This window comes from Sphingobium sp. S6, from assembly GCF_905120495.1.
Classification (GTDB): domain Bacteria; phylum Pseudomonadota; class Alphaproteobacteria; order Sphingomonadales; family Sphingomonadaceae; genus Sphingobium; species Sphingobium agri.
This window is the reverse complement of the sequence record NZ_CAJHOG010000005.1, coordinates 1-57,671: the sequence shown is the minus strand read 5'-3', so window position 1 is coordinate 57,671 and position 57,671 is coordinate 1. Positions and strand designations below refer to the sequence as shown.

Sequence of the window (57,671 nt, the reverse complement as noted above, 5' to 3'; positions counted from 1 at the left end):
GCCGAGCAACTGCGCGAGAGGGTCGCCGCCGCCGGGTTGGGTGGTTCGGAAAATGCCCGTGCCAAACATGTGGCGCGCGGCAAGCTGCTGCCCCGCGATCGGGTCGAACGGCTGCTCGATCCGGGATCGCCCTTTCTGGAAATAGGCCAGCTTGCCGCCAACGGCCTTTATCATGACGAAGTGCCAGGCGCGGGCATCATTACGGGCATCGGCCGGGTGTCCGGCCGTCAGGTGATGATCGTCTGCAACGATGCGACGGTGAAGGGCGGCACCTATTATCCCTTGACCGTGAAGAAGCATCTGCGCGCGCAGGAGATCGCGCTCGAAAACCGGCTGCCCTGCATTTATCTGGTGGATAGTGGGGGCGCGAACCTGCCCAACCAGGCGGAAGTTTTCCCCGACAAGGAGCATTTCGGCCGCATCTTCTACAATCAGGCGAACCTGTCGGCGCGCGGCATCCCGCAAATCGCCTGCGTCATGGGAAGCTGCACGGCGGGCGGCGCCTATGTCCCCGCCATGTCCGACGAAACCGTGATCGTGCGCAATCAGGGGACGATCTTCCTGGCCGGGCCGCCGCTGGTGCAGGCGGCGACGGGCGAAGTCATTTCGGCCGAGGATCTGGGCGGTGGCGACCTGCATGGCCGGAAGTCCGGCGTGGTGGATCATGTCGCGGACAATGACGACCATGCGCTTTCGATCGTGCGCGACATCGTCTCGACGCTTGCGCCGGACTTAACGCCCGTCGTCAATCTGCGCGATGTGAAGCCGCCCCGATATGATCCGTGCGATCTTTACGGCATCGTGCCCCAGGACGTCCGCGCGCCCTATGACGTGCGCGAGGTGATTGCGCGGATCGTCGACGGCAGCGAATTCCATGAGTTCAAGGCGCTTTACGGCACCACGCTCGTCTGCGGCTTTGCGCATATCTGGGGCATGCCGGTCGCGATCCTCGCCAATAATGGCGTGTTGTTCAGCGAGAGCGCGGTCAAGGGCGCGCATTTCATCGAACTCGCCTGCCAGCGGCGCATTCCGCTGCTCTTCCTCCAGAATATCTCCGGCTTCATGGTCGGCGGCAAATATGAGGCGGAGGGAATTGCCAAGAATGGCGCGAAGCTGGTGACGGCGGTCGCGACGGCGCAGGTGCCCAAGATCACGCTACTGATCGGCGGCAGCTTTGGCGCGGGCAATTACGGCATGTGCGGCCGGGCCTATCAGCCGCGCTTCCTCTTCACCTGGCCCAATGCGCGCATCTCGGTGATGGGCGGGGAGCAGGCCGCGTCGGTGCTCGCCACCGTGCATCGGGATTCGGCCAAATGGTCGCCCGAGCAAGCCGAAGCCTTCAAGGCGCCGATCCGCGAAAAATATGAGCAGGAAGGCAATCCCTATTACGCCACCGCGCGGCTGTGGGACGATGGCATCATCGACCCCGCGCAGACCCGCGACGTACTGGGCCTCGCCTTCGCCGCGACGCTGAACGCGCCGATCGCCGAACGGCCGCAGTTCGGCATCTTCAGGATGTGAAGGACGGTATGTTTACTCATTATCGTCATGCTGAACGTGTTTCAGCATCCATCGGGCCGCAGCGGAGGAAGCCCGAGCGACGGCGCAAGGTCCGCCCAATGCGGGTTGTCGCTTTCGATCAGATTGATCTTCCACTGGCGGTGCCATCGCTTCAGCTGCTTCTCGCGCAGGATCGCGCGTTCCATGTCGCCGAACATCTCGAATCGGACCAGCTGATGCACTGCATAGCGCGCGGTGATCCCGGGAAGAGCGTTGCCACGATGCTGGTGCAGCCGGGAAATCAGGTCGGACGTGACGCCTATGTAGATCGTCCCATAGGGCCTGCTGCTGAGAATGTAGACGCAAGGCTGCTTTTCCATGATTGTTCTGCGCCTGCCGCGAAATGGATGCTGAAACAAGTTCAGCATGACAGATTGGGGAAATCCTTGTGATCCAGTCTCTTCTCATCGCCAATCGCGGCGAAATCGCTTGCCGGATCATCCGCACCGCGCGGCGGCTGGGCATCCGCACCGTCGCGGTCTATTCCGATGCCGACGCGGAAGCGCTGCATGTTCGCTCCGCCGACGAGGCGGTGCATATCGGGCCGTCGCCGGTTCGGGAATCCTATCTGCTGGGCGAAAGGATCATCGCCGCGGCCAGGCAAACCGGCGCGAAGGCGATCCATCCGGGCTATGGCTTCCTTTCGGAAAATGCCGCGTTTGCGCAGGCCGTCATCGATGCGGGACTGATCTGGGTCGGGCCCAATCCGTCCTCCATCACCGCCATGGGGCTGAAGGACGCGGCCAAGACGCTGATGCAGGATGCCGGAGTGCCGACCACGCCCGGCTATCTGGGCGACGATCAGTCCCCGGAGCGGCTCAGGCAAGAGGCCGACGCGATCGGCTATCCCGTGCTGATCAAGGCAGTGGCGGGCGGTGGCGGCAAGGGCATGCGCAAGGTCGACAGCGCCGCAGACTTTGCCGACGCGCTGCTTTCCTGCCAGCGCGAGGCGGCGTCGAGCTTCGGCAATGACGCCGTGCTGCTGGAAAAATGGATCACCAACCCGCGCCATATCGAGGTGCAGATATTCGGCGACGTTCATGGCAATGTCGTCCATCTGTTCGAACGCGACTGCTCGCTCCAGCGTCGTCACCAGAAGGTGATCGAGGAAGCGCCCGCACCCGGGATGGATGCGGACACGCGCGCGGCGGTCTGCCGGGCGGCGGTGAATGCGGCCAAGGCGGTAAACTATGTCGGCGCGGGCACGATCGAATTCATCGCCGATGGTTCGGAGGGTCTGAAGGCCGACCGCATCTGGTTCATGGAGATGAACACGCGGTTGCAGGTCGAGCATCCCGTCACCGAAGCGATCACGGGCCAGGACCTGGTCGAATGGCAGCTTCGGGTCGCTTGCGGAGAAAAGCTGCCGAAGAGCCAGGAGGAACTGTCGATCGACGGCTGGGCGATGGAGGCACGCCTCTATGCGGAGGACCCGGCCAAGGGGTTCCTGCCCTCGATCGGCGGGCTCGACGTCTTTGAGCTCAGCGACCGGAACGTGCGCGTCGATACCGGTGTGGAGCAGGGCGCGGAAATTTCGCCTTTCTACGACCCGATGATCGCCAAGGTCATTGCGCATGGCGCGACCCGCGATGCCGCCCGATCAGCGCTGGCGCAGGCGCTGGATGAGAGCGCGGTCTGGCCGCTCAAGACCAATGCCGCTTTTCTCGTGAAGGCGCTGGAGCATCCCGATTTCGCCGCCGCGCGGCTGGACACCGGGCTGATCGAGCGCGCGGGCGAGGCGCTGATGCCGCCCGCCCGGCCAAGCGAGGAAGCGCTCGCCGATGCCGCCGCCAGCCTGTCGCGGGGTGGCGGCCTTGCCGGCTTTCGTCTCAACGCCCCGGTGCGGCGCGAAGGCATGTTCCTGCTGGATGGGGAGGCGGTGACGATCACCTATGATCCGCGTCAGGGCGGCGACGGCGCTGACGATGTGCTGGTGGCGGAGGGCGGGCAGGTCTGGCGTCTCGCGCCATGGCGCGCCGATGGAGCGGCGGGGGCGGACGCGGGGGACGGCGCGATCCTTTCGCCGATGCCGGGGCGCATCATCGCCGTCGCCGTCGCGGCGGGGGAGGCGGTTACCAAGGGGCAGAAGCTCTTGACGCTCGAAGCGATGAAGATGGAACATAGCCTCGTCGCGCCTTTCGACGGCACGATCACGCAGCTCAACGCCAGCGAAGGCGGTCAGGTGAGCGAGGGCGCGCTGCTGGTGAAGATAGAAAAGGGGGATGCGGCCTGATGGCGGGCAAGTTTTTCGACCAGTGGCGGGTGGGCGAGACGCTGCGCCACGAAATCCGCCGCACGGTGACGGAGACGGACAACCTCCTCTTTTCGACCATGACGCATAATCCGCAGCCGCTGCACATCGACGTGGAGGCGGCGAAGGCGAGCGAGTTCGGCCAGATCCTAGTCAACGGCACCTTCACCTTTGCGCTGATGATCGGCCTGACGGTTGGCGACACGACGCTTGGCACGCTGATCGCGAACCTTGGCTATGACAAGCTCGTCATGCCAAAGCCGGTCTTCATCGGCGACACGCTCCGCGCGGAGACCGAGGTGATGGAGCTAAAGGCCAGCAAGTCCCGTCCGGGCGCGGGAATTGTCACCTTCGCGCACCGCATGATCAACCAGCGTGACGAAATCGTATGCCAATGCCTGCGGATGACCTTGATCAAGGGCAGCAATAGCTGACATTGCGCCATTTCCTTGCATCGCCAAAGGCCCTTACGTTAGGGGACTGCCAGAATCGATCGCGAGAGTGCGATTAGCAGCGGCAGGACCGCGAAAAGGGGCAAGGCGTTCGATGATGGCGAAAGCGGATTTTATCGTGGTGGGGACGGGCGCGGGCGGCCTTGCGGGCGCGATTTCCGCCAAGCTGAACGGGCTCAACCCGATCATCATCGAAAAAGCGTCCTGCTGGGGCGGCACCAGCGCTCTTTCCGGCGGCGGCGTCTGGATTCCCAACAACCACCTGATGCAGCGGGACGGGATCGAAGACAGTTTCGACGCCGCGCTCGCCTATATGGAAGCAACCATCGGCGATGTCGGCCCGGCCAGCAGCCGCGAACGCAAGACTGCTTATCTGAATGCCGGTCCGGACATGGTCCGGGGCCTAGAAGCGCAGGGGCTGGGCTGGCGCCGGGCGCCGCGATACCCCGACTATCACCAGGATCAGCCGGGCGCGCGCGTAGGCCGCACGCTGGAGGGAGTGAGCTTCGACGGGAATAAACTGGCGGGCTGGCTCAAGACCATGCGCACGTCCGGCATGCCGTCGATGGTGATGAGCACGGATGACGCCCCCCAGGTTCCCACCATGCTGCGGTCGTTCAAGTCCTTTTCCGCCGCCATGCGCATGATGGGGCGGACGTTGGCCTGGCGGGTGCGCGGGCGCGAACCCCTTTCGATGGGCCCGACGCTGGTCGCGCAGCTGATGGCGATCGTCCAAAGGCTGGGAATACCGGTCCTGCTTGATACGCCGATCAAATCGCTGATCAAGGATGGCGACCGGGTCGTGGGCGTGGTCGCGGGCGAAGGGCCTGCCGAACAACGGTTAATGGCCCCGCACGGCGTGTTGCTCGCCACCGGCGGCTTCGCAAAGAACAGCAGCTATCGCAGGCAGTTTCAGGAAGTGGACGGCCGATGGAGCCCGGCCAGCCCCGATGACACGGGCGATGGCCAGCAGATCGGGGCACAGGCTGGCGCCGATCTCGCGCTGATGGACGCGGCCACCTGGTATCCGGTATCGATCCTGCCCGATGGCACCATCAATGCCGGGATCTGGGAGCGCACCTTGCCCGGATCGATCATCGTCGATGCGTCCGGCCAGCGCTACACGAACGAAGCGGCGTCCTATGTGAATGCGGGCCGTGCCATGCTGGACCGTGACAAGAGCGTCAGCGCAGTGCCAAGCTGGCTCATCTTCGACAACCGCTATCGCAGCCGCTATTTCTTCGGCTCCACGCCTCCGGGAGTGAATGGCGAATTTTTGAAGAGCGGCTTCTTCATAAAGGCGCCGACGCTTGGCGAACTGGCGGAGAAATGCGGCATCGACGCGGACGGATTGAACCGGACGGTGCAACGCGTAAACGCCATGGCGCAAAAGGGCGTCGACGAAGATTTCGGCCGTGGCGACAACGTCTATGATCAATATTATGGCGATCCCAACAATCGGCCCAATCCGTCCTTCGGCCCGATCGACAAAGCACCATTTTACGCCACCCGTTTCTATCCGGGCGATCTCAGCACCAAGGGCGGGTTGATGGCGGACGAACATGCGCGGGTCCTTCGCGCGGATGGCAGCGTGATCGAAGGACTGTACGCCGCTGGCAACTGCGCCGCGCCGGTCATGGGCAGAACTTATCCGGGCGCGGGCGCAACGCTGGGGCCATCCATGGTATTTGCCTGGATCGCCGGGAAGCATGCCGCCGCGAAGGCCGGGTAAGCCTTCTCAAAGGGTGCGCGATAAGGAGAAGCCGAAACCTTTTGGGTAAGACTTTCGCGCCAAAGACATGCGCGGACCCGTCAACTATCACCGTTGAATGGCATCCGATACGACCTGGTGGAATCAGACGGGTTCACAGCTTCTGGCGCTTGGCGATTGGTGCGCCCGGGAAGGGCGGCGGGCACCGGTTCGCCTTGTCCTGCACGTCGCTGTCGGGGTTGCATTTCTCTGGCTCTTCTTGCGGCAAGTGGATCTGGGCCCCGCCCTCGCGGCCGCCGGCCGGGCGTCCATCCTGCCGCTGTCGATCGCGCTTGCCGCTTACGCCGCCGACTTCCTGCTACGCGCGGCCCGCTTCTGGCTGTTGCTGATGCGGGCGTCCGGGCAAAGCTTGCCCTGGGCCAGGGTGCCTGGTCCGTTCATCGCCAGCTTCGGGATCAGCGACCTGCTGCCCTTGCGCGCGGGGGATGTGTTCCGCCTGCTCTGGTTCCAGCGGAACATGGGGCTGCGGTCTGGAACCGTGCTTGGGGCGATGATGGTAGAGCGCTTTTTCGACCTGTTCACGCTTCTGCTGCTGGGCCTTGGCATCTTCGCATGGCACGTTGCGGGCGACTGGCTTTTCTGCCTGATGCTGCTGATCCTTGTTTGCGGCGTGGCTGGATTGCTGGTGCTGATCGGGAGCCGCATGGCGGAAAAGGCGGGCAGCATGCGCCACAAATGGCTGGCATGGCTGGTGTCCGCCATCGGTTGTTTCCAGATGCTGCGGTCGCTGCGGCTGCTGGCCGGTCTGACGGCCATGTCGCTTCTCTGCTGGCTGCTGGAAGCGATGGTCATGATGGGGGCATGGATCAGCCTGAACGGCGCTGTGGAGCGGTGGGCGGCGCCCATGGCCGCCTTCGTCGGCAGCACGCTTGGCACCTTGTTTCCCGGGTTGCCGGGCCATTTCGGCACGTTCGAACTGTTCGGACTGGAGATTTTTTCGCGCAGTGGCGTGGAGCCGGGATTTGCCGCCGCTGTCCTGCTGCTGGCGCATCTTCTGCTGTGGGCACCGACGGCGTTGTTCGCGATCCTGTGGCTGCCGCTCAGCGGGTCAGGAAAGACGGCGTAGCAGTCCGATCATATGTTGATCGACGGCCGACCGATGCGCGGAGGCGCCGCGTTCGGCAACGCGGTGCGTGCGGAACCAGTCATAGCTTTCCGCCAGCATGTCCGCATTCGAATAGCGGGCTGTCCAGCCAAGCTCTTCAAGCGGCGCGGTATCGAACCAGCAGTCGCGATGATAGGTCCGATATTGCCATGGGACGAGCGGCGAGAGCCGCATCCGGCGAAGCAGGCCCAGCGCGGCCATGGCGGGCGCGGCCGGCAGGCCGACGATGCGCGACAGGCTGCCAGCATGGGCGATCAATCCTTCAAGATCGTGCCGCAAGGTGCCGAAGCGGTTGGTTCCCACATTATAGGTTCCTGGCTGCCCCCGGGCGAGGACCAGCAGAATGAAATCGACCAGATCGTCGGCATGGATGAACTGCATCCGGTTCGATCCGTCGCCTATGATGAACAGCCGCCGCCCTTCCGCGATCCATTGAAAGAGGATCTGGTAGATGCCGAGCCTGCCTTTGCCCAAGGTGGCGCGCGGCCGGATGATGGTGAGCGCTATGCCCGCCGCGCCGCAAATGTCCGACACGATGCGTTCTGCCGCCAATTTCGACCGGCCATAGGGTTCGAACGGGCGGGGCATAGTCGCGCCAGTGATCGCGCCTCTGGGAGGCAAGCCGAAGATGGCGGTGCTGCTCACATGCACGAATGCGCTTGTTCCGGCCCGGACGGCCTCTTGCGCAACGATGCGCGACCCATCGACATTGACCTGCTGGTAGCGGCTGCCGGCGTTGGACTGGGCAACCAGGGCGGCATGATGATGCAGCACGTCCACGCCCCGCATTGCGCAGGCAACGGTGGCACGATCGCAGACGCTGCCCTGACGAAATTCGATGTCCGGCGGCAGTCCGGGATCGCGGACGATATCCAGCACGCGCACCTTATCCCCGGCCTGATGCAGGCGTAAGGCGACGCGGGAGCCGATGAAGCCCGATCCGCCGGTCACGAGGTGCGTGGTCAAGCGAACCGCCTTTCGATCGCATGAAGTGCGTTGCGATGGGCGATGGCCATGACCGATCCTTGCGGATTGGCGATGGTCGGGCCGCACATCAATGACGCGTCGGCGATGCGCAACCCGTCCCCGCCATGCACCCGTCCCCAGCTGTCGGTCGCGGTGATCCGCTGATTGCCTCCCATCGGGCAGGAGGCGAAAACATGCACCGAAGAGAGCGATGCCGACTTGCGGGGCAGGCTCGCCGGGAGCGCGTCGATTTCAGCAGCCGATCGCAGCATGGGAAGGCCGGGCAGGCAGGGCTGAACCGCCTCTGCCCCGGCGGCGAACAGGGCGCGCAGCAGATGGCGGAGCCCGTCATACAGCGCCTCCAGCTCATTGCTCTCATGCGCCACCGACACGATCGGATCGCGCGCGCCCGGCAGGCACCTGACCCGCGCATGGCCGCTGCCATTCTGGACATAATAAAGCCCTATCCGATCCGAAGCCTGCGCAATGTGGGCGCGCATCGCCGGGTTGCCCGCCAGCGCGAGCGCGAGGAGGGCGGGCGAACTGATCGAGCAGCCAATGCCGAAGCGCGGCTCGAATGCCTTGATCTGGTGGACGGGATCGGGATCGCCGGGCCGGTTCACCGCGTCGCTGAACAGGGCAACCGCCTTCAGCATCGGATGAAAGCGCAGGCTGTTCCCGACATTGTGCCGGATGCCGGACCGGCGCAGCAGCGCAGGCGTCTGGACCGCTCCGCACGCGACGAACAGGCCATCGGCTTCTATCTCCAGCGTGCGCCCGTCGCGGACGGCGCTGACCCGCCATCGCCGGTTGGCGCGGGCGATGCGCAGCGCTCGCGTGCCTGCCATCAGCTCGCCGCCTGCACGGCGGAATTGCGGGATGAAGGTTTCGCTCATCGACTGCTTTCGTCCGCTGGCATAGTCGAACAGCCGGGGCGCCTGCATGCTGTCCCATCCAAGGGCCGCGCCGCCATCGCCCAGCCGCTGCGACAAAGGGGGCGCTCGTCCTGGGAGGCCCGCAACCCTGGCTCTCGCCTCGCAGGCGTCGAAATGCGGCGCAAGCGCGTCGGGCGTCAGCGCATCGACCTGATACTCGCGCGCCCACCGGTCCAGCACATAGGCGGGCGTGCGATGGTAGAGCCCGCGATTGACCTCGCTCCCGCCCCCGACGCAGCATCCTTCCATATAGCTGATCGATGGTTTACCGAAGGCGAGGCTGAGACCCCTGTTGCGATATTTGCGCACGATCTCTTCGCCGGAAAAATGCCTGCATGCGTCCAGCGGGAGGTCGGGCCCTTCCTCCAGCAGCAGCGTCTGGAAACCTGCCTCGGCGCATAGCGCTGCGGTGACTGATCCGCCGGGCCCTGAACCCAGGACCGCCACATCGACGCGAAGCCGGTCAGCCATAGCGCCTGTTCTCCTGCTGTCCGCTCTTCTCCTCCTGTTCGTCGGGCCACAGCCCGAACAGCGTCAGGCTGACATAGAGGGTCATTAGCATGCGGCACGGCCCGAGGACGGATCGCTCCCACGCATCGATCTGCCGCAGCCGGTCTTCGTGGCGCAGGCGGTGGAATGGGCGGCCCCGCGAGACGATCGGCCAGGCGTCGAAGGCAAGCGTCGCCAGATGGAGGGGCGGGCGGAGATAGCCGGGCATGCCAGCAAGGCTGTCCATGACGAAGCGGAGCGCCACGTCCGGTTGCGCGGCATCGCCTCTCTCCCGCCGCGCGACCGCCTCGACGAGTGCGCTGATGGCGGAGCGGGCATCAGGCATCATGGCGGAACATGGGCTCCCGAAAATGACGGAAGTCCCGGCCACGGATCAGGGACCGCACGCCGATCCGCCGCGCCGCTTCACCGTCCCGGTCATCGCGGTCGCCGATCATCAAGGTGCGGGCGGGCACGGTCTTCGCCTGATCGATCAGCCACAGCAGGCCCGCCGGGTCGGGCTTCAGGCGGCCGACATCCTCCGCCGTCACGCACAGATGCGCCGACAGGCCCAGGGCGGTCAGCTTTCCTTCGGGCCGATAGTCGGAAAAGACGGCCAGCACATGGCGCTCCGCCAGCCGCGCGAACAGCGATCCCGCTCCCGGCGTGCGGCAGTCGCGCAACAAGGGCAGGGGGCGCTGCTCCATCCAGTCGGCGACGATGGCGCGCACCCTGTCGGGCTGCTGGCCGGGCAAGGCATATTGCGCGTCGGCGAAGTCGCTCGCCATGATCTCGCCCATGGCTTCGCGCTTCCTGCGATAGGCCGACAGCGTGCGCATCACGTGCAGGCTGCGGCTGCGAATGGCCTCCCGCGCGAGCAGGCCGGCCATGCGCCGCCGCAGGCGCGGCTGGTCGTACAAGGTGCCGTCCATGTCGAACACGATCAGGTCGAACCTGTCCCAGGGAACGGCAGTCTTCACGGGCGGGCATAGACATGGCTGGGGGAGGACAGTTCGCTGATCGACGGAATGTCGATGAAGGACAGCCCCGCAAGGGCGGCGATGACGATGAAGGACGCCATCATCAAACGCCGCGACCGGAACAGCCGTTCGGGGCGGGACGCAACCGAATCCCGCCGCATCGCCAGCCAGAAATAGCTGGCGAACAGGACGGCGATGAACGGCAGGGCGAATATATATTCTTGCCGATAGCGGATCAGGAACGCCGCGACGAAGAATGCGGAAAGCATCGCATAGAGCATGCAGGAGACTGCCAGATTTTCCGCATTGTAGCTGGCGAAGGACCGGCGATAGCGTGCCAGCAGATCAGCCCCGCCCGTCTCGCTGATGTCGCGATATTCGGCCAGCCGCTTTGCCGCCATCAGGAACGCGCCACCCATCCAGTAGGCGAGCAGCAGCGTCGCGGGCGCGCGGCTGTAAGGTTCGATCATCGTCCAGCCCAGCATCAGGCGGATGGGATTGTTGATGCTCTCGCTGATCACGTCGAGATAGACGCGGTCCTTGGTACGCACCGGCGGCACATTGTAGATGATGCCCGACAGGACGAAGGCCGCCGAAGTCCAGGCGAACAGCGCCCCCAACTGTACCGCAAGCGACAGGCCCACGACGACCAGCAGCAGATATTCGGCATAGACGATCGGTGCCGACAAGCTGCTTTGAACCGCGGTACGGGCGGACTTGAGCGGGTGAAAGGCGTCGAAGTCGCGATCCAGCCATTCGTTGATCACATAATTGGCCGAAGCGATCGCCACGGCGCTGATCAGGCCGAGCAGCAGCGTGACAAGGCGCGGGTCCTGTGCCGGATCCCGCAGCACATAGGCCAGCACGATCCCCGGGAGGATGAACACATGCTTCGTCATATGGTCCAGCCGGGCGATGGCGACATAATCGCGCCACCGTCCATGTGGAGCCTGAACTGGACTGACCGTCATGGCTTCCTCACTCATTGTTGCCCTCCTTGCCCCACGCGCGTCGATAAATGGCGCCGTCCTCCAGCTTGGCGGCGCGTACCAGGTTCAGGCGACCGGCAAGCTCGCGCTCCGACGCCATGTAAAAGCGGAAGTCGATCCCGTTCAGGAAGACGACATAGGCATTGCCGCGCGCCAGCGCGGCGCTGGCTGACGCCAGTTGCCTGGCATAGGGGAACTGCGCGTCCTCCCGGCCGATGCGCAGGCTGATGTGCATGGGAACGTCGCGCGCCGGACGGCGCAGCAGATAGCCGATGACATCGGGGCCGTTGGAGTAGATTACAGCGTCCCGCGGCAAGCGCGCGACCGCCGCGATCGTGGGGGACCGGACCCAGTCCAGCGCCGCATAGCCCACGCCCTTGTGATAATCATTGTAGGTGCGGACGGTCGTGCGGGCGGCATGACTGGCCAGCATCATGCAGCCAATGCCGATCAGGATGAAGCGCGGCAGGCGTGCTGCCGTGGATGCGCGGTCCAGCTGCGCCACCGTGATCGCTGCCGCCATGACGCTGGTGCAATAGATCGGATAGGCATAGCGGCCATTCATGTGGAGATTGGCCTCTATCGATGTCGCGAGCACCATAAAGGCGAGGTAGGTAAAGAAGAACAGGGCCAGCGGCACGGCGAGCAGGGACACATCCGCGCCACCTGTCCGCCTGAGCGCGCGGCGGCCATGAAGGGCCACGGCGAAGAGGCCCGCACCCAGCGCCAGGAGGAACACGGCGCCACGCGCTGGTCCTGGAACATCGTCCGGCAAGAGCCAGGCGGTCATCGCGTGGAAGCTCAGCCACCAATCGGCCACCGTCATGTTGCCCAGCCACTCCAGCGGACGGCCGGTCGACCTGCCATTCACCGCTTCGCCTAGCGCAACCCATCCAAAGAATATGAACGCCGATGGGATGAGGATGCGGAGGATGTTTGCGAACCTGCCCGGCAAAGGCTGGCGTGGATCGATCAGCAGGAACAATGCGATCGCCGCGCCGAGCGCCGGGCTGGTGAAGCGTGTCAGAGAGGCAAGGCCAATGCCGATCCCCGCCATGATCAGCCAGCGTCCGTCCGCATCGCGCAGATAGCGGGCAAGCGCGATCAGCGTGCCATAGATGGTGGTAAGGAACAGCGGCTCCGACATGGCGAGGCCATGCAGCGTCACCGTCTGCGGCGCGATGATGATGATCGCGGTGCCCAGGGCCGCCGCCGCTGGACTGCCGCTTGCTGTCCGTATCAGATACCAGGCGAGAAAGGCGTTGAGCGGCGCCAGCACCAGCCCGATGCCCCAGGCGCCACTGACGATGTCGATGCCGGGCATGGCCACCAGTTGCAACAAGGCAGGATAAAGCGGTGCGTCCCAGGGCTGGCTCGACAGGCTCATGTAGCGGGTGCTGTCCGGCCAGATGCCGATGCCGTGGTGCGTCACCAGCAGGAACAGCAGAAGAGCGAGGAGCGGCAGGCCGCCCGCGCTGATCCGGTCCAGCACGATGCCGGACCGGGCACGGGCCAGAGCCTCATCGGGTTGGAATGGATACATCACGGCTTTGCCCGGAAGCCAGCCAGGATGCGCTTCACATTTCCAGCGACGAAATGGAGCACCGAGTCCGGAATGCCGCGATCGAAGATATCGTCGAGCCCATCCACCAGCCGATCTATTTCTGCCTTGGTGACGGTGAAGGGCGGCATGAAGTGCAGCATGTCCCGCGCGCCGGGCTGGAAATGCACCAGGACGCCATGCCGGTCGAAAAGCTGCCGGGCGAGCGCGCCGATCAGCACGGACTGATAGGTGAGGAACAGGGGATTGTTGGACACGTCGACCAGCTTGGCCGCCAAATCTTCACGGAAATTGACCCGGATGGCGCGGAACAGTCCCCGGCCGCGCACTTCAAGGAGGGTGCGCGGATATTTGATGTGCAACGCTTCCAGCCTTGCCTCCAGATAATCCCCCATTTCTCGCGCATTGTCGATCAACCCGTCTTCATAGAGCGTGTTGAGCGTCTCGATCGCGACCGCGCAGCTTTCACCGATCCCGCTGAAGGTGGAGCTGTGCAGGTTGCAGTCGTTGCGATTGCCATAGGCCTGTTCGAACAGGGCGCGCGAAGTCACCATCGCGCCGATCGCCCGCTTGCCGCCGCCCAAGGTCTTGGCAAGGGTCACCATGTCCGGCACCACATCTTCGTGCATGAAGGCGCAAAAGCGGCCAGTCCGTCCACAACCGACCTTCACCTCGTCGAAGATCGACAATATGTCATTGTCGCGGCAAAGCTGGGCGAATTGCTTCAGATATCCGGCCGGGGGGACCTCGCAGGCCGTGCCACGGATCGGTTCGATGATGGCTGCGATGATGCTGTTGCCGTTTGCGCCGCTTTCCTCCGCGATCGCCCGGTGCATCGCGTCGATGTCGCCGTACGGGATATAGATAAGATTCTCCTTCGGCACGCCCAGCAGGAAGCCGGTATGGACATTTGTGGCGGTCGTCAGCGCCAGCGCGCCATGCGTCTTCCCGTGGAAGGCGCCGCGCATGCAGAGGAATTTCCGTTTACCCTTTGGCGTCTGGATCCGCTCTGCCAGTTTCATTGCCGCTTCGTTGGCTTCGGCGCCTGAGGTGGAAAAGAAGCTGGTGTCCAGAGGATCGGGCAGGATTTGCGCCAGATTATAGGCCAAGGCCGCCTGCAATTTGTGGGGGGCGAGCTTTATGATGTCGAGCACCTGCCGGGCATGGCACAGCTGTTCGGCGGCGACGATGCGGGGGTGATTATGGCCGAGGCCCGCCGCGCCCATGCCAGTAGAAAAATCCAGAACCTCCCGTCCATCCGCCAGATGCAGCACAGTGCCTGTTGCTGCCCGCACATCGAGGTCATCGAGGCCCAATATGCCATAAAGCCCCAGCAGATGCCGGTTGAGGTGCCGGGCATAGAGGCGGTTGGCTTCGCTGACTTCCAGCGACAGCGATTGTTCAAGCGTCAGGATCGCCGGCTGGTCAAAGGGAGCGGGCAGGATTTCCTGTTTGAACTGGGTTGCCATTTTGACCGATTCTCCCGCCGAACGATGCCGATGGGACAATCTTTATGGACGCTGGAGAGACGCGGGAATCCATGGATTTATATACTCCCAAGGGGCCGTGGCCTAGCCCTTCGGAGGCTCACCATTTGCGACCGTTACACCCTCGAAATAGATGGCGGCCAAAGCGGTGCGGTTGGTGATGCGCAGCTTCTGGAAAATATTGTGGAGATGGATCTTCACCGTGCCTTCGCCAGCGCCCAGTTGTCGCGCGATGTCGCGGTTGGAAAGGCCCCGGCATGCCTGCGCGGCGATCTCCATCTCGCGCGGGGTAAGCGCGGCCAGACCGAGGGACGGACCGTCATCGCGCCAGACGCGGTTGGCTTGACGCGCCATTTCCTGTGGCAGCCATTGGCACCCACGCGCGACGCTCCGCAGGCAGTCGATCAGCGTGTTGGGGGCTGCTTCCTTCAACACGACGCCCCAAATGCCGTTTTCGATCGCTTCGGATAGCTGTTGGGGCGTAATCAAGGCGGTCAGGAAGACGGGCCGGACGGGCAGGTTTGCCATCCTTATGCGCCGCAACAGCGCCAGCCCGCTGATGTCGGGCATGTTGATGTCCAGCACCACGATGTCGGGTTTCAATCGGTCGATCGCCTGGAAAGCCGCCGTGCCGTCGGTCATGCTGCCGACGACGCGGAAATCGGGCTCCATCGCAACCAGTTCGGCCAGGCCGTGCAGCACCACCGGATGATCATCCAGCAGGAAAACCGAATGCTTCATTGCAAAGGCACCTCGATCCGCATCGCCAGCCCGGGCGCGTAGCGCATTATGTCCATGCGGCCGCCCAGGTCCCGAATGCGCGCCCGCAAGGATCGCGGCCAGCCGGGCTTGCGGCCGGATGCCGGCACCATGCCGCAGCCATTGTCGGAGATGGTGAGGCGCAGGGCGTCATCCTGCTGGTTCAGTTCAACGGACAAGCGGGTCGCGCCGCCATGCCGCACCGCATTGGCTGTCGCCTCGCTCAGCAATTGCCTGAGTTCACGGTGAAGATCGCCTGACGCCTCCATGTCGGGCGGGTCGATCGACAGGGCGATATCGCATCCCCATTGGTCGGCCAGTTCATCGGCGCTCTGGGCGAGCGAGAGGGAAAGAAGGCGCACGGGCGGCGCTTCTGTGTCGCGGCTGCCCTCGACGAACAGGCGGATGCGGCGCTGTTGTTCGGCCATGACGCTCGCGACGCTGTCCAGCGCCCCGCGCGCGCCTTCGGGCAGGCTCATACCGGCGGCCTTCAGTTTCAGCGAGGCGGCGGTCAGTTCCTGCAGAACGCTGTCGTGCAGGTCGCGCGCCAGCCGGATGCGTTCCTGCCCACGGGCATTGTCGGCAATCGCATGGATCAACTCCCATCGTTCCAGCTCATGCCCGATGCGGAGCGCGGTGATTTGCGTCAGATGCTGCGTTTCTTCGTGATGATTGGCGGAGCCGATGACGAACAGCCTGTCCGCGCTCCCCGCGCTCCTTACGGGAGCTGATCGCACTCCGGCCGGGTCGGCAGATAGTTTCTCCCACCCGGCGGCGGCGGCGATCGCGTCCAGCTCTGCTGCATGGCTGCGCCGGAAAAGCTCCTTCCATTCCCGCTTCGGGCTTCTGGCGCGCCAGAAGGAGGGCTCGTCGATTTCCGCGATCCTGAGGCCCCCCGCTCCCCACAATGCGACGGTTCCGCCGGAGCCTTTCTGATTTTGCCAGAGCAGCAGCACCTGGCTGACGCCGAGAAGCTCCGACGCATGACGCAGCATGTCGCTCAACAACAGTCGCCGGTCCGTTGGGGCGGGGGCCGGATACCAGCTGGCCAGTTGAGCGAAGCGGTGGCTGCTCCGCGCGCGGCATGCGCCGAAATAGCCGAGCATGGCCGCCGCCACGAGGAAATAGGCCGACCGCATGATCAACAGGTTGAGTTCAGACTCCCCATCCTGCAAATCCTGCCATCCCAGGGCAACCAGCAACAGCTGCATGACGACCGCGCCCAGCACGGCGCCCAGCATGTCCCAGCGGAGCGTCGTCGCCAGCAGGATGAACGGCAGAAAAGGGAAAAATGGACTGCTAAGCTCATCCGTCAGATAGACGAGCGCGCCAAGCGCCAGCAGGTCTATGCCGTGAATGATCAGATGCAGCTTGCTTTCCAGCGGCCAGCGCGGCGGCGTCAGGGCCAGCCAGAGCGAAAAGGCGATATAGCTTGCCAGCAGCAAATGCGCTTCGGCAAGGAAACCGGCCGGGCGTGTCGGGTCCAGGTATATGGCCAAGGCCGCGAACAGCACCGTGACCAGCCTGCCCGCCGATATCAGCCATTCAGGATCGGCACCAACGCGCAATCGCCCCAGAAGAGAGCTTCTTCGTAATGCCGCCAACATGCGCGGCGCCGGTTCTGGCATTTTGCGCGTACGCATATCTTTGCGAGGATTGTCACGAACTTACATGATGCACAAATGCGATTATGGATAAGAGGCCAGAAGGCAACGGCCAATTCCGCGCGCATCAGCCGATCATCATCAGACTGGCGTTCCCGCCAGCGGCAGTGGTGTTGATCGATACCGACACCTCTTCGAGCAACCAGTCGCAATGATAGGCGAGGGGCTGGTCCTGGTCGGCGGCATGGACCGGGATGATCGGCCCAGGCATGGCCGCGGCTTCGGCCACCGCCCGGGCGACCGTCATTCCGTCGCCTTCCACCAGGACGACGGAACAGGGGCCGTCCGCCCAAGCGGAAAATGCAGCGGCGACATGGGGCGGCAGATCGTCAGGCAGCGGCTCTTCGACCACGCCCCGGTTGCCGGTGGCCAGCACCGCCGCCATCTGTTCGAACAAGCCATGCGGCGTCTGGGGCTTCATACCAATCCGGCCACGGGGGTGAAGGCTGTAGAGGTTGCTTTCCCCCACCGGCCCGGGCAGCGCAAGCTTGGTTCCCAGCGCAGAGGCAGCGGCATAGTCGCGGGCTTTCGCCGCGCTGCCGCTTTCTCCCTTCGCTTCCAGCCAGTCGGCGAAAGCATGGATCGGCGAAGCGGCATCCATTGCCCGGTGACGCAGGACGGGCGGCCGGGCCACCAGCCTGCCAAGGTAGAGCGGCCCGCCCGCCTTGGGGCCTGTTCCCGACAGCCCCCGCCCGCCGAACGGCTGGACGCCCACGATCGCGCCGATCATGTTGCGGTTCACATAGAGATTGCCCGCCTGAACGCGCGCCGTGACATGATCGATGGTCTCATCCAGTCGGGTGTGCAGGCCGAAGGTCAGGCCATAGCCAGTCGCATTGATCGCATCGATCAGCGCATCCAGCCGCTCGCGCCGGAACCGCACGACATGCAGGACGGGGCCGAAAACTTCCTGTTCAAGCTCTGCGATATCGCCGATTTCGATGATCGTCGGTGCGACGAAGCTGCCATGCGCCGCCTCGACGGGAAGGGCGAGTTGATCGACATGCGCGCCGCGCTCGCGCATCCTGGCGATGTGCTTTTCGATCCCGGCCTTGGCCTGTTCTGTGATCACCGGACCGATGTCGACCTTCAGCGCGTCGGGCCGGCCGACACGCATTTCACGCAGCGCGCCCTTCAGCATCAGCAGGATGCGATCCGCCACCTCTTCCTGCAGGCACAGCACACGAAGCGCGGAGCAGCGCTGGCCAGCGCTGTCGAAGGCCGACACCAGCACATCCGCCACCACCTGTTCTGCAAGGGCGGATGAATCGACGATCATCGCATTCTGGCCGCCCGTTTCGGCAACCAGCGGGATAGGGCGTCCCGCAGGGGATAGCCGCTTTGCAAGCTCGCCCTGTATCATCCGCGCGACAGCGGTTGAGCCGGTGAACATGACGCCTGCCGTGTCCGGCGCGGACACTAGGGCGCTGCCCAACAGCCCATCGCCGGGGGTCAGCTGAAGCGCATGGCGGGGTATGCCCGCCTCGTGCAGCAGGCGCACGGCCTCCGCCGCGATCAACGGCGTCTGGCCCGCCGGTTTGGCGAGCACCGGATTGCCCGCGACCAGAGCGGCGGCGACCTGCCCGGTGAAGATCGCCAGGGGGAAATTCCATGGACTGATGCAGATGATGGGCCCCAAGGGCTGCTGCTCGGCGCCGAAGCTGGTGCGTGCCTGCATTGCATAATAGCGCAGGAAATCGATCGCCTCGCGCACTTCCGCGATAGCATTGGGAAGCGATTTTCCAGCCTCCCGCATCAGCAGGCCGAGCAGGATCGGCATGCGCGCCTGCATCGCGTCGGCTGCGCGCTCCAATATCGCAGCGCGCTCGTCCACGGACTTGCTGCCCCAATCCGATGAGGCGGCGTGGGCGACAAGGGCGGCGGCATCTTCCGCCGCCACTTCCATCACCGTGCCGACCCTGTCCCGATGATCGGCGGGATTGACGATCGCCCGCTCTTCGCCTGACCCGAAAGTCGGGGCTGCCGTCCAGCCGGTCTCTGCGCTTTCGCGAAGGGCTTGCGAGAGCGCGGCGAGCGTTGCCTCGTCGCTCAAATCGAAACCCGCCGAATTGCGGCGATCGGGATAGATATGGGCAGGCAACGCTATCTGGTCATGCCGGGCTCCCGCATGGGGCATGGCGCGGACCAGTTCGACTGGATCAGCGATCAGATCTTCCAGCCGAACCGCCGGATCGCCGATGCGGTGGACGAAGGAGGAATTGGCGCCATTTTCAAGCAGGCGGCGGACAAGATAGGCAAGCAGCGTCTCATGCGTGCCAACGGGCGCATAGATGCGGCACGGCCGGTCAAGCTTGTCCTTGCCCACCACCTGCTCGTACAGCGGCTCGCCCATGCCATGCAGGCACTGGAACTCATATTGGCCGCTCCTGAAATCCGGCCCGGCGATGCGGTAGATGGTCGCGAGCGTCTGGGCATTATGCGTCGCGAACTGCGGGAAGACTGCGTCAGGTGCCGCAAGCAGCTTTTGCGCGCAGGCGATATAGGCGACGTCGGTATGCACCTTGCGGGTATAGACCGGGAAGTCGGCAAGGCCGTCCACCTGTGCCCGCTTGATCTCCGCGTCCCAATAGGCGCCCTTTACCAGACGGACCATGATGCGGCGTCCGGAACGCCGGGCAAGGTCGATGATCCATTCGATCACGAACGGACAACGCTTGCCATAGGCCTGGATGACGAAGCCCAGGCCGTCCCATCCGGCAAGGTCGCGATCGGTCGCCAGGCTTTCGAGAAGATCGAGCGAAAGTTCGAGCCGGTCCATTTCCTCGGCATCGATATTAAGGCCGATGTCGTAGCGCTTCGCGAGCAGGGCTAGCTGCCTCACCCGCGGCAGCAGTTCGCCCATGATCCGTTCCGCCTGCGCACGGACATAGCGCGGATGAAGCGCGGACAGCTTGATCGAAATGCCGGGTCCTTCATAGATGCCGCGCCCACCGGCCGCCTTTCCGATCGCGTGGATGGCGCGTTCATAGTCGGCATGATAGCGGTCAGCATCCGCAGCGGTCGCCGCTGCCTCGCCCAGCATGTCATAGCTGTAGCGAAAGCCTTTCGCTTCCAGGTTGCGCGCGCGCTTCAAGGCTTGGGAGATCGTCTCTCCGGTGACGAACTGTTCGCCCATCATCCGCATGGCGAGATCGACGCCGCGACGGATCACCGGCTCCCCGGCGCGCGCCACCAGACGCGTCAGCGCGGCGCCAAGCCCACGGTCATCGACGCTGCCGACCAGCTTGCCCGTGACGACCAGCCCCCATGTGGCCGCATTGACGAACAACGACTTGCCGCCGCCCACATGGGCGCTCCAGTCGCCGCCAGCCAGCTTGTCGCGGATCAGCGCGTCCCGGGTCGCGTCGTCAGGGATACGCAGCAATGCTTCGGCAAGGCACATCAGCGCGACGCCCTCTTCGCTGGACAGCGAATATTCCTGGATCAGCGCTTCCACGCCGCTGCCGCTGCGGTGGGCGCGGAGCGTCGTCACCAGCTGGCGGGCGATTTGCCTGATCGCTTCCCGGTCCGGCCCATCCAAAGTTGCGGCCTCCAGCAGCGGCGCCACGCATGCCGCTTCATCGCGGCGATAGGCGGCCGTGATCGCCTGCCGAAGCGGGCTTTGCGAGCGGATCGGGGGCGCGAAGGCGTCGAAGACGGCGTGATGGGGCATGGCCAGCAAATTATCCAAAGATCTTAGGCGTCATATAGGGATAGAACGCCCTGAATTCCGACTTCCCGCAACGCAAAATGTACAGCAAGTGAGCTAGTCCCGCTTTGCGCATGCGAGCGCGAGCGTGTAGTTACTGGCGTCCGGGCAAGAAACTGCTGCTCGAAGGAGGAGAGGCCAATGGCTGAGTGGCGGCATCATTGGGCCGATATCAATGGCCTCACCATGCATTATGTCGAGCAGGGCCAGGGGCCGCTGGTGGTGCTGGCCCACGGATTTCCGCACAGCTGGTTCAGCTGGCGGCACCAGATCGCAGCCATCGCCGCCGCAGGATATCGCGTCGTCGCCTTCGATCTGCGCGGCATGGGGCAGACAAGCGCCCCGATCGAAGTGGAAGCCTATGACGTTCAGCATACGATGGGCGATCTCGTCGGCTTGCTCGACCATCTAGGCGAGGAACGGGCCGTCTTTGCCGGGCTGGATTTCGGGCTCTTCGCTATTTACGACATGGCCTATCACTGGCCCCAACGCATGCGCGCGATCATCGGACTGGGCAATCCGGCCTGGCCTCATGACCCGGACTGCTCGCCGCTGACCGCCGCCCGCGATCTCGGGCAAAGGCATTTCTATCATATCGACTATTTCACGCGGCAGCCGGGCGTTGCCGAAGCCGCGCTTGATGCAGAACCGCGCGCGTTTCTGAAGCGGGTCTTTTACGCTCTCTCAGGCGATTATCATTATGTCGACGTCTGGAAGCACCCGCCCGGCACATCCTATCTCGATGCATTGCCCGAAGCGCCGCCATTGCCATGGCCCTGGCTGAGCGATTTGGAGCTTGAGTTCTTCGTGAGCGACTATGCCCGATCCGGATTTCTGGGCGGGCTGAACTGGTATCGGGCCATGGACCTGCGCTGGGCCTATCGCCGCAAGTTCGAGAATATACCCAACCCCGTGCCCTTCTATTTCCTGACAAGCGAGAATGACACGGACATGGAAGCTTTCCATGGCGACGATCCATTGGCGAAATTGCCAAGCCAATATGCCGACCTGCGCCGCGTCGAGATCCTGCCCAAAGCTGGACATATGCTCCAGATGGAGCGGGCGGCCGAAGTCAGTGCCCGCATGGTGGAGTTCCTGGCGGACATCGACAGGTCGGAAGGCTGATGCGTGGAAGGGCAGAGGCTTCAGGGGGAGCGGGCGTGCGGCGCATCGCTGAAGGCCTGGCCCTTTTTGCGGCGGGGGCCGGTTCGGCCTTAAGTTACGGTACAACTTCAAGAATTGATCTTGCCGACCCATGTAAATGATGCTGCCTTGCTCGGACGTGACAAGGCAACGACAGCGTCAACGGGGATTTGATTAAGCCATTAGTTGCTCACACAGCTTGAAATCGAACGCCATCGACTTGATTTCGAGTGAATCTGCCCTTATCGCTGCAGGCAGGAGAGAGATGCTGAAATAAACAAAATGGGTTTGGCCGTCCGGGCGCTGGGGCAAGGCTCAGTCGTCCGGAATTCTCTGGCGGAATCGTGACAACGCTGTCTTGCAGATTGAGACAGCTGGGAAGGCCATAAAAACCCGGCTTCATATCGGGCAAATTCAGGGAGGATGAATGTGAGGAAAGCTCTATTTTTAATTGGTACGATGCTGACGAGCGCGCCCGCCTTCGCGCAGCCAGCAACGCAGGTGCAGGACGTCGAAACGGCCGCTGGTAGCGGTAACGCCGCCGATATCGTGGTGACGGCCCAGAAGCGCGTCGAGCGTCTGATCGACACGCCGCAGACCGTCAACGTGGTCAACGGCGAACAACTGGAGCGCTTCAACATCACGCGCTTTGAAGATGTCGCGAAGTTCGTGCCGGGTCTGTCGATCTCGTCGGGCGACGGGCGTCAGCAGGCCGTGTCTCTGCGCGGCGTGGCATTCGATCAGGACAGCCAGACGAACCGGTCGGTCGACATCTACCTCAATGAAGTCCCGTTCGATCCCACACAGGCGCTTCAGGCTCAATTCGACATCGGGTCCATCCAGGTGCTTCGTGGTCCCCAGGGCACACTGCGCGGCGGGACGGGTCCGTCCGGCGCGATATTGATCGGCACGCGCCAGCCCAGTCTGCAGAAGTTCGAGGTAAGCGGCAGCGCAAGCTATAGCGATCGCGAAGCCGTCAATTTGCAGGGCGGCGTCAGCATTCCCGTGGTGACTGACAAGGTCGGCCTTCGCGTCGCCGGTCTTTACGACCTCAATTATGGGAATGGCGTGAGGAACATCCTCACGGGCGACACCGACCGCTCGCGCTCTTACGCCGGTCGCATATCCTTGCTGCTGCATCCGACAGAAAATCTCGACATCCTCGTGATGCACCAGCAATTCCGCTCGAAGGTCAGGCAGCTCCGCCCCGTAGTCAGCGCGGAAGGTGCGCCTGTTGGCGAGTTCGGATTTATCGGCCCGGATGACCGCGCCGCGATCACTGATGGCGACAATCTGTTCGTCACAAAGGGACGCGCCACCATCGTCAATGCAAGCTATGATTTCGGCGGGCATTTGCTCAGCTACATCGGAAGCTATCAGAACAACGACTTCAATACCGTGCGCGATCTTGATCTTGGCAACGGGCTGCTCTCGTTCGGTCCTGGGTTCCGACTCCCGGTTCAGCTGTTCCAGCGGATCGACATCAAGACGAAGACCTTGACCAACGAACTGCGGTTCGAGCGGACTGGGGATCATTTCTGGATCTACCGCTTCGGTGTTTACTTCAACGACGTGAAGTCACCTTTCACTGGCCTCGTCGACTATACGGGTGCGAACGGTGACTGCGAAGCTACGCCCGGACCATTGGCCGGTTTCGGCTTGCCATGTCTGCCGTTGGGTGGAGGCACTCCGACGAAATCGCATGATCGGGGTTATTTCACGACGCAGACCTTCAACTTCACTGACAAGGACACGCTGGACGTCGGCCTGCGCTATTCAACGAACGAGATTAATGACCCGACCAATCCGTCAAAATATGACGCCTGGACCGGCACGGCGAGCTACAAACATGAGTTTTCCGACAGCCTGATCGTCTATGGCAATTACGGACGTGCCTATCGCCCCGGTGGGTTTGACACGACCGAGGCTGCGACCAATGGAGGTCCGGGCCGCATTCCCACTTCCCTCTTCAGATGGAGCCCGGAAAAGTCCGATTCATTCGAAGTCGGCGCGAAAGGCACATTGTTCAATAATCGCCTGACCTATGCCGTGTCGGCCTTCTACCAGAAGTTCAACAACTTCATCAATCGCGTCAACGGCATCGCCTGTGACTATGATCCCTCGACACCGGGGACTCAGAACGGATGTTCCGCCACCAACTTGACCTATAATGGTGATGCAATCGTGCGCGGTGTTGAAATGGAGCTGCGCGGGCAGATCACGCGCAACTGGAATGCTCAGCTTTCGGCATCCTATACTGACGCCAAATATGACAATGCAGAAATTCCCTGCAACGACTATAACAATGACGGCAACCCCGACTTCGGCGGAGCACCCGCAGTGCAGCCCGGGCGCTATTACAGCGTCTGCTCGTCCAACAGCGCCTTGTCCGCGCTGCCAAAGTTCCAGGCATCGTTCAACACGGAATATAGCATAGATCTGCCGGACGATTTCCAGACCTTCGTGCGCCTCCTGGGCCGCTATCAGGGCAAGCGGGTCAACCCGAACTCCAACATCCGCTACCCCAACTCCTTCAAGCTGGATGCGTTCGCGGGCGTCAGGACGCCGATCGGTGCGGAGGTGAACTTCTTTGTCCGCAATGTGTTCGACCAGCGCCGGGACAATGTCGATCCGGGCCAAATCTTCGACCTGTTCGGCACGCCGACTGGCTACACGGCGATCAATTATGACCAGCGCCGTGAATTCGGTATTCAGACGCGGCTTTCCTTCTGATCATGGGCCGGCCCCCAACAGGGGGCTGGCTTCATGGGGAATGTCAGAGCCAAGGCAAAAGAATGGGCCCGTTGCGCAAGCATCGGGCCCATTCTTTGCTTTTCGGTAAGGATAGGCAGGCCAGCGGCCTACCTATCCCTGGTTCTTATTCCGCAGCAATGCCATATTCCGGCGGCATGATCGTGGGCAGGCCCGGATCGAAATGGGCGGTCAGCAACTGGATGAACTCCCCGTCATGCAGCGGATCCGTCGGCATCTTGAACGGGACGCCGCGAGCACGCAGTTCCGACAGGAAGATGTCGAACACCCGCTCATGCGACAGGTCATCGCTATGATCGAGCACCAGCGACATTTCATCCAGGTCCATGAAAATGTCCGCTCCCCAATGGACCAGGAACCGGACTTCGTCGGCGGGCAGCTGCTGGATGACTTTGCCATCGGTCTTGATCTGCCAGTCGCTGGATGACGGATCGGCCGCGATGACGGAGTCGATCGTCAGACCCTCGGGCCTGCGCATATGCTCCGGACCACAGGAGTTGGCGCCGTGATACATGACCTCATTCTCGACCACGGCGGCACGCCCCCACATCGGCGCGTACAGCTGCTTGGGCTGGCCCTGGGGACCATCGGGCCAGTAAGTGAAGCCCCCGCCGATCTGCCCCTTATAATACCAGGTCAGAACCTGCGCCTTCTTGATCTGCCATTCGCGGAACAGCCCTGATTTGGTCATCAGCCCGATGAGCCAGGACGGAGAATTCTGGATCGTGATGCCGCGGAAGTCGGCGCCATCGACGTGAGGCGTGCCGCCCGAACCCGAAGGACCCTGGATGTTGCAGAGCATCAGGTTCGGCGTCGCATATTTGGCGTTCCAATAGCCGCGCACCAGTTCAAGGAACTTGAAGTTGAGGAAGCAATCCTCGATTTCGGTGTAGAGGCTGGCATGGCCGCGTCCCAGGGTCGCGCGGAACACGGGGCTCAGAAACATATCCCATGTGGGCACAAAGCCTTCGGGAAGGCTGCCCGACGTCGTGGCGATCACTTCTTCAGGGGAAGAGAACTCCTGCGACAGGATCGTTTTCCACGGACCTTTGTCGCGCATGACGTTGAAAAGCCTCTGGCGCTGATCTTCGCTGAACGCGGCTTCTACCAGCTGCGGCTCTGCGACGGGTCGCAGGAATGCGTTGTTGTTCATGGCCGTTTCCTCATAGCCCGAAGGCTTCTTCTAACTGGCGCACAAAATTGCGGCGCTGCGGATCGCTGCGCCCTGACAGCTTAAATCCCGCGCCGGGGAAGAGTGGACAAAGTTCAACGATTGTCAATCCCGTGCTGCAAAGGTCCCACCCTGGCCGAGAGTGAAAAGAGGGGCTTGACTAAAGGTTGACGTGGACCAACAATTCCCCGGGCTTCGGGAAAGCAGTGCGCGAGTTGAGTGAAGCGAGTGCCGTCTTCCGGAAAATGTTGGAACGGCCGCGGGATGCCCGCCGGTCGGATAAGGCGGTTACTGCATGATGGAACATGTGCGCGCGGATGCATTTGATACGGGAACGGCGCGACTGAGACGCGGCATGCTGGTTCGCGCCATGCTGGCGCAGAATACCGGCACCGGCTGCGCCTTTGGCGGGTTGGCCATAACCGTTCTCGCGCTGCAGGATCGTTATGGCGCGTCTTTGGGCATGGCGGCGATGGCGCTTTCCCTTGCCGTTCTTTCCATGACTGCGTTCGGCCCGCTGATCGCCGGTGCCATCGCCCGATGGGGTCTGCGGCGGATCATGCCGGCAGGAGTGCTGCTCTCCCTCATTGGATATATCTCCCTTGCCTACGCGCCGAGCATGCTGTTCGCCCTCGCGGCCTGTGGTCTTCTGATCGGACCTGGCGCGGCCTTGTTTGCCGCCCTTCCGCCAGCTGTACTGGCGGGCGGCTGGTATCCCGAAGCGCGCGGCAAGGTGATGGGCATCACCTATCTGCCCCTGTTTACGACAGTCATTCCGGTGGTGGGCGTCAGCATCGTCCAGACTTATGGGCTGAAGGTCTTCTTTCTCTCGCTCGCCGCCCTGCACCTGCTGTTGCTGCCCTTGATGCTGGGCGTGGTCGACCCGCCGATGGAGGCGCTGGACGATCAAGGGCCTGCCGAAAGCCCGGGCTTGGGTTCTCGCCATATCGTCATCCTTGCCGGGGCGATGTTCTGGATGATCGCGGTGGCAGACGGCATCCTGAACGGCACCGCTATTACCGGGGGTGCGCACATTTTGCCAATCGTCACGGAATATAAGGCGTCGATGGAGGCAGGAGCCGTGCTGCTCGCCGTGTCCGGCGCGTCCAGCATCATGGGTTCCCTGTTTTCCGGCTACGCCTGCGACCGCATCGGTGCTGCCAATACGCTGGGTCTGGCCGGAGTAGGCTTTGCCATCGCCTGGGTCCTGCTGGCGATTACCGGATGGATGCCCGCCCTGGTTGTTTCTTCGTTCCTCATAGGTCTGTGCGGAGCGTCGGTGTTCCCGCCGCTCAACGCGCTGGTGGTGCAGATCTATGGGGCCGAGGCGCTGCCGAAAGTGCTCGGCCTGCTGGGCGTCATGACGCTTCCCTTCACCTTCCTCATGTCTCCCGCCGCTGGTTGGTTGCGCGACTATGCGGGCAATTATGAACCCGTCTTCATCGCAGTGGTGATAGCCAGCGGCGCAGCGGCCGCCATATTCTTCGGCATCAGCAGATATCTTGCGCGCAACGAAGGGTCAGTGAGCGACATACCGGAAGCCGTCCTGTCGCCCGTCAACCCGACCTGAATTCTTCCAGTCATCCGGAACATTTCAGGCTGCCGGTCGACCGCCCGCCGCGCGCTTGATAAATGTTGAACAACGCCAACGATTGAGAATTTTGAGGAGCGGTAAAGCGCTAGTCATACGGCCTTGGCGGACCCACCCTTCAGAAGATTGGAGGGAGAAAGTCGGATTGAGATAATCGCAAGAGAGGTTTTCCGGAGATGGCCCACAAGAAATTCCACCTCGGCTATTTCACCAAGTTCGGCGCCACCTCCTGGCCGGGTGACGGCACGGAGTTCGGTTCGCAATGGGCGGATGGGTCTTACCATAAAGAGCTGGCCCGGATGCTGGAGGCCGCGAAGTTCGACTTCATTTTCTTCGAGGACACGACGATCGTGGGTGACCGCTATGGCGGCTCCATGGAGCTGGATCTCAAGAACGCCACCCTGGCGCCCAAGCTCGACCCGTTGCCGCTCCTGCCCCTGATGGCGCAGGATACGTCGCACATCGGCCTGATCGCGACCGCCTCCACGACTTTCTACCCGCCCTATCTGCTCGCTCGGCTGCTCTCTACCATTGATAGCCTGACGAAGGGGCGGGCAGGCTGGAACATGGTGACGTCGAGCGAGAAGAACGCCGCCCTGAACTTCGGCCTGGAAAAGCTGCTCCCGCCGAGCGAACGCTACGACATCGCCGATGAGTTCGTCGAACTGTGCAAGAAGCTGTGGGACAGCTGGGAAGAGGGCGCGCTGGTCGCGAACACTGAAACCGGTGTTTATGTGGATCATACAAAGGTCCACACCGTCAACTTCCAGGGCAAGCATTTCCGCTCACGCGGCCCGCTGAACACGCTGCGATCGCCGCAGGGCTATCCTGTCCTGGCGCAGGCGGGCGCGTCCGATCGCGGGCGTGATTTCTCGTCCAAAAATGCCGAGGTCGTGCTTGGCATGATGACGGGCGGCGTCAAGGGCATGAAGGCCTATCGCGATGACATCCGGAACCGCGCCGAAAAGCAGGGCCGCAATCCCGACGACATCAAGGTCTTCTTCCTGACGCCGCTCAACATCCTCCCTGAAAATGGCGAAGTCCGCGAGATGACGGAGGCGGACAAGCAGGCCGCGTTCGAGCATAATATCGTCATGGCTTCGTCCTCGCTCGACATCGACTTCTCGCAATATGATCTCGACGCGCCCGTGCCGCAGGACATTGTCGCTGGCGGCCATACCAGCGCGCTTGAACATATGAAGAAGGCCGGGCGGGAGGAGGGCAAGTCCCTGCGCGACCTCTTCTCTACAGGTAAAGGCGGCAGCAATGCGCGCTTCAGGGGCACGGCGCAGCAGGTCGCGGACCAGTTGATGGCGGTGATGGACGAAGTGGGCGGCGACGGCATCCTGATCGAAGGATCGGGCTACAACCACCAGCTTCCAGCCCTGCTGGATGGCGTCATTCCCGCACTCCAGAAGGCGGGTGCCGTCCGCACCGAATATAAGGGCACGACCCTGCGCGAGATCCTGCGGGAATTCTAGTCTCGCGGCGGACTGGCCTTCGTTCAGCCAACAGCGGCCTGTTGCGACTGGCCGCTCGCCTCTTGCAAGACCATATTGTGCGTCTAAGGAACGGGATGATAATGCATTGAACTGAAAAAACACGATAAAGAGGTCGCAATGACGCGCATATTGGTGGCAGAGGATGATCCGCTGACATTAAGCGGCATCGGTATGCTGCTGGACAAGACCAACTTCGAAGTGGTCGCCACTGTGAACACCGGCACGGCGGCGCTCGACGCACTGCCAAAGGCGCGGCCGGACATGCTGATCCTCGACAACAGCATGCCCGAGCGCACCGGCCTCGACGTGTTGCGGACGCTGCGTCATCGCGGCGACAATCGCCCGGTCGTCCTGCTCACCGGCGGCATCAACGACCAGGCGACGAAGGAGGCCATGCAACTGGGCGTGGACGGCATCGTCATCAAATCGACCGCGCCCCGCGACCTCCTGACGTGCCTGGAAACCGTGGCGCAGGGGCGGCGCTGGCTCGACCAGGAAGTCATGCAGCGCGCCATGCAACTGGCGATGTCGCCGAACGCGCCGCGCGATCCCTTCGCGGTGCTGAGCGGGCGCGAGCGGGCCGTGGCCTCGCTCGCCCAGCGGGGCCTGCGCAACAAGGAAATCGCCGACGAACTGGGCCTGACCGAAGGGACGGTGAAGGTCCATCTGCACAAGGTTTTCGAAAAGCTCGGGCTGCGTGGCCGGACCGAACTCATCCTGCTCGGCCAGGACTGCGAGGACTGACATTATACCCAAAGAGATAGGCGCTTTCATCCGAAGGTAAGTGCGCTTCTTGCCGCGGGTTGAATGGTTCTCCCGGGGAACAGCGGGCATTTGCCGGTCAGGGCAGCGGTCATCGACCGCGCATGATGGGCGAATGATGACGCGGTTTCTGATCCTCTGCATGGCGATGGTGGCGGCGCTCGGCTTTGCCGGCCAGCCCGCGCATGCGCAGGTGACCGCCTATGCCGCGGGTCAGGGATCGGTGAACAGCATTACCGTTGGCGTCGACGTGCGCGCTTCCGTGCGCGGCCGTTGCGGCTTTGCTACCGGCGGCGCGCCTTCGGGCAGCATAGACCAGGCCGATTTCGACCAGACCGGCTTCACCAGGGATTTTGCGATCCAGCTCAATTGCAGCGGCGCATCGCGCATCGCCATCTCGTCGGCGAATGGCGGCATGGCGGTGTCCGCGACGGGCGGACAGGGCTATGCCGCCAAGGCGCCCTATCAGGTCGCGCTGCGCATGGTGGCGGATAATGGGACCAGCGCTTCTGCCTCCTGCGATGCTTCGACGCTGGCTTCGGGCGGCGCTTGCAGTTTTGCCGGGGTAGCAGGGGAGACCAAGGGGCTGCGCCTTGCGGGCGCGTCGACGAAGGCGAACGGCTCCTATCTCCGCGTCAGCGCCCCTGCCTATTCCGGGGCCGACACGCTGGTCGCGGGCCGTTACAGCGACACATTGTCCATCACGGTTAGCGTTTCTCCTTAAAATGCTGATAAGTAGTTAGAATGAGTGATCTTTCACGATTGGAGAGCATTGTCATGATCGATGCGGACAATCCCCCCTCCGGCCAGCAGCCAGACAGTCAAGCGCCCGCTCGCCTGGATTGCGGCGATCCTGTTCCTCACGCCGGTTCAGGCGCAGGCAGGGGCGCAATTCGACGTGGTCGGTCATGTCGCGCCGCGATGCTGGGTTTCGAACGCGGCCCTGCAGCCGCAACCCGCCACGCAGGGAAGCGCAATCTGCAATCAGGCCCGTCCCGCCCTGCAATCGCGCGTCCGCGTTCTGGAGACTGCCGGAACAGCACAGCCGCTCGGCCCGCAGCTGTCGGCCCGCACCGCGTTGGAGATCATCGTCTCGCCGCAACTGTGATCGGCTGGAAAGCCGGGCTGATTATCGCAGCCTTGTCCGGCGCCATCCTGACGGCGATCCCCGCGCAGGCGCAGACGCAAATATCCTCCGTCTGCGGCGTCACCGGCAATGCCACCGCGCCTGCCAGCATCACCTACGACCCCTTCTCCCCCACCGGCCTTTCCGAAGTCACGATCCCGCTGATCCTGCGGCGCAACCGGGGTCTGCTCACCGGCCGCACGAATGAGGTCAGCCTGGTCCTTACCGCGCCATCGGGCACGCCACCGCTTGAAATTACCTACCGCGGCTATCGCGTCCTCTATCCCGAAGGATCGACCGCCGGGCGTCCACGCTCGCTCGATTCGAAGGATGGCGGCGCGGGCGCTGCGGGCGAAATCCGCTACGACTTCGGCAATCTGTTCGCTTCCGACCTGTCGGCGGCGCTGAACCTGCGCGTGTCGGTGCCCCCGGGCACGGACCTGTCCGCTGGTGATCCGATCATCCTCGACATGCTCTACATCTGTTCGGGGGAGGGCGGGATGCTGAGCGTGCCGGTGCCCACGCGGGAAACGGGGTCGATCAGAATCAACGTCAACACCGTCAGCGCGCTCCAGGCCTATTATGCAGGCGCGGCGCTCGACTTCGGCGAAATCGGCGACGTGACGACCGCGCAGGTCCAGGCCGCGCCGGACCGTTACACCACATCATCGGCCAATGCGCTCAAGGTCCGCAGTTCGGGCGCCTATGAAGTGCAGGTGCGATCGCAAAATGATTTCCGCCTCACCTTCCCCGGCGGTAATCTGGGCGATGCCGCGCAGACCATCCGCTACAGCGCCCGCTTCCTGGGGCAGGAGGTCACGTCCAACGCATCGTTCGGCACGCGCACCTGCGCCCGCGCGGGCGTCGGCGGCGAAGCGGGCACGCTCCCCTTGCGCGCCACGCTGAAGGAAGGCGGCGCGGCCAAGACACCCGCCACCAACTATGCCGACATCATCAGCATCACCTTCACCCCCATCGTGTCCGCCGCATCGGCGACCAACTGCGCGGGGCTCTAGGGTCCTCCCGCTATATCGTCCGGTATAGCGGCTTATCTCCTGAAGTTAGGGCGTTTTTCGCTGGCCGCTGAATGGGTTGGCCGCGTGAATGGCCGTATCTCCAATCTCGCGGGGCGATCGCAACCCCAATCAATTTTTGGAGATATGAAGATGAAGAAGCTGCTTGTTTCCGCCCTGATGTTGGGTTCGGTCGCCACCGCCGCTCCGGCTTTCGCGCAGGCCAGCGGTTCGGTGGATGTCAGCGGCACCGTCGCGGCAAAATGCTCTGCCGTGACGCCGATCAGCGGCAGCATCACGCTGGGCGAACTTGCCAAGGCAGACGGCACCGTCGATCCCGCCTTCGCTGGCAATACGGGCGGGCTCAGCCGCACCTTCACCATCAAGTGCAACGGCGCCAACCCCAAGCTGACGGTCGAAGCCAAGCCGCTGGTGAACGCTGCGGCGACCAACTCGCCCAACGGCTACACCAACACGGTCCACTATACCGCAACGGTCGTCGCAACCGGTGCCAAGGGCGGCAGCGCCACCGTGGCTGATCAGTCGCTCAGCTCCGGCGCGACATCGGGCCAGGTCGGCGATCGTCTGGCGGCGGTTTCGAACAATCTCTCGCTCACTGTCGGCAGCGGCCTGACGGCGGACTCCACCGCGATCCTCGACGCTGGCACCTATGCGGGCAAGGTCGAAATCACGGTTGCTCCGGCCGCCTGATCCAGGACATCGGGCAGGCCTGATCATCGGGTCTGCCCGATCTAGCCCAGGGGCATGGACTTGAAAGATCCTCTCGCACTGGCGACGGAACTCCGGATCCGGGCAGCGGATGCCCCCGTGGAGCAACGCGCCGACCTGCTGTTCCTTGCGGCTGAATATGAGCGGATGGCCGACATGGCCCCGCTTTCGCCGGATGGGGAGCAGGTGAGGGTCCGCCTGCCCCGATGATGCTCCAGTGCAACAGTGCATCCTATCCGGATGAACATCTGGGCAATTCAGGCTTTTTCTGTCTTGGCGGCGGCGGCTCATAAGTTCATCACCTTGCCATCCGCACCGGTGAACCGGCCCAAGCTGTTAGGAACAAGCCCTTGAAGTTTCAGCCTAGATCCTTCGTCACTGCGCTCCTGGCCTGCGTGGCGGCAGCCGGATTTGCCCCGGCGGCGGATGCGATGACGGTCCAGCCGGTGGTCATCGATCTCACCACCTCTGGCCGCAGCATGAGCCAGGTCGTGACGGTCGAAAACAGCTTCGACAAGCCGCTACCGGTGGAACTGCGCATCGAAACGCTGGACCTGACCGCCGATGGCGCAAAGCCGACCGGCAAGGATAGCGGCGAACTCGCCGTATTCCCCCCGCAGGCGTTGATCCAGCCTGGCCAGCGTCAGAATTTCCGCGTCCAATATGTGGGTGATCCTGCCCTCGCGCGCAGCAAACATTATTTCGTGACCGTCGCGCAGCTGCCGGTACAGACCAGCGACACCCAATCCAACATCCAGCTGCTCTATAACTTCCAGGTGCTGGTCAGCATCTCGCCCGATGGCGCAAAGCCCGCTCTGTCGATCGCGTCGGCCGAAATCGGGAAGAATGCGGAAGGTGCGCCTGCCCCTGTCATCACCGTGTCGAATACATCGGTCGCGCATGGCTATCTGTCGCGTGGCCGGGTCCGCGTCGTCCAGTTCGGCCCCGATGGCAAGGAAGTGCTGCGCAAGCAGCTGACCGGGCCAGAGCTTCAGCAGACGATCGGCTATGGCCTGATCGGCGGCGGACAGACGCGCCGGGTGACGCTGCCCGTCACGCTTCCACAGCCCAGCGGCAGGGTCGAGGCGCAGTTCACGCCCGACAGCTGAGCCTACTCTTGTCCGCAAAGCCGACTGCCGCCGCCGGGGCGCTGCTGCTCGCCGCCTGCCTCATCCCGCTTGGCGCGCGCGGGCAAACCGGTGCGGCCTTGCCCGCGCCGGTGTTGATCGATCCCGATGCAAACGCAACTGGCATAAACCCGACCGGCAAGCCCGTCATTCTCACCGCGCCGGTGATGGACGGCCAAGCCTATCTCGGCGATGTGACCGTCACCCTGGACCCCGGCGGGCGTGCAAGCTTTTCCGCCGAACGCCTGTTGACGCTGCTCGAACCGCGCATCGCCGCTCCCCTGGTGGCGCGCCTGCGCACCCGGCTTCGCGAGCGCGGCCAGCTGGACGGTGCGGACCTGCGCGGCGTCGGCGTCAGCATCCGCTATGATCCGCAAGCGCTGCAAGTCACGCTGGATATCGCCGCGCCCAGCCGGGCGGCGCGTTCGCTCGATCTTGGAGACGGTAACAGGCGCGGTCCTGTCACCTATGCCCCTCCCGCCGATGTCAGCGCCTATCTCAACATCCGGGGGTCGCTCGACTGGGTCCAGCAGGGTTCGGACGAAGGCCTCGCCGCGCCCATCACCTATCTCGACGGCGCCATTCGTGCCGGTGGGGTGGTGCTGGAAAGCGAGGCGAACTGGCAGGCGGGCGTCGCCGGGCCGGACCTGCAAAGGCGGGGCACCCGGCTCGTCTATGACGACCGGCGCAACCTCGTCCGCTGGGCCGGAGGCGATCTTCAGACGCTCGCGCGCGGCTTTCAGTCCGCGCCCGAAATCGCTGGCCTGTCCGTCTCGCGCTTCTATTCGCTGCTCGATCCGCAAACCATCATCCGCCCGCGCGGCAGCCGCAGCTTCCAGCTAGAGCGCCGCTCGGTGGTCGAGGTGCGCGTCAACGACCAGCTTGTCCGCCGGATGGAGCTTGATCCCGGCACCTTCGACCTGCGCGATTTTCCGTTCACCCAGGGGTCCAATGACGTCAAGCTGACCATCACTGATGACGCCGGGCGCAAGGAGACGGTGGATTTCAGCATCTTTCTCGACCAGGCCCAGCTTGCCAAGGGGCTTAGCGAGTTCGGCCTTTACGCGGGCGTGCGCTCGCCGCTTGGACGGCGCGGGCCGATTTACACCAATGATCTGGCGTTCAGCGGCTTCTACCGGCGGGGCGTCAGCGACCGGCTGACGCTCGGCGCCAATGCCCAGGCCGATAGCCGTGGCTGGATGGGCGGCCTGGAGTCGGTCGTCGCCACCTCAATTGGCACATTCGGCAGCTTTGCGTCCGCTTCCCATGTGGAGGGCGCGGGATCAGGCTGGGCGTCTATCCTCACCTTTCAGCGCACGATCAGCCGCAGCAGCGACCGCGCCGACGCCCTGTCACTCTCGCTGGAGGCGCGCAGCCGGAAATTCGCGCCGATTGGCACCACCGCGCCCTTCAACCCCTACAGCTATATCGCGGGGGCAAGCTATAATAGCGGCATAACCGAATCCCTCTACGCCGGGCTCGACGCCCGCTATTCGCGGGGCCGCGATGGAGAACCCGACGCAGGCAGCGTGCGCCTGACCGGCGGATGGCGAATTTCTCCCGCGCTCAACTTCACCGCCGATGTCGGCTATGAACGGGCGGGCCGCAACAACCGGCTCGCGGCCTTCCTCTCGCTTACCTATCGCCTCGACCGCTCGTCCAGCCTGCGCACCGATTATGACAGCCGCAACAACCGCAGCCGCCTCAGCTACCAGAGCTATAGCGGCTCGGGCACCGGAGCCTATAATCTCAGCGCCGACGTCGAACGCAGCGATATCGGCGCAGGGGTGAGCGCCAGCGGCGTCTATTATGCCAACCGCGCCGAACTCGGCTTCAGCCACTTCGGCACGTTCGATCGTGAACTCAGCGGATCGACCGGCCAGCGCACCTCCCTCCGCTTCGGCACGGCGCTTGCGCTAGCGGATGGCGCCTTTTCCATCGGCCGCCCGATACAGGACGCCTTCGCCATCGTCCGCGCCCACCCTTCGCTCAAAGGGGCGGACATCTTCATCGACGAAAGCGGCAACAGCTACACCGCCCGCACTGGCCGCCTGGGCACCGCGATCCAGCCCAGCCTCAGCAGCTATAGCGAGCGCAACGTCCTGACGACCGCGCCCGACGCACCGCTCGGCCTCGACCTTGGCGAAGGCTCCTTCCGCCTCCTGCCGCCCTATCGCGGCGGCTACAAACTCACGGTCGGCTCCGATTATATGGTGAGCGTCGTCGGCCGCCTGATCGGCACCGATGGCCAGCCGCTTTCCCTTGTCGCGGGCCAGGCGGTCGAGGCAGCGCATCCGGACCGCGAGCCCATCCCGCTCTTCACCAACGCCGCTGGCCGCTTCGGCGCGACCGGCCTCGCGCCCGGCCGCTGGACCATCGTCATGGCCGATGCCGACAAGACCAGCTACGACCTCGTGATCCCGCCAGCAACGACCGCTACCATCGCGGCTGGAGATTTGCTCCCCAAGCGACAATAGCCGCGCCCATGCCGCCGCCCGGTTTGACTCGGGGCATTGCGCCATGCAATGAACCCATCATGCATTCACGCAGTGATCATGTGCGTTTTCGCTACCAGGGGGGTCAGCTTCTCGCGGGCATCTAGCCCCGGGTTACGGCGCGTCATGCCCCGGACCCGGGGCAAATCGGTAGATTGCAGCACGCCGGACAGGTGTGCGCCCAGTCCTTTCGAAAGCCAGCGCCATGACCAGATCCTTGAGCCGGGGAAACCCGCCAGTTTATTTCATCGATTCCGAAGCCGACAGCCTCGCCAATCTGGCCCTGGGCGTCGCCAACAGCATGCCCGACGTCAGCGACCTGCTGCTGAGCGAAATCAACCGCGCGAAGGTGCAGGCGCCCTCGCGCATAGCACCCGATGTCGTCACCATGCATTCGACCGTCGAATTTGTTGACGAAGCGAGCGGCGCTGATCGCACGGTGCAGATCGTCTACCCCGCCCAGGCAGACATCAGCGCTGGCCGCATTTCCATCCTCACCCCCATCGCCGCCGGGCTGATCGGCCTGCGCGAGGGGCAATCCATCAACTGGCCCGACCGAGACGGCCGCACCCGGACGCTGACGGTCGTCAAGGTGACGCAGCCCACCCGCATCTGATGCATCCACAAAAAGGAGAGAAGACATTGCCCCGTATCGACGAGAAACTCCTGCCGATATTCGAAGACGTGCTGAGGCGGAATGCCGGTGAAACCGAATTCCACCAGGCTGTCGAAGAAGTGCTGGAAAGCCTGGGGCTCGTCGTCGCTAAGCATCCTCAATATATGGACAACGCCCTGATCGAGCGCATCTGCGAGCCGGAACGCCAGATCATCTTCCGCGTGCCCTGGGTCGATGACAAGGGGCAGACCCACATCAACCGCGGTTTCCGCGTGCAGTTCAACTCGGCGCTCGGCCCCTATAAGGGCGGCCTGCGTTTCCACCCATCGGTCAATGTCGGCATCATCAAGTTCCTGGGCTTTGAACAGACCTTCAAGAACGCGCTGACCGGCCTTCCCATCGGCGGCGGCAAGGGTGGATCGGACTTCAATCCGCGCGACCGCTCGGATGGCGAAATCATGCGCTTCTGCCAGTCCTTCATGACCGAGCTATATCGCCACCTTGGCGAATATACCGACGTTCCGGCCGGGGACATCGGCGTCGGCGCGCGAGAGATCGGCTATCTCTTCGGCCAATATAAACGCCTCACCAACCGCTATGAAGCGGGCGTGCTCACCGGCAAGGGCCTGATCTACGGCGGTTCCCGCGCGCGCACCGAAGCGACCGGCTATGGCGCCGTTTATTTCGTCGACCAGATGCTCAAAACCCGTGGCGAAAGCCTGGAAGGCAAGCGGGCGGTGGTGTCAGGCTCCGGCAATGTCGCCATCTTCGCGATCGAGAAGATCAAGGAATTCGGCGGCAAGGCGGTAGCCTGTTCGGACTCCTCCGGCTACATCGTCGACGACGAAGGCATCGACCTCGACTTGCTCAAGGAAATCAAGCTTGTCCGCCGCGAACGCATTTCCGAATATGCGCGGTTGAAAGGGGCAGGCGCCTATTTTGTCGAGCAAGGCGTCGTGTGGGACGTTCCGTGCGAAGTCGCGCTTCCGTCTGCGACACAGAATGAACTCAATGGAAATGATGCCGCGACCCTGATCCGCAACGGCGTCATCGCCGTAGGAGAGGGCGCGAACATGCCCTGCACCCCCGAAGCTGTCCGCCTGTTCCAGAATGCGAACATATTGTTCGGCCCTGCGAAGGCGGCCAACGCGGGCGGCGTCGCGACGTCCGCGCTGGAAATGCAGCAGAACGCGTCTCGCGACAGCTGGACCTTCGAGGAAACCGAGGCCCGCCTCGCCGCGATCATGCGGCGCATCCATGACAGCTGCGCCGAGACCGCCGAAGAATATGGCGCGCCCGGCAATTACGTCCTCGGCGCGAACATCACCGGCTTCGTCCGCGTCGCCGAAGCGATGGAAGCAATGGGCGTTATCTAGGGACAGCGCGGGCTTTCGCCGGTCCAGGCGCGCATGCGTCGGACCGGCGAAATACGTCAATGCGGCTGGCCGGAGCCTCCACCGCCCTGCTGTCCTTGTGAAGCAGCGCCAGCTTCACCGCCGGGATCGCCGCTGCGTCCCTCCAGCACCTGGCCGCCCTGTCCATTGCCGATTTGGCCATTGCCGATCTGGATACGGCGGCTGCGCTCCTGACTGCCCTGCCTCGGCAGGCTGATCTTGAGCACGCCATTGTTGAAATCGGCATGGACCTGATCGGGATCTGGCTGGAACGGCAGCTGGATCGATCGGGAGAATGCGCCATAGGAGCGTTCGAGGACATGTGCCTGCTTGTCCTCATGCTCCCGCCGCTTCTCTCCGCTGATGATCAGCATCTCGCCCTCCAGCCGAAGATCCACATCCTCTTGGGCGACGCCGGGAAGTTCGGCGGTGATCTCCAGCTTGTCCCCCGCCTCATGCACGTCGATGCGCGGCATGCCCATCATCGTGCCATGTCCGCCGGGGCTGCTGCCCATGGCCCTGAAGCTGTCATCGAACAGCCGGTTTACCTCGCGATGCAGGTCGAGAAAGGGGTCGCCGCGGTTCAACAAGCCGCGACCACCAAAAGGTGTCATGAAATGCGAAGCCATCGAAAGACCTCCTGTCCAAAGTATCAAGGCCCTGACGACGGAGCGGCCCGCCGCAGGGACCGCGCCAAAAACGATTGGAAAACAGGCTGGTTCCGCCGCAGCGCGCCGCTTCAGGATTTCCGTTCGCGGTAAAATTGCACGCCCAATTGCAGGCTTTCGGCGATCCGATCGGCCTTCTCCTGAAAGGCAGCCGCCGCTTCCGGCGCAAGCATGTCGCCGCTGGTCTGCCGCCATAGCGACAGCCATCGGCTGAAATTTTCGGCTGTCATATGCGGTTCGTGCCGGACATGCGCGACCATGGGCTGCCCCTTGTATCGGCCGGTGCCCAGCATCACCGATGACCAGAATGCCTTCAGCTTCTCCAGATGCAGCGGCCAGTCGTCGATCGCCTGATCGAATATCGGGCCAAGCACCGGGTCGGCACGCACCCGATCGTAAAAGGCCGGGACGAGGCGGCCAATATCCTCCTCACTTATCTGGCTCATCTATCGGCAACCGGCAACGGCATGTCCTCAGTCACAGGAAATGACTGCATTGCGCAGCTCATATCCGGTTACCAGCGGATTCCACGTCAACGTCGGCGCGCGGTCCAGCTTCAGGCCGGGCACTTGCAGCAGCTGTTCCAGGAAGATGCAGCTTTCCTGAAGCGCGACTTGCGCGCCGGGGCATCTATGTTCTCCATCGCCGAAGGACAGGCCCGCATTGCCATATTTGGCGCTCACTTCGCGGCCCGGCACCAGTTCGCAGGGCCGCTCGCCAAAGGCCGCCACATCCGTGTTCGCCGCGCGAACATCGACGGCAACGGCTGCGCCGGGAGGGGCATCAGCCCCCGTCTCGCCGGCGGGCACGCGCCGATAGAGATAGCCGACCACCGGCTCCAGCCGCAGCAATTCCTCCAGCAGGGCGATCTTGCCCTTCTCATCGGCGGCGAGGAAGGCGGTCTTGACCTCCTCTCGCTCCAGCATGTGCCACGCGGCCATCACGATGAACTCGCGCGTCGTCGCCATGCCCGCCGCGCCATAGACCAGGCACTCGGTCAATATCTCCCGGCCATTATAGCCCTCGTCGATCAGGTGGGAAATGACATCGTCCCGCCGCTGCTTGCGCCGGGCGCGGATCGCCGGGGCGACATCATGATAGTAGAAGGACAGGACCCGATATTGGGCCTGCACGAATTTGATCAGCGACATGACCTTGTTCGGGTGGGCTCGAAAATCGCCGGTGAAGAACACGTCCAGCCTGCGGGCGAGCCCCTTGGGATCGCTATCGGTCAGGCCGACGATATGACTCGCGACCGCGACGGCCAGCTCCAGGCTGAGCTGGTCGAGGAAGCCGGTCTTTTCCTTTTTGAAGCGGGATATGAGCTGGTCGCTGAGTTCGACCATCAGTTCGCGATAATGGGTCGTAACGATGCGCGGGGTGAAGAACCGCGCCGTGGCGCTACGCTGCACGCGATGCGCTTCGCCTTCCAGGAACAGGATGGGCTGGCGCGTTGCACTGCCGATCCGGCCCACCTGTTCGGCCAGGAAGCCCGCCTGCCGCACATTCTGGTTGCGCAGGATGGCGCGCGCTTGGGCAAAATTGCCCGTGCGGACATCGGGGTCTACGGTCCCACCCGCACTCGACGCGGCGGCGGACTTGCGATCATCGCCTTCGCGATGAAAAGGACAGGCGCCTGAAAGACGAGCCTCCATCAGCTTCGACCCCTCATATGTGCACGACGGGCTTCTAACTTAGGAGTAGCCCGGTGCCGGTCAAGGCCGCGCCTGTCCTGATCTTCAATGCGGGAAGGTGGGGAAGCGTCTGGCCGCAAGGCAGCCCGGCGCCTCCCACTTCATGATCAGTTGAACTTATAATCTTCCAGAACGGGTTTTTGCAGCTCGTTCCACATGTCGACGAGGCGGAAGGGCCAGGGACCGACCGGGCGGCCCTTGCTGTTCTGATAATAGCTCTTCGACTTGGGGTGGGTCCAGATCATGTGCTTCATCTGGTCGTCGATCCGCTTGTTGTGGCGAAGGAAGGCTTCCTCCGTCACTTCAACCGTGCGCGCGCCACGAGCGATCATCTCATCGAGGCATTCGATCAGATAATGGACCTGCGACTCGCTGACGATGTTGAGGCCGCCTGCGTGGTTCGGGCCGATATTGGGGCCGGTCGACAGGAAGTAGTTGGGATAGCCGGGGATGGTCGTGCCCATATAGGCCCGCTCTTCCTCGTCTGCCCAGTCCACCGCGATATCGTGACCGTCGCGGCCCTTGATCTCCAGGTCCTGCACCAGCGACGACGCGTTGAAGCCGGTCGCGCAGATGATGATGTCCAGTTCGTAGACCTTGCCGTCGTTCGTGCGGATGCCGTTGGGCAGGATTTCCGCGATGCCCGCCGTCTCCAGCGTCGTGTGCGGCTGCACCAGCGCATCGTACCAGCCCGCGTCCATCACGACGCGCTTGGAAAAGATCGGGAAATCGGGCGTCAGCTTCTCGATCAGGTCCGGACGGCCCGCCAGCTTGTGATGCATGTGCGACAAGGCATATTGGCGCATGCCTTCATTGAGCGCCGACACGGCGATGCCGTCTTCGGGGTAGGACGGGTCCTTCACCACATTGGGGTAGAGGCCATCGGCCGCGAACCAGAACACCCGGAAACGGAACCATTCCTTGTAATAGGGGATGTGCCGCATCGCCCACTTCACGGGCTCGGGCACTTCCGCCTTCACTTCGGGATTGTTGATCATCCAGTGCTTGGTGCGCATGAAGACGACCAGTTCGTCGACTTCCTTGACGATCGTGGACACGATTTGCGCGGAGCTGGCGCCGGTGCCGATGACGGCGACCTTCTTGCCCTTGAGGTCGATATTCTCGTCATAGTCGGCCGAGTGGGTGATGATGCCCTGGAAGCTTTCGATGCCCTTGATGTCGGGCAGCTTCCAGCGATCCGTGGTGCCGAACGCGTTGAACACGGCATTGGCCTTGATGACTTCGCGCTTGCCGCTGTTCAGGTCTTCGACCGTGACGTTCCACACGGCTTCGTCCTGATCGAAGACCAGGCTGTGCACCATGGTCTTGAAGCGGATGTTGCGGCGGACGTCATATTTGTCGGCCACGGCGCGGAAATATTCGCGCATGTCCGCGCCATGGGGGTGGTAGTGGTTCCACTCCGGGCTGATTTCGAAGGAATAGGAATAGAAGTGGCTGGGCGTATCCACGCCGACGCCCGGATAGCGGTTCTTCCACCAGGTGCCGCCGACTTCTTCATTCTTCTCGATGATCACATGCTCATAACCGGCACGCTCCAGCTCGATCCCGGCGAGGATGCCGGTCAGGCCCGCGCCGATCACCAGCACCTTGAAACCAGCCGGGGGAGGGGTTCGCTCCGGCAGTTCCTTGCGCACGGGGCTGCGGTGAAATCCGCCCTGCTCCATGACCATCGGAACGAACTCGTCAGTCACCGGCTCGCCGACGCCGACGCTCATCATCTTCTGCATCAGTTCGATCGGCGGATCTTCCGACTTCGCCGCGCCCGGCGTCGTCAGCACATGGACCAGCTTTTCATGCAGGTCGTCGATGCAGTCCTGCGGCATCACATAGTCGGGATTGGTGTAGGGCGGGTGAATGTGGACCTTGAAGGTTTCCAGCATCGATTCATCATGCGTCAGGTGCACATAGACCATCAGCAGGGTCTGGAGATTGGCCGCCTTCAGCGCCTCCCGCAGTTCCGGACCGTCTGCGAGGGGAAGGGGGCGGCTGCCACTGTCAAGCATGTTCGGCAAAGTCGTCGTTCTCATATCCATATGTCTCTCCATGAGAGCTGCGGGTCTTCCGGGGACGCGGGGGCCGTGCTGCCCTGCCGTTATCGCGCCGTCATCTCCACATTCTCGCTCAACCGTCCTTCAGGTCGCTGACGAACAGGACGCGCACGTCCGGTTCGGGCATTTGCGAATCGGGCTCGACATGCTTGCCGCCATGCGCCAGGACGCATTAGGCCAGCGCGTCCGGCTTCTTGGCGATCAAGCCAGCGATCATTCCCGTTCGCAGGAAGCAGGCCTATCCAAAAAGTTGATCATCGTCAACGATTTGAATCGGTGGCTTCACCTGTTTCCCAGTGCCCGCATATCCTTGTTGATCAAGGGCGCAACTGCGTCCACCTTCGCCGCCAGCTTTTCCGCCAGGCGGACGAGCCACGGATCAGAACAGATTGCCGAACGGAGAAAAGGGCATGCAAAGGTTCAAGGATAAGGCCATCGTCATCACCGGCGGTTCCAGCGGCATCGGCCTCGCAGCGGCGCAGCGGATCATGGAGGAAGGCGGATCGGTACTGATCACCGGATCGAACCGCGAAAGGCTGGAAAGCGCCGCCGCCGCGCTTCCCGGCGTGCATGTCCTGCAGAATGACGCCGCCCGGCCCGAAGCCGCCGAGGCCCTGGCGCAGGAAGCCGCCCGCCAGTTCGGCCAGGTCGATGGCCTCTTCCTCAACGCAGGCGTCGGCGCGGGCGCGCCGCTCGGCCATATCAGCGCGGACCTCTACCGCAACCTCATGGACCTCAACGTCGGCGGCCCCGTCTTCGGCACCCAGGCGATGGCGCCGCTGATCCGCGACGGCGGCTCTATCCTGATCACGGCCTCGGTCGCCAAGGACAAGGGGCTGCCGGCAAGCGCCCTCTATGCCGCCACCAAAGGCGCTGTCCGCTCGCTGGCCCGCGGCTTCGCCCAGGAACTCGCCCCGCGCCGCATTCGCGTGAACACCTTGAGCCCCGGGCCGATCGCCACCGACTTTTTCAACCGCCTTGGCCTGCCCCCGGAACATCTGGGCGCCATCGAACAGCAGATGGCGGGCAACAACCCCCTCGGCCGCCTCGGCACCGCGCAAGAGGCGGCGGCTGTCGCCCTGTTCCTGCTCTCGGATGAAGCAAGCTATGTGACGGGTTCGGACTATTTCGTCGATGGCGGCGAAGCGCAGATCTAGCCGCGCTCCCTTGTCCGGGGGCCGTCAGCAGCCTGGCTCCCGGGCCAATTCGCCCGCCCTGCGCCTGACGATCAAGGGCTAGCCCGCGAACCGCCGTTCCATCACTCGCCATCCTGTACCGCCGGGCTTGCGGACGGCGACCTGATCATATGCTTGGCCCGCGCGCGCTGCTCGACCGCATAGGCGCGCTCGGCATCGCTCGGCATCACCAGCGGCACCGCCAGGCACATGCTCTGCGTCGGCAGCACGTCGCGCCACTGCTGGATCAGCCGCTTGTACGCCTTGCCCACCGGCCGGATCTTGCGGTCGAGATCGAACAGGCCGAGCGGATTGACGTTGCCATTCTTCTCACGAAGCGCGCTGTCCCAATCCACCTGATCCGTCAGCGAATACCAGGTAAATCCGACGATCGGCACGCCGTCATTACGCACCCTCAGCACATTGGCCCATTGCTTCCACATCCAATCGACCGCTTCCGTACCCAGCGGACCTTCGGACAGGTTGGTTTCGGTGTGCATCACCGGCAAATGATAGCGTTGATGATATTGGCGCGTGATCTCGCTATAGCCGAAAATCTCTCCCGACGCCCGCGTGTGCCCGTCTGCTGCTACGCGATGCTCGTTGGTGACATAATAGTCATTGCCCATGATGCAGTGCTGCTTCAGGCGATTGTCGAGGAAGAAATGATATTCCTCCCGCGTCATCCCGTGATCCATCAGATATTCGTACATCTCTGAATCCACGCGCCGCCCGTAATTGAGGTCCAGCGACAGGAAACGCTGGGAATTCATGATTTCCGCGGGCTTGATGGCGGACGGGGATTCGGCGTGAAAATATTCCGAAGACTCGCTCTGGATGAAGATCGCGTCGGGCCGCACTTCCAATATCTGCCGCATCGCCATCACATTGGCGCGCACGATGTGCTTGAGCGCCGTAACGAACGCCACGTCGCTGCTCAGCTGCTCGTTCCACCAGCCATAGCGCGCTGAAAAGGTGGCGCAGATAAACATTTCATTGACCGGCGTATAAAGCTGAACCCAGGGAAAGCGCTCCGCAAAGGCGCGGGCATAGACGCCGAACAAGTCGCAAAAATCCGGGTTCTGGAAATTGCCGATCCAATCGGGTACGCCGAAATGGCACAGGTCGACGATCGGCACGATGTTGAGCCGCTTCAGCTCGGCAAATGTCTCGTCGGCAAAATCCCAGTCGTAACGGCCGGGCCCCATCCACGTCCGGTGGATCGGCGGGCCATAGCGGAGGTAGCCGATCTCCATCTCCTGAACGAGCGCGAAGTCCTCGCGCCATCGCTCATAATGGTGGCAACTCTCCATCTCGTCGACGCGCACCCGGCCATTGTCGATGGTGGGCACACTATTCTCGACGCCCGTCGCGAACATGAAATTGGCGATCGGCTCTCTCCCGGCAGCATCTGCCTGTCGAAACGCCGGGGCGGGCCATGGTTTCCCTGGGTTGGTACGGAAGGAGGCGCACGCAAACTCAGCTAAGGCCTTGTCTCCAACCCCTCACCACCGCGTCATCCCAGCGTAAGCTGGGATCTCAGGCGTTCTGAAGCAACGCCGCCGTCAAATTCTCCTGGTCGCCAGATCTCCGACAAACCGCGCGCCTCAATTATCGCAATATTCCCAGCGCCCCGAATTGCAGGCAGCAACCGCCCGCCGCCAGGACGCCATCTTGCGCTCATAGTCCGCGCGCGCATCGGCATAGCCCGAACCACCGCTCTGCGCGCGGCGATAGTCCCGCATGATCCGTGCATCGCGGTCCCGGACATAGGCAAGCTGCTGCTGGTTCATCCGCCGGATTGTCGCACGGTCCCGCTCGCGCGCCGCCGCACTGCGCATCGTCGGATCACGGGGATCATCGGCCAGCGCCACAGCCGGAAGCATCGCGGCGCCCAGCATGGCCACGCATGCGAAAATCTTGACCTTCATGGATCCTTGCCCCCTTACATTCCCTTGTCTCTGCTATTCGCGATCCGTTTCGTCCAAGGCAACGGATTTGCGACGAACGGCGGGCTGCGTCCGCAACCGGGATTGTGGGAGAGTGGCCGATGGCGGCAGGAGCGACAGGGATTTGAACAGCTTGTCAGGCGCGAAGAGAGCCTTTCCCCCGGACTTTTTCCGTCAGGACATCGAAGCGGTAGCGCGCGGCCTGATCGGTGCGACGCTGTTGGTGAACGGCGTCGGCGTCCGCATCGTCGAAACCGAAGCCTATGACAGCGGCGACCCCGCCTCGCACAGCTTTCGGGGGCAGACGGCAGGCAATGGAGCGATGTTCGGCCCGATCGCCCACGCCTATGTCTATCGCATCTACGGCCTGCACTGGTGCCTCAATATCGTGGCCGGGCCGCCGGGCAGTGCCGTCCTCATCCGGGCGCTGGAGCCGTTGCAGGGCATCGACCAGATGATCGTCCGGCGCGGCATCACCAATCCATTGAAGCTCTGCTCAGGCCCCGGACGCCTGTGCCAGGCGCTCTCCGTTGATGGCTCGCTGAACGGCGCCTCCTTGCACGCGCCACCTTTTGCGCTCCATCCACCGGCAGGTCCGGCGCCGATCGTCACCGGCCAACGCATCGGCATCAGCCGGGGCGTGGAAACGCCGTGGCGCTTCGGCGCAAGTGGCTCTCCATATGTGAGCCGCCCCTTTCCGGCATAGCGCCCGTCAGTCTTCGTCGGGCTCGACACCCAATGCGTCTTCTTCGTCACGGTCGAGCTGCGCATCGATCGCCTCGGCAATCAGGTCCAGCTGCTCATAGGATGCGCTCAGTTCCAGCCGTGGCCCATCCTCGGTTTCAAAGCTGATGAGATATTCCTCACCGGAGCGTGTGATTTCGAAACCGGAAATCTTGTCAGCCATGAAGGTCCTCCTGCGGGGGTCTGCCGAGCTTTTGGGGTGAGTGCCGTCAAGCGCTGGCGAGCGCCAAGGTTCCACGTGCTTCAGGCGGCGGCGCTGATCGCGCGACGGTTTCCAGCAGATCGGTAACGCAGGTGATGCGTTCCTCATCGCTTGTCTGCTGTTTCAGCAGCCAACGCCCATCCTTTTCGGCCAATTCCGCGTCGCCTGGATCGAACGCGGCCTTGTTGCGGGGGGTGAGGGCGATCGCCGCTGGCCCTGCATCCACCCGCGCGACATGCGCCGCCCGCGCCAATATCGCGATCCTGGCGCTGGCAATCAGGGCCTCTGCGACGGGCGGCATGGGCCCGAAACGGTCGATGATCTCCTCTTCGAACCCCTGCAATTCCGTCTCATCGCTGATACGGGCCAGCCGTACGTAAAGGCCCAGCCGGATATCGTCCTCGGGTATCCATTCCGGCGGGAAAGCGCCTGCCGCGCCGATATTGACCTCCGGCAGCCACAGGCCCGGATCTTCGCCGCGCGCCTGCCGGAGCGCCGCCTCGAACAGATGCTGGTACAGGTCGACGCCGATCAGCTTCATATGCCCGGCCTGCGCATCGCTCAGCAGGTCGCCCGCGCCCCGCTGGTCGAGATCGGCGGCACTGATCTCGAACCCCGCGCCCAGCTGGTCGTAGGTCGAAAGGGTGCGCAGCCGTTTCATCGTCCGTTCCGCGATGCCGGGGCCGTCCGTCACCAGCATCAACTGCCCACGCCGGTTGCCGCGCCCAACCCGGCCGCGCAGCTGGTGCAGCTGGGCCAGGCCGAAACGGTCCGCGCGCCAGACGATCATGCTGTTGGCTCTCGGCACGTCCAGCCCGGCCTCGATGATGTTGGTGGCGAGCAGTATGTCGCCCGCGCCATCGGCGAAATCCACCATCGCCCGGTCGATCTCTGCCGCTGGCATCTTGCCATGGACCGTCACCAGCTTGAGCGACGGGACGATGCGCTCCAATCGCTCACACAGCGGGCCAATATCTTCGATGCGCGGCACCACGACGAAGCTTTGCCCGCCGCGTGACTTTTCGCGCAGCAGCGCCGTTCTCATCTGGTTGTCGTCCGGTTCTACCAGGCTTGTGCGGATAGGCTGGCGCCGCGCGGGCGGGGTGGCGATGATCGATATTTGCTGCAGTCCGATCATCGCGCGGTGCAGTGTGCGCGGGATTGGCGTCGCGCTCATCGCGAGCAGGTGGATGTCCGCGCGGCTGCGCAGCTTCGCCTTGTCCGCCGCGCCGAACCGCTGTTCCTCATCGATTATGACAAGGCCAAGGTTCGCATAGCGCACATCCTTGCCCATGACCGCGCCGGTGCCGATCACGATCTGCACCGATCCATCGGCCAGGCCCGCCTTCACCGCCTTCTTCTCCGCCGCGCTGGACAGGCGGGACAGGCCCGCCACCTTGATCCCGCTATCGGCAAAGCGCCGCTCGAACGTCTTGATATGCTGGCTGACGAGCACCGTGGTCGGCGCGGCCAGGATGACCTGATATCCCGCTAGCGCGGCGAGCGCCGCGGCGCGCAGGGCGACCTCGGTCTTACCATAGCCGACATCGCCGATGACCAGCCGGTCCATCGGCTTGCCCGACGCCAGGTCGTCGCGCACCGCCTGGATGGCGCGCGCCTGGTCGGCGGTTTCGTTGAACGGAAAACCATGAACGAACTGCTCATATCGTGACGGATCAGGCGCAATGACCGCCGCCTCCAACCGCGCCCTCTCATCGGCCACTTCCAGCAAAATTCGCGCGCTCTCGCTAATTGCTTCATGAATTTGCGCCCGCCGCTTCTCCCAGCTCGATCCATCCAGCTTGTCCAGCCGCACCGCATCGGCATCCGCGCCATAGCGCCACATCCGCCCCGCTTCCCCGACCGGCACCAACCGCCGCGCTCCATCCGCATATTCGAGCGCGATCACTTCGGAGCCAGAACCGTCCGGCGCAGGCTCCAGCCGGGCGACGCGGCCAACGCCATGATCCTCATGCACGACGACGTCCCCGGCCCGCACCTCTCCGCCGTTCCGCGCGAGGACATTGGAAACCGCTTCCGGCGCCTCGCCAATCAGCGCCCGGCTTCCCAGAAGATCGGCGGCGGCGATCATGACGATGCCGTCCACGACAGCGCCCCGATCGATCGGCGCGATCAGCGCCGCGCCTCCGTGCTCCGGCAGCGCTCGCGCCTCTGCAAGGCTGGCGGCCTCGGCGAGCGAGATTTTCAGCTTCCGCTCGATCCGCGGCCGCAGGAAGCGCAAGTCCCGTTCGCTGCCGACAAGCAGGAGCCGATGCCCATCCGCCAGCAGCGGGCGGGCGAAGCGCGCCATCGCGGACAAGGGCGAAGGTTGCAAGGCGAAGCGAGGAACCTCCGTCACTGGCTCATCCAACGAAACTTCCGTCCAGCACTTGGCCGCCCGCGCCCAACTATCCTCATCAACGGCATCGTCACCTTTGCCCACTTGCGCCGCCAGCCGGACGAACCTGCGCCGCCGCTCGTCAGCCTTGGGCGACTTGACGATGGTCCCTCGGCCCAGATGAGCCAGGATGCTCACCTTCTCCGCGCATTCAGGCTCTGCCGCCCGGCCGATCTCCAGCCGCTCGCATTCCTCGGTCGTCAGCTGTGTCACCGGATCGTAGCGGCGGATGCCGCTGATCTGCCCGTCTGCTATATCGATGCGGGCGGGCGTTCCGGCATCGGCGGGGAAAATATCGATGACGTCGCCGCGCACCGCGACTTCGCCCGGCTCATCCACCCGGTCGTCGATGATGTAGCCAATCGCCTCCATCTCTGAAGCGAAACGGCCGCTGTCGATGGGATCGCCTTTCGCCAAGCTTGGCGGTGCGGCGTCGTAAGCCTCTGGCGCGGCGTAAAGGCGCGCGGCGGCCTCGCCACTCATGATCGCGGCCAGCGGTGCCCGGTCCGCATCCTCATTCAAGCGGCGCAAGCTCCGCAACGCAGCAACGCGCTTCCCGATATTAGCTGGCGAGGCGGGTGCGTCGTCGCCCGGCAATGTGTCGCTGGAAGGCAGGAAGATAACTGGCCTGTCAGGCGCCAGAGCCCCAAGCGCGGCGGCAAGCGCCTCCGCCTCCTGCTCATCGTCCGCCAGATAGAGAAGGTCTTCTTCCTGCACCAATTGCCACAATAGGAGCGCCGTTTCGCCCAAGCCGCGCGCCGCACTCATGCCGCATCGCCCTTTGGCAGTTCAGCAGGCGCGGCGGGCCAGTCCCCGTCCGCAAGAGGCGGCAGAGCCTCGAACCACGCTCTGTCTCGCTTCAGCGCGAAACCGTCGCAGGAAAAGCCGAGATCCTCGCGCGCCACGGCGCGGAGGACCTCATTCAGCCCACCAACGCCACTGGCGCTGATGACGACATAGCTGACCTTCCCGCTTTCGCAGGTGACAAGCGCTTCCACGACCTTGCCGACTGTCTCGCCATTCGGAGCGGTGACCGGCAAGCCCGCTACGCCGGTTGCGGTAAAGAGCGTAGGATAGGCGGAGCGGCGGCTCGCTTGAGTGGCCGACTTGCCACCATCCTCATAGGCGCGCTGGCGGCCGAGCCATCGCCACACGCCGACGAGGTTGACGAGCGTGAGGAAGCCGTTCGTCGCGACAAGGTTCGTCTGCCCCGACGATATACCAACGATCGACCAGGCGATCGATCCGGCGGTGAATACGACAAAGCCCCAACCCGTGACGCGCGCGCCCAGATTGGCGGCGGTCATCATCGCGGCGATCATGGTCGCAATCGGCGCGACCCAGCCAGCAACATCTTCCAGAACAAGCTCCCACGATCAGCGGCATCGAACGACGCTTCAACGCGCGCCGATCCGGTTGGTGGCGGCGGACGGCAGGGCCCGAGAAAAATCTATGCTAACCTATATGAAGACGCGCAGCCGATCCGAGGTCTGGACCGGCTGTGAGCTCTATCAGCCTTGCGGCAGGATCGCGGCGATCCCCGCGCGCGCGATCTGCGCGTCCTGGTCCGACTTGACGCCTGACACGCCGACCGCCCCGACATAATCACCGTTGATGACGATCGGAACCGCGCCTTCCAGCATGGCAGCCATGCCGGGCGCAGACAGCATCGAAACACGCCCGCCGAGCACCAGGTCTTCGTAAACCTTCGATTCCCGTCGGCCTAGCATCGATGTCGAAGCCTTGGATTCCGCCATCTTGGCCGTGCTCGCCGCCGCGCCATCCAGGCGGAGAAGCCCCAGCAGATGCGCGCCGTCATCGACCACCGCGATCGTGACTGCCCAGCCATTCGCCAGCGCCTCGGCCTCGGCTGCGGCGAGGATCGCCTTTACATCGCTTGCTTCCAGACAGTGCTTCGTCTTCATCCTGTTCATATCCGCTGTTGAAGGCGCCGGAGCGCTTGATGGAGCAGGCGCCTTATCACCCGCCGCCCATCTTGCCAGCATTATAGCGGGGCAGGCTGTTCTATGGCGGGCTGATCCGATTGCACGGGGATCGTCAGCAATTCGGGTTTGTCCGTGCCGAATGACTGAATGGCGATCACAGCATCGCCTGCTGCCGCTAGTTCAGCCAGGGGCATGTCGACCGCGATCGTGTCAGGACCCGGCGCCTGCCATTTCACGCCGATGCTCCGTCCCCCCGGCAGCTGGACGGAAACATTCTTGACGCAGGCGGTGGTAGGTCCGCTCACCAGCAGCTTGCCGTTCTTTCCGGCGATCAGTTGCTGGCCAGCCACGGCCTGCAAGCTGCCCGCCTGCGGAAACTGCAGCGCGAACTCCGGTCCTTCGAATGCGTCAAAGCCCCAATGTCCTTGCAAGCGCCCCGTCATCGGGCCGCTCATCTTTTCAGGTTCGAAGGAAGTCCCGAATATGTAGCCGCCCTTGTCCGCCCGCGCGATGACGGGTGCTTCGACGCTGCGGCCATCCTTGCCGGTCAGCCTCAGGGTCATGTCATGAGCATAGTCGGTCGCGAAGATAAGCGGCGCGCCATCGACCCCCAGCACGACGCCGGGCCGAGATCCGCATATCGGCGCATCACTGCTGCGGCGCAGCGGCGGTGGTACATTCTTTTCGATAGCCGGTAGTGCCGCAACCAGCACGGACTTCGGTTTGCGGAAGGAAGGTGCGCTGTTCAGCAGCAGCGACAGGGACTTGCCGTTCGCGATCCCAAGCGCTGGCAGATAGTTGAATTCCGGATTGTTGAATGCGCCGAAGATGCGGGCAAGGTCGCGCACGACGCCGATATAGGGGCTGTAGAAACCATAGCCCCCTTCCCGCGTGGCGCTCAGCTGCAGGGCAAGATCGGTGGGAGCGCCGATGATGGTCTCCGTCAACGAGTTGCTGTGAATGTCGCCCAGCACAAGGCTGTCGCGGTTTTCAACCAGGCAGGCCGCCTGAAACTCGACGATCTTTGCCAGGCAATCCGGATTGAGCTTCACGGCGAGGCTGGAAGACAGGACCGGCGCCACATTCCTCAGATATTCGGGGTGGCTGTTTTCCTGTGACCGGATACCCAGGATGAAGGCGTTGAGCCGGGTGCGGTCCAGCGACGCCTTGTTGATGTCCTGAGTGACGCGAACAAATTCACCGGGGCGGCCGCGGATGGCATCGCTGATGGTGCTGAGGTCGCCGCCCGTGTCGGGAACCATGAACAGCACCAGCTGGCGAGCATGATCGGGTACGGTCAGCTTCAGGTTCCGTTTCCGCTCCTTCCGCTCCCATGTTTCCGCGCTTGAAATCCATTTCTTCGGCGGCGGATTGATGGCGCCGCGCAGGAAAGCCGATATCAACCGGTAGCGGACCGATTGATCCTCAGGCAGGTTCGCGTCGATCCTGACGATGTCTCCGGTTGCAAGTGCGGGCACCTGGCCGATTGGCAAAGTCCGTCCCGCCCGCGTGACCGTGACGGACAGTTCCGGTCCGGGCAGGTCGAACGGCGCTGGGTCCGCCGCCGCGGCGACAACGGGAAGCATGGCTGTAGTCAGCGCAAGAATGCAGATGCGCGTCGAACGAATCCAGCGATAGGTCATGTCTTCTTCCCTGCGCGGGAGAGCCGAATCGTCAAGAGAAACCGAGGAAATTTTTGCTCACGAAGCTCTGGAGGGAGGCAGAATGTGCGTCGCGCGCGTTGGAGTGCCTGCGACGCTGAGCCACTACCTTGGGTTACAGAAGTTGCCGATTGCCGCAGCTGCGACAATGTTGATATGATGGATGACGCATTTGGTTGATGAGAATATGTCTTCGGACGCTGCTGTAGTATTTCAGCATTTCTTCGAATTGTCCGTGGACATGCTCGCTACCGCTTCGTCCGACGACGGGACGTGGCGCAGCGTCAATCCGGCTTTTGAGCGTATCTTGGGGTGGAGCAAATCCGATCTGATCGGTCACCTTATTGCACCGTTGGTACATCCTGACGATCTGGAGCGAACACAGGCAGCAAGCGCTGACCTTGATCGCGGGGCTTCGTTGTTCGAATTTGAGCATCGGCTTCGGTGCAAGGATGGCAGCTACCGTTGGATTTCGTGGCACGCCGCGGTCCGGGAAGCGGACGGTCTCGCCTATTGCATCGGCCGCGATGTCACCGCGCGGCGCGCAGCCGAGGAGCGGCAGGCATTTTTGCTGAACCTTAGCGAAGGGCTGCGCGATCTGGCAGAGCCGGTTGAGGTTCAGGAATTCGCCCAGCGGTTGCTTGGCGAATATCTGGGCGCGGCGCGCGTGGGCTATGCCGAGGATGTCGGCGATGGCGTGCCTGCCCAAATCTCGATTATCGAGGAGACGGCCCAGCGGACGCTTATTGCCGTGGAGCGTGCCCGGGCGGAGACTGCCTTGAGGAGAAGCGAGCTAAAATATCGTGATCTCTTCAATTCGATGGATGAGGGCTATTGCATCATCCAGATCCTGTACGAAGCGGGCCGCCCGGTCGATTGGCGCTTCCTGGAAGTAAATCCGGCGTTCGAAAAGCATAACGGGCTTGGCAATGCCGTGGGCCGGACCATGCGGGAACTGCAACCGGCGATCGAACCCAAATGGGTCGATATCTACGCGCATGTCGCGGAGACGGGCGAAAGCCTCCGGTTCGAGGAAGACTCGCAGGCACTTAATGGGCGGACGTTCAATCTCTTCGCCTTTCAGGTGGGCAACCCCGACGACAAGACCGTCGCCGTGCTATTCCAGGACATCACTGAACAGCGCCGGAGCGAGAAGGAGCTGCGCGAAAGCGAGGACCGCCTGCGTGTGCTCGTCGCTGAACTCCAACATCGGGTTCGCAACATGCTAACGGTCGTCCGCTCGATGTTCGCAAGCACTGCGGAGACGAGCGAGAATATCGATCATCTGGTCGATCATTTCGTCGGACGGCTGGACGCACTGGCGCGTACGCAGGTGATCGTCACAAGCAGTGTCGATCAGACGGTGGACCTGGAAAATCTCATCAGGGACGAACTGCTGAGCGTAGGCGTCCATGATGGTCCGGCGGTCGAGATCGAGGGGCCGGACGTGGCCCTGAGTTCCAAGATCGGTGAGACATTGGGATTGGCATTCCACGAACTCACGACCAACGCGCTGAAATATGGAGCGCTGAAGGCTCCGAACGGGCGCCTGAATATCTCTTGGCACGTCGAAATGGATGATGGGGGGGCATCCAAGCTTCACCTGTGCTGGGCTGAAAGAGGCGTGCCCGCCATCTCCGTCAATCCTTCGCGTCAGGGATTTGGCCGCGAGTTGATCGAGGATGCGCTTGCCTATCGTCTGGGCGCTGAAACCAGCCTGGAGTTCCGCTCCGGCGGCGTGCGCTGGTCCATTTCTCTTCCTTTGGCAGGGTAGGGAGTATAGGGCGCCGCACTGTTACAGGAGACCATCGTGCTACCAGCCCGGACGTTCAGCGTGTCGATAAATCAGGAATGGCGCGCGCTCTATGAGAAGATCTGGCGACCGGAGTTTTTCCCCGAGTGGGCCTCTGGCCTGGCGGAATCGGCGCTGCGCCAGGATGGGGACAGTTGGTTGGCCGATGGCGCGGAGGGGCCTGTGCGCATCCGCTTCACCCCTCACAACGACCTTGGGGTCATGGACCATTATGTGGATTTGGGTGGCGGTGAAGAGGTTCATGTCCCCTTGCGCGTGGTCCAGAATAGCGAAGGCGCGGAAGTCATGCTGACGCTGTTTCGCCAGCCCGGCATGGATGACGAGCGATTTGCCGCCGACATCAAATGGGTCAACCGTGATCTCAAAAGCTTGAAGAGGCTGGTGGAGGCCTGATCAGGGCGGGCGCATCAGGCCTCGCGCCATTCGCCCTGCGCAATGCCATCCAACGTCCAATCGCCGATCTGCCATCGCACCAGGCGCAGTGTTGGATGCCCCACCGCGGCCGTCATCCGCCGGACCTGTCGGTTCCGGCCCTCCCGGATCGTGATGCGGAGCCAGCAATCGGGCACGCTCTTGCGGTAGCGGACTGGCGGATCGCGTGGCCATAGCTCTGGCGTATCGATCCGCTCGACCTCAGCAGGCAGGGTGAGCCCGTCCTTCAGCTTTACGCCCCGCCTTAATGGCTCAAGTGCCGCATCGGAAGGGTCGCCTTCGACCTGCACCAGATAAGTCTTGGGCATCTTGAAGCGCGGGTTGGCGATCCGCGCCTGCAATCGCCCGTCATCGGTCAGCAGCAACAAGCCTTCGCTGTCGAGGTCGAGCCGCCCCGCAGGATAGACGCCCGGCCTGTCGATGAAGCTTGCAAGCGTTGGACGCGGCGGACCCGTGCTGTCATCCGTGAACTGGCAGAGCACGCCATAGGGCTTGTTGAAGAGGATCAGCGTCACAGGATCAATCCTCCTCATCGAAGGCGAGGCTGCCCTGGTCGATCAGTGCCTTGATAAGGGCGATCGCTCCGGCCGCTTGAGCAAGCTTTGGATCTGGCGCGACGGTGGAGACGGAGCATAGCCTTTCCGCGAGAGGCGCGGTGTCTTCGCCGCAGTCGAAGCAATGACCATCGACGAACAGCAGGACGGAGGGGCCTTGCCGGATGAAGGCGTAACGGCTTGCCGGATTGCGGCTGAGCGTGGCGCCTTGGGCCAGCAGCGCCTGCACTTCATCGGGAGCGATTGGTTCCTCCGGCCGCCAGTCGGCGTCGGCATATTTGGGCAGGCTGTTGTGAAGCCCGAACCAGCGGGCGAAGGCGTCGCGATCGCTCAGCGCTTCCATCACCATCGCATGCATGCGGTCGAGGGCCGCCGGGCTGATCTCTCCCGGGTTGGACTGGAGGATGAGGTCGGGATCGGCATAACGATCTTCCTCCGTCATGCCATCGGCCTGATGAGCGCTCCAGCCTTCGACGAGGTCGGCGCGGGAAGGGGCGCGAAATCCAATCGAATAGGTCATGCAATCATCGACGAGAGCGACGCCGTCATGCGCGAAGCCGGGAGGCACGTAAAGCATGTCGCCGGGCTCCAAAATCCATTCTTCCGCGGCGTTGAAATCCGCGATGAGGCGCAAATCGTCATGGGGAAGCAAAGGCGTCGAAGCATCGCAGCGGGGGCCGACACGCCAGCGCCGCCGGCCGAGGCCCTGGATCAGGAAGACGTCATATTGATCATAATGAGGGCCGACGCCGCCGCCGTTGGTGGCGTAACTCACCATGACATCGTCGATGCGCCAGCCGGGTATGAAGCGGAACGGTTCGATCAGTGCCGCGACGTCGGGGACATGGTGGTCCACGGCCTGCACCAGCAATGTCCAGGGGCTGGTTCCGAGTTCGCCAAATCTGGCTTCCGGCAAGGGGCCGCTTTCCACCGTCAATTTACCGGCTGGTCCGGTGATCAGGCGCGATTCTATGCCTTCTTCGCAGGCGAGGCCGGCGAGTTCGTCCGGGTCGAGCGGGTTGTGCCAATTGTCCCACGGATTGCGGATGAGGAGGGGGCGTTTTTGCCAGAAGTCGTGAAGGAAATCGTCAATTGAAAAGTTTTTGAGATGCATGGGGTGCACATGGGGGGATTGGGGGCTGGTGTCAAAAGCCACTTTAGCGATCCGTGCTATTGAAAATCGGTCGCAATGTCATTAGCAGCGCCCGCAACGAGCGATCCCTGGGGGAACAGACATGACGAATCACACCATCCTGAAGCTGAGCGTGGCGCTGTCCGCGCTGGCTCTGACATATCCGGCCATGGCAGAGGACGCGGCGCCCGCCGCCGGTGAGGCGAGCGCGAGCGAACAGGGAATCATCGTCACGGCCCGCGCGGGGACGAAGACCGAAACGCCGCCGCTGGAAGTGCCTCAGCCTGTCACGGTGATCAGCGAGCGCACCTATTTGTCGCAAGGCGCGATCAGCATCAGCGATACGGTCAAATATGCCGCGGGCGTCACCGCCAATCCTTACGGCCGCGACACGCGCGTCGACGGCTTCGTCATCCGCGGAATCGACGCGTTGCAGTTCCGCGACGGGATGCGCGACATTTTCAGCTATTATGCCAGCATCACGTCCGACCCCTATAATTTCTCGCAAGTCGAGATCGTGCGCGGCCCGGCGTCGGTGCTGTTCGGACAAGGATCGATCGGCGGCCTCGTCAATCTGGTTTCCAAGACGCCGACCTTCCAGACCGGCGGCGAAGCGTCGATCGTCTATGGCAGCTATGACCGCAAGGAAGCCATGGGCGACGTCAATGTGGCACTGTCCGATACGCTGGCGGTGCGCGCGGTCGGCCGGGTGCGCGACGCGGATACCTATGTCGATCATGTGCGGGACGACCGGGTGATGTTCGCGCCGTCCATCCGCTGGCAGCCGACGCCGGATACCGATCTGGTGTTGCAGGGGCTGTACCAGAAGGACAAGAGCGGATCGACGTCGCAGTTCCTGCCCGTCGTCGGCACCTTCCGTCCCAATCCGGCCAATGGTGAGAGGTTGGACCCGTTCCTGTTCGTTGGGAAGCCGGGGTGGGACCGCTATGATGGCCGCACCCTCCAGGCCGGGGGATCGCTTACGCAGCGTTTCGGCGACAATGTGCAGTTGAACATCAAGGCGCGGTATATCGACAGCGACGTGACCTATTTCACGCACTATGTGTAGGCGCTTGCAACCGTAGCAGCTTCTGCTCGCAAACAGCGCCTTTTCC

General features: G+C 63.3%; 49 protein-coding genes and 1 pseudogene (1 of these 50 running past the window's edge). 25 read left to right on the top strand and 25 right to left on the bottom strand.

Going from position 1 to position 57,671, the window contains the following annotated elements:
- On the top strand, positions 1 to 1,521 hold the 3' portion of the coding sequence (locus tag SPHS8_RS14820) for a carboxyl transferase domain-containing protein (protein WP_201516206.1). It extends 81 nt beyond the left edge of the window; only the last 1,521 of its 1,602 coding nucleotides appear in the window; its start codon lies off the left edge, out of view; it ends in the stop codon at positions 1,519 to 1,521.
- Between the two features lie 41 nt (positions 1,522 to 1,562).
- Here SPHS8_RS14820 and SPHS8_RS14815 read toward each other — a convergent pair whose 3' ends face one another.
- Positions 1,563 to 1,880, bottom strand: coding sequence for a GIY-YIG nuclease family protein (locus SPHS8_RS14815; protein ID WP_201516205.1), 318 nt, complete (start codon positions 1,878 to 1,880; stop codon positions 1,563 to 1,565).
- Between the two features lie 68 nt (positions 1,881 to 1,948).
- Here SPHS8_RS14815 and SPHS8_RS14810 point away from each other — a divergent pair, with 68 nt between their 5' ends.
- From SPHS8_RS14810 to SPHS8_RS14795, 4 genes are all read left to right on the top strand, one after another.
- Complete coding sequence (locus SPHS8_RS14810; RefSeq protein ID WP_201516204.1) at positions 1,949 to 3,793, top strand: acetyl/propionyl/methylcrotonyl-CoA carboxylase subunit alpha; 1,845 nt, start codon at positions 1,949 to 1,951, stop codon at positions 3,791 to 3,793.
- On the top strand, positions 3,793 to 4,245 hold the full coding sequence (locus SPHS8_RS14805; RefSeq protein WP_201516203.1) for a MaoC family dehydratase: 453 nt from the start codon (positions 3,793 to 3,795) through the stop codon (positions 4,243 to 4,245). The genes SPHS8_RS14810 and SPHS8_RS14805 overlap by 1 nt, the downstream gene beginning before the upstream one ends.
- 112 nt (positions 4,246 to 4,357) lie before the next feature.
- Positions 4,358 to 5,995 carry an FAD-binding protein gene (locus SPHS8_RS14800; RefSeq protein WP_201531069.1) on the top strand — a complete coding sequence of 546 codons (1,638 nt, stop codon included), beginning with the start codon at positions 4,358 to 4,360 and terminating at the stop codon, positions 5,993 to 5,995.
- Between the two features lie 97 nt (positions 5,996 to 6,092).
- Positions 6,093 to 7,100, top strand: coding sequence for a lysylphosphatidylglycerol synthase transmembrane domain-containing protein (locus SPHS8_RS14795; protein ID WP_201516201.1), 1,008 nt, complete (start codon positions 6,093 to 6,095; stop codon positions 7,098 to 7,100).
- On the opposite strand, the gene SPHS8_RS14790 is transcribed toward SPHS8_RS14795, so the two are convergent.
- From SPHS8_RS14790 to putA, 10 genes are all read right to left on the bottom strand, one after another.
- Positions 7,083 to 8,105, bottom strand: coding sequence for an NAD-dependent epimerase/dehydratase family protein (locus SPHS8_RS14790; protein WP_201516200.1), 1,023 nt, complete (start codon positions 8,103 to 8,105; stop codon positions 7,083 to 7,085). The genes SPHS8_RS14795 and SPHS8_RS14790 overlap by 18 nt on opposite strands.
- Complete coding sequence (locus SPHS8_RS14785; protein WP_201516199.1) at positions 8,102 to 9,511, bottom strand: GMC family oxidoreductase; 1,410 nt, start codon at positions 9,509 to 9,511, stop codon at positions 8,102 to 8,104. Before SPHS8_RS14785 ends, SPHS8_RS14790 begins: the two co-directional genes overlap by 4 nt.
- On the bottom strand, positions 9,504 to 9,878 hold the full coding sequence (locus SPHS8_RS14780; RefSeq protein WP_201516198.1) for a hypothetical protein: 375 nt from the start codon (positions 9,876 to 9,878) through the stop codon (positions 9,504 to 9,506). The genes SPHS8_RS14785 and SPHS8_RS14780 overlap by 8 nt, the downstream gene beginning before the upstream one ends.
- Positions 9,868 to 10,509: an HAD family hydrolase gene (locus tag SPHS8_RS14775; protein ID WP_201516197.1), complete on the bottom strand. Its 642-nt coding sequence runs from the start codon at positions 10,507 to 10,509 to the stop codon at positions 9,868 to 9,870. The genes SPHS8_RS14780 and SPHS8_RS14775 overlap by 11 nt, the downstream gene beginning before the upstream one ends.
- Positions 10,506 to 11,495 (bottom strand): UbiA family prenyltransferase, encoded by a 990-nt coding sequence (locus tag SPHS8_RS14770; protein ID WP_201516196.1) that lies wholly within the window; start codon positions 11,493 to 11,495, stop codon positions 10,506 to 10,508. The genes SPHS8_RS14775 and SPHS8_RS14770 overlap by 4 nt, the downstream gene beginning before the upstream one ends.
- Positions 11,488 to 13,041 carry an ArnT family glycosyltransferase gene (locus SPHS8_RS14765; protein WP_236575193.1) on the bottom strand — a complete coding sequence of 518 codons (1,554 nt, stop codon included), beginning with the start codon at positions 13,039 to 13,041 and terminating at the stop codon, positions 11,488 to 11,490. The genes SPHS8_RS14770 and SPHS8_RS14765 overlap by 8 nt, the downstream gene beginning before the upstream one ends.
- The gene (locus SPHS8_RS14760; protein ID WP_201516194.1) at positions 13,041 to 14,528 is read right to left on the bottom strand and encodes an aspartate aminotransferase family protein; all 1,488 of its coding nucleotides are present in this window, start codon (positions 14,526 to 14,528) and stop codon (positions 13,041 to 13,043) included. The genes SPHS8_RS14765 and SPHS8_RS14760 overlap by 1 nt, the downstream gene beginning before the upstream one ends.
- A gap of 102 nt (positions 14,529 to 14,630) precedes the next feature.
- Positions 14,631 to 15,287, bottom strand: a complete 657-nt coding sequence (locus tag SPHS8_RS14755; RefSeq protein WP_201516193.1) for a response regulator — start codon at positions 15,285 to 15,287, stop codon at positions 14,631 to 14,633.
- Positions 15,284 to 16,873, bottom strand: coding sequence for a sensor histidine kinase (locus SPHS8_RS14750; protein WP_201516192.1), 1,590 nt, complete (start codon positions 16,871 to 16,873; stop codon positions 15,284 to 15,286). Before SPHS8_RS14750 ends, SPHS8_RS14755 begins: the two co-directional genes overlap by 4 nt.
- Positions 16,874 to 17,036: 163 nt before the next feature.
- Positions 17,037 to 20,642, bottom strand: a complete 3,606-nt coding sequence (gene putA, locus SPHS8_RS14745; protein ID WP_201516191.1) for a trifunctional transcriptional regulator/proline dehydrogenase/L-glutamate gamma-semialdehyde dehydrogenase — start codon at positions 20,640 to 20,642, stop codon at positions 17,037 to 17,039.
- A gap of 177 nt (positions 20,643 to 20,819) precedes the next feature.
- On the opposite strand from putA, the gene SPHS8_RS14740 reads away from it, so the two are divergent.
- Positions 20,820 to 21,803 carry an alpha/beta hydrolase gene (locus SPHS8_RS14740; protein WP_201516190.1) on the top strand — a complete coding sequence of 328 codons (984 nt, stop codon included), beginning with the start codon at positions 20,820 to 20,822 and terminating at the stop codon, positions 21,801 to 21,803.
- Positions 21,804 to 22,250: 447 nt separating this feature from the next.
- Positions 22,251 to 24,554 (top strand): TonB-dependent receptor, encoded by a 2,304-nt coding sequence (locus SPHS8_RS14735; RefSeq protein WP_201516189.1) that lies wholly within the window; start codon positions 22,251 to 22,253, stop codon positions 24,552 to 24,554.
- 145 nt (positions 24,555 to 24,699) lie between these two features.
- Here SPHS8_RS14735 and SPHS8_RS14730 read toward each other — a convergent pair whose 3' ends face one another.
- Positions 24,700 to 25,746 carry a hypothetical protein gene (locus tag SPHS8_RS14730; protein WP_201516188.1) on the bottom strand — a complete coding sequence of 349 codons (1,047 nt, stop codon included), beginning with the start codon at positions 25,744 to 25,746 and terminating at the stop codon, positions 24,700 to 24,702.
- A gap of 313 nt (positions 25,747 to 26,059) precedes the next feature.
- Here SPHS8_RS14730 and SPHS8_RS14725 point away from each other — a divergent pair, with 313 nt between their 5' ends.
- The 12 genes from SPHS8_RS14725 (at position 26,060) to gdhA (ending at position 38,101) form a co-directional block, all read left to right on the top strand.
- Positions 26,060 to 27,334, top strand: a complete 1,275-nt coding sequence (locus tag SPHS8_RS14725; protein WP_201516187.1) for an MFS transporter — start codon at positions 26,060 to 26,062, stop codon at positions 27,332 to 27,334.
- 197 nt (positions 27,335 to 27,531) lie between these two features.
- Positions 27,532 to 28,836: an NtaA/DmoA family FMN-dependent monooxygenase gene (locus SPHS8_RS14720; RefSeq protein ID WP_201516186.1), complete on the top strand. Its 1,305-nt coding sequence runs from the start codon at positions 27,532 to 27,534 to the stop codon at positions 28,834 to 28,836.
- Positions 28,837 to 28,974: 138 nt separating this feature from the next.
- Positions 28,975 to 29,601 carry a response regulator transcription factor gene (locus SPHS8_RS14715; protein ID WP_201516185.1) on the top strand — a complete coding sequence of 209 codons (627 nt, stop codon included), beginning with the start codon at positions 28,975 to 28,977 and terminating at the stop codon, positions 29,599 to 29,601.
- A 133-nt stretch (positions 29,602 to 29,734) separates the two neighbouring features.
- Complete coding sequence (locus SPHS8_RS14710; protein WP_201516184.1) at positions 29,735 to 30,343, top strand: hypothetical protein; 609 nt, start codon at positions 29,735 to 29,737, stop codon at positions 30,341 to 30,343.
- A 60-nt stretch (positions 30,344 to 30,403) separates the two neighbouring features.
- A complete protein-coding gene (locus SPHS8_RS14705; protein ID WP_201516183.1) occupies positions 30,404 to 30,727 on the top strand; it encodes a hypothetical protein in 324 nt (107 codons plus the stop codon).
- Positions 30,724 to 31,761, top strand: a complete 1,038-nt coding sequence (locus tag SPHS8_RS14700) for a hypothetical protein (protein ID WP_201516182.1) — start codon at positions 30,724 to 30,726, stop codon at positions 31,759 to 31,761. Before SPHS8_RS14705 ends, SPHS8_RS14700 begins: the two co-directional genes overlap by 4 nt.
- Before the next feature lie 150 nt (positions 31,762 to 31,911).
- Complete coding sequence (locus SPHS8_RS14695; protein WP_201516181.1) at positions 31,912 to 32,469, top strand: hypothetical protein; 558 nt, start codon at positions 31,912 to 31,914, stop codon at positions 32,467 to 32,469.
- 60 nt (positions 32,470 to 32,529) lie between these two features.
- A complete protein-coding gene (locus SPHS8_RS14690) occupies positions 32,530 to 32,697 on the top strand; it encodes a hypothetical protein (protein WP_201516180.1) in 168 nt (55 codons plus the stop codon).
- A gap of 140 nt (positions 32,698 to 32,837) precedes the next feature.
- On the top strand, positions 32,838 to 33,596 hold the full coding sequence (locus tag SPHS8_RS14685; protein WP_236575185.1) for a fimbria/pilus periplasmic chaperone: 759 nt from the start codon (positions 32,838 to 32,840) through the stop codon (positions 33,594 to 33,596).
- Between the two features lie 8 nt (positions 33,597 to 33,604).
- Positions 33,605 to 36,091, top strand: a complete 2,487-nt coding sequence (locus SPHS8_RS14680) for a fimbrial biogenesis outer membrane usher protein (protein ID WP_201516179.1) — start codon at positions 33,605 to 33,607, stop codon at positions 36,089 to 36,091.
- Positions 36,092 to 36,314: 223 nt separating this feature from the next.
- Entirely contained in the window at positions 36,315 to 36,725 is a 411-nt protein-coding gene (gene rnk, locus SPHS8_RS14675) for a nucleoside diphosphate kinase regulator (RefSeq protein ID WP_201516178.1), read from the top strand.
- 26 nt (positions 36,726 to 36,751) lie between these two features.
- Positions 36,752 to 38,101 carry an NADP-specific glutamate dehydrogenase gene (gene gdhA / locus SPHS8_RS14670; protein WP_201516177.1) on the top strand — a complete coding sequence of 450 codons (1,350 nt, stop codon included), beginning with the start codon at positions 36,752 to 36,754 and terminating at the stop codon, positions 38,099 to 38,101.
- Positions 38,102 to 38,157: 56 nt separating this feature from the next.
- Here the strand turns inward: gdhA and SPHS8_RS14665 are convergent, their stop codons facing one another.
- The 4 genes from SPHS8_RS14665 to SPHS8_RS14650 form a co-directional block, all read right to left on the bottom strand.
- On the bottom strand, positions 38,158 to 38,748 hold the full coding sequence (locus SPHS8_RS14665; protein WP_201516176.1) for an Hsp20/alpha crystallin family protein: 591 nt from the start codon (positions 38,746 to 38,748) through the stop codon (positions 38,158 to 38,160).
- 110 nt (positions 38,749 to 38,858) lie between these two features.
- Entirely contained in the window at positions 38,859 to 39,233 is a 375-nt protein-coding gene (locus SPHS8_RS14660) for a group III truncated hemoglobin (protein ID WP_201516175.1), read from the bottom strand.
- Between the two features lie 27 nt (positions 39,234 to 39,260).
- Entirely contained in the window at positions 39,261 to 40,442 is a 1,182-nt protein-coding gene (locus SPHS8_RS14655) for a cytochrome P450 (RefSeq protein ID WP_201516174.1), read from the bottom strand.
- A gap of 146 nt (positions 40,443 to 40,588) precedes the next feature.
- Entirely contained in the window at positions 40,589 to 42,535 is a 1,947-nt protein-coding gene (locus tag SPHS8_RS14650) for a flavin-containing monooxygenase (RefSeq protein WP_236575184.1), read from the bottom strand.
- Positions 42,536 to 42,695: 160 nt separating this feature from the next.
- On the opposite strand from SPHS8_RS14650, the gene SPHS8_RS14645 reads away from it, so the two are divergent.
- Together SPHS8_RS14645 and SPHS8_RS14640 are read left to right on the top strand one after the other, a co-directional pair.
- Positions 42,696 to 42,980, top strand: a complete 285-nt coding sequence (locus SPHS8_RS14645) for a hypothetical protein (protein ID WP_201516173.1) — start codon at positions 42,696 to 42,698, stop codon at positions 42,978 to 42,980.
- Positions 42,961 to 43,707: an SDR family NAD(P)-dependent oxidoreductase gene (locus SPHS8_RS14640; RefSeq protein ID WP_201516172.1), complete on the top strand. Its 747-nt coding sequence runs from the start codon at positions 42,961 to 42,963 to the stop codon at positions 43,705 to 43,707. The genes SPHS8_RS14645 and SPHS8_RS14640 overlap by 20 nt, the downstream gene beginning before the upstream one ends.
- 101 nt (positions 43,708 to 43,808) lie before the next feature.
- Here the strand turns inward: SPHS8_RS14640 and SPHS8_RS14635 are convergent, their stop codons facing one another.
- The gene (locus tag SPHS8_RS14635) at positions 43,809 to 45,104 is read right to left on the bottom strand and encodes a family 1 glycosylhydrolase (protein WP_201516171.1); all 1,296 of its coding nucleotides are present in this window, start codon (positions 45,102 to 45,104) and stop codon (positions 43,809 to 43,811) included.
- A 228-nt stretch (positions 45,105 to 45,332) separates the two neighbouring features.
- Positions 45,333 to 45,656, bottom strand: coding sequence for a hypothetical protein (locus SPHS8_RS14630; RefSeq protein WP_201516170.1), 324 nt, complete (start codon positions 45,654 to 45,656; stop codon positions 45,333 to 45,335).
- Between the two features lie 142 nt (positions 45,657 to 45,798).
- On the opposite strand from SPHS8_RS14630, the gene SPHS8_RS14625 reads away from it, so the two are divergent.
- On the top strand, positions 45,799 to 46,380 hold the full coding sequence (locus SPHS8_RS14625) for a DNA-3-methyladenine glycosylase (protein WP_236575183.1): 582 nt from the start codon (positions 45,799 to 45,801) through the stop codon (positions 46,378 to 46,380).
- A gap of 6 nt (positions 46,381 to 46,386) precedes the next feature.
- On the opposite strand, the gene SPHS8_RS14620 is transcribed toward SPHS8_RS14625, so the two are convergent.
- From SPHS8_RS14620 to SPHS8_RS14600, 5 genes are all read right to left on the bottom strand, one after another.
- Complete coding sequence (locus SPHS8_RS14620; RefSeq protein WP_097093189.1) at positions 46,387 to 46,581, bottom strand: hypothetical protein; 195 nt, start codon at positions 46,579 to 46,581, stop codon at positions 46,387 to 46,389.
- Between the two features lie 46 nt (positions 46,582 to 46,627).
- Positions 46,628 to 49,786 carry a DEAD/DEAH box helicase gene (locus tag SPHS8_RS14615; protein WP_201516169.1) on the bottom strand — a complete coding sequence of 1,053 codons (3,159 nt, stop codon included), beginning with the start codon at positions 49,784 to 49,786 and terminating at the stop codon, positions 46,628 to 46,630.
- Positions 49,783 to 50,340, bottom strand: coding sequence for a PRC-barrel domain-containing protein (locus SPHS8_RS14610; RefSeq protein WP_201516168.1), 558 nt, complete (start codon positions 50,338 to 50,340; stop codon positions 49,783 to 49,785). The genes SPHS8_RS14615 and SPHS8_RS14610 overlap by 4 nt, the downstream gene beginning before the upstream one ends.
- Before the next feature lie 189 nt (positions 50,341 to 50,529).
- Positions 50,530 to 50,943 (bottom strand): GlcG/HbpS family heme-binding protein, encoded by a 414-nt coding sequence (locus tag SPHS8_RS14605; RefSeq protein ID WP_201516279.1) that lies wholly within the window; start codon positions 50,941 to 50,943, stop codon positions 50,530 to 50,532.
- A gap of 80 nt (positions 50,944 to 51,023) precedes the next feature.
- Positions 51,024 to 52,607 (bottom strand): hypothetical protein, encoded by a 1,584-nt coding sequence (locus tag SPHS8_RS14600; protein WP_201516167.1) that lies wholly within the window; start codon positions 52,605 to 52,607, stop codon positions 51,024 to 51,026.
- Between the two features lie 181 nt (positions 52,608 to 52,788).
- Between SPHS8_RS14600 and SPHS8_RS14595 the strand changes: the two genes are divergently transcribed.
- Both SPHS8_RS14595 and SPHS8_RS14590 read left to right on the top strand, forming a co-directional pair.
- Complete coding sequence (locus SPHS8_RS14595; protein ID WP_201516166.1) at positions 52,789 to 54,399, top strand: PAS domain S-box protein; 1,611 nt, start codon at positions 52,789 to 52,791, stop codon at positions 54,397 to 54,399.
- A 60-nt stretch (positions 54,400 to 54,459) separates the two neighbouring features.
- The gene (locus SPHS8_RS14590; protein ID WP_236575182.1) at positions 54,460 to 54,831 is read left to right on the top strand and encodes a polyketide cyclase; all 372 of its coding nucleotides are present in this window, start codon (positions 54,460 to 54,462) and stop codon (positions 54,829 to 54,831) included.
- 14 nt (positions 54,832 to 54,845) lie between these two features.
- On the opposite strand, the gene SPHS8_RS14585 is transcribed toward SPHS8_RS14590, so the two are convergent.
- On the bottom strand, positions 54,846 to 55,385 hold the full coding sequence (locus SPHS8_RS14585) for a pseudouridine synthase (RefSeq protein WP_201516164.1): 540 nt from the start codon (positions 55,383 to 55,385) through the stop codon (positions 54,846 to 54,848).
- Positions 55,386 to 55,389: 4 nt separating this feature from the next.
- A complete protein-coding gene (locus SPHS8_RS14580) occupies positions 55,390 to 56,538 on the bottom strand; it encodes a cupin domain-containing protein (protein ID WP_201516278.1) in 1,149 nt (382 codons plus the stop codon).
- 187 nt (positions 56,539 to 56,725) lie between these two features.
- Between SPHS8_RS14580 and SPHS8_RS14575 the strand changes: the two are divergent.
- Positions 56,726 to 57,619 (top strand): annotated as a pseudogene (locus tag SPHS8_RS14575) (TonB-dependent siderophore receptor); the annotation flags it as partial.
- Between the last annotated feature and the right edge of the window lie 52 nt (positions 57,620 to 57,671).

What these genes read in the sequence shown, in the direction of transcription:
- SPHS8_RS14660 (WP_201516175.1), bottom strand. Translation starts at nt 39,233, where the DNA reads ATGAGCCAGATAAGTGAGGAGGATATTGGCCGCCTCGTCCCGGCCTTT.
- SPHS8_RS14785 (WP_201516199.1), bottom strand. Translation starts at nt 9,511, where the DNA reads ATGGCTGACCGGCTTCGCGTCGATGTGGCGGTCCTGGGTTCAGGGCCC.
- SPHS8_RS14665 (WP_201516176.1), bottom strand. Translation starts at nt 38,748, where the DNA reads ATGGCTTCGCATTTCATGACACCTTTTGGTGGTCGCGGCTTGTTGAAC.
- SPHS8_RS14640 (WP_201516172.1), top strand. Translation starts at nt 42,961, where the DNA reads ATGCAAAGGTTCAAGGATAAGGCCATCGTCATCACCGGCGGTTCCAGC.
- SPHS8_RS14615 (WP_201516169.1), bottom strand. Translation starts at nt 49,786, where the DNA reads ATGAGTGCGGCGCGCGGCTTGGGCGAAACGGCGCTCCTATTGTGGCAA.
- rnk (WP_201516178.1), top strand. Translation starts at nt 36,315, where the DNA reads ATGACCAGATCCTTGAGCCGGGGAAACCCGCCAGTTTATTTCATCGAT.
- SPHS8_RS14620 (WP_097093189.1), bottom strand. Translation starts at nt 46,581, where the DNA reads ATGGCTGACAAGATTTCCGGTTTCGAAATCACACGCTCCGGTGAGGAA.
- SPHS8_RS14605 (WP_201516279.1), bottom strand. Translation starts at nt 50,943, where the DNA reads ATGAAGACGAAGCACTGTCTGGAAGCAAGCGATGTAAAGGCGATCCTC.
- SPHS8_RS14765 (WP_236575193.1), bottom strand. Translation starts at nt 13,041, where the DNA reads ATGTATCCATTCCAACCCGATGAGGCTCTGGCCCGTGCCCGGTCCGGC.
- SPHS8_RS14635 (WP_201516171.1), bottom strand. Translation starts at nt 45,104, where the DNA reads ATGTTCGCGACGGGCGTCGAGAATAGTGTGCCCACCATCGACAATGGC.
- SPHS8_RS14600 (WP_201516167.1), bottom strand. Translation starts at nt 52,607, where the DNA reads ATGACCTATCGCTGGATTCGTTCGACGCGCATCTGCATTCTTGCGCTG.
- SPHS8_RS14780 (WP_201516198.1), bottom strand. Translation starts at nt 9,878, where the DNA reads ATGATGCCTGATGCCCGCTCCGCCATCAGCGCACTCGTCGAGGCGGTC.
- SPHS8_RS14770 (WP_201516196.1), bottom strand. Translation starts at nt 11,495, where the DNA reads ATGAGTGAGGAAGCCATGACGGTCAGTCCAGTTCAGGCTCCACATGGA.
- SPHS8_RS14740 (WP_201516190.1), top strand. Translation starts at nt 20,820, where the DNA reads ATGGCTGAGTGGCGGCATCATTGGGCCGATATCAATGGCCTCACCATG.
- SPHS8_RS14695 (WP_201516181.1), top strand. Translation starts at nt 31,912, where the DNA reads ATGAAGAAGCTGCTTGTTTCCGCCCTGATGTTGGGTTCGGTCGCCACC.
- SPHS8_RS14710 (WP_201516184.1), top strand. Translation starts at nt 29,735, where the DNA reads ATGATGACGCGGTTTCTGATCCTCTGCATGGCGATGGTGGCGGCGCTC.
- SPHS8_RS14715 (WP_201516185.1), top strand. Translation starts at nt 28,975, where the DNA reads ATGACGCGCATATTGGTGGCAGAGGATGATCCGCTGACATTAAGCGGC.
- SPHS8_RS14800 (WP_201531069.1), top strand. Translation starts at nt 4,358, where the DNA reads ATGATGGCGAAAGCGGATTTTATCGTGGTGGGGACGGGCGCGGGCGGC.
- SPHS8_RS14755 (WP_201516193.1), bottom strand. Translation starts at nt 15,287, where the DNA reads ATGAAGCATTCGGTTTTCCTGCTGGATGATCATCCGGTGGTGCTGCAC.
- SPHS8_RS14725 (WP_201516187.1), top strand. Translation starts at nt 26,060, where the DNA reads ATGATGGAACATGTGCGCGCGGATGCATTTGATACGGGAACGGCGCGA.
- SPHS8_RS14705 (WP_201516183.1), top strand. Translation starts at nt 30,404, where the DNA reads ATGCGGACAATCCCCCCTCCGGCCAGCAGCCAGACAGTCAAGCGCCCG.
- SPHS8_RS14815 (WP_201516205.1), bottom strand. Translation starts at nt 1,880, where the DNA reads ATGGAAAAGCAGCCTTGCGTCTACATTCTCAGCAGCAGGCCCTATGGG.
- SPHS8_RS14650 (WP_236575184.1), bottom strand. Translation starts at nt 42,535, where the DNA reads ATGGATATGAGAACGACGACTTTGCCGAACATGCTTGACAGTGGCAGC.
- SPHS8_RS14720 (WP_201516186.1), top strand. Translation starts at nt 27,532, where the DNA reads ATGGCCCACAAGAAATTCCACCTCGGCTATTTCACCAAGTTCGGCGCC.
- SPHS8_RS14580 (WP_201516278.1), bottom strand. Translation starts at nt 56,538, where the DNA reads ATGCATCTCAAAAACTTTTCAATTGACGATTTCCTTCACGACTTCTGG.
- SPHS8_RS14760 (WP_201516194.1), bottom strand. Translation starts at nt 14,528, where the DNA reads ATGGCAACCCAGTTCAAACAGGAAATCCTGCCCGCTCCCTTTGACCAG.
- SPHS8_RS14655 (WP_201516174.1), bottom strand. Translation starts at nt 40,442, where the DNA reads ATGGAGGCTCGTCTTTCAGGCGCCTGTCCTTTTCATCGCGAAGGCGAT.
- SPHS8_RS14805 (WP_201516203.1), top strand. Translation starts at nt 3,793, where the DNA reads ATGGCGGGCAAGTTTTTCGACCAGTGGCGGGTGGGCGAGACGCTGCGC.
- SPHS8_RS14610 (WP_201516168.1), bottom strand. Translation starts at nt 50,340, where the DNA reads ATGATCGCCGCGATGATGACCGCCGCCAATCTGGGCGCGCGCGTCACG.
- SPHS8_RS14630 (WP_201516170.1), bottom strand. Translation starts at nt 45,656, where the DNA reads ATGAAGGTCAAGATTTTCGCATGCGTGGCCATGCTGGGCGCCGCGATG.
- SPHS8_RS14645 (WP_201516173.1), top strand. Translation starts at nt 42,696, where the DNA reads ATGCTTGCCGCCATGCGCCAGGACGCATTAGGCCAGCGCGTCCGGCTT.
- SPHS8_RS14595 (WP_201516166.1), top strand. Translation starts at nt 52,789, where the DNA reads ATGACGCATTTGGTTGATGAGAATATGTCTTCGGACGCTGCTGTAGTA.
- SPHS8_RS14730 (WP_201516188.1), bottom strand. Translation starts at nt 25,746, where the DNA reads ATGAACAACAACGCATTCCTGCGACCCGTCGCAGAGCCGCAGCTGGTA.
- SPHS8_RS14795 (WP_201516201.1), top strand. Translation starts at nt 6,093, where the DNA reads ATGGCATCCGATACGACCTGGTGGAATCAGACGGGTTCACAGCTTCTG.
- putA (WP_201516191.1), bottom strand. Translation starts at nt 20,642, where the DNA reads ATGCCCCATCACGCCGTCTTCGACGCCTTCGCGCCCCCGATCCGCTCG.